Consider the following 56749-nt stretch of genomic DNA (forward strand, 5'->3'; position numbering starts at 1 on the left):
GATCCCCGCCACGCCCATCGCGGTGCCTGCGACCGATCCGGCGCCCAGCTGCGGTGCGCCCGCGACAAGGCCGCTGGCGATCGTGGGACCAAAGATGCCGAGGCCAAGCAAGGTCAGGGCGCCGAGGCAGGTGGCGAGCGCGTGATCGAGCGTCACCTCGCTCCCCGGCGGCATCCGGAATTCCTCGAACAGACCCGAGCCGATCCCGACGATCACGGCGAGCACCAGGACCTTGATGCCGGTCGAGACGATCGTGCCGAGCACCCGCTCGGCGAGGAACGCGGTCTTGTTCCAGAAGGCGAAGGGCACGAGCACGAATCCGGCGAGCGTCACGAGCTTGAACTCGACCAGCGTCACGCAGAGCTGCACGGCGAGAATGAAGAAGGCGATGACGATGATCACCCAGGCGACGAAGAGCACGACGATCATGTCGACGTTGAAGAAGAAATCCGGAAAGCCGCTCATCTCGCCGATCTGGTCGATCAGCGGACGCCCGGCATCGACGCCGGCGGCGGCGAGGCGTCCGGGCTGGAGCAGTTCGGCCTCGGTCATGCCGGAGCCGGAGGCGGTCAGGCCGAGCCCGGCGAAGGACCGGAAGACAATGCTAGCGAGCCAGTTGAAGTTGTTGAGGATGAAGGCGAAGGCGCCGACGTACAGCACCTTCTTGATCAGCCGCGCGAACAGGTCGTCGGCCTGGCCGAAGGTCCAGAAGAGCGCCGCCAGCGTGACATCGATCGCGATCAGCGTCGCGGCCAGCCAGGCCACCTCGCCGCCCAGCAGGCCGAAGCCGCTGTCGATATAGCGCGCGAAGATGTCGAGGAAGCGATCGATGACATTGAGATCCTCCATGTCGCTCAGCGCCCGCCCACTTCGCCCATGAAGCGCATCCGCGTCGCGCGCGCCGCGGCCTCGCAGGTCTCGGTGCCGACCGCCTCGCGGTCGATCCGGCACTCGCGCCGCAGCGTTTTCAGCCGTTCAGGATCAGCCGCGAGCACGGTCGCCGGGTCATCGCTGGGCCCGGTTTCGGCAGGCACGGACCGCCGCGTCTCCCGCGCCGGCTCGGACCCGCAGGCGGCGAGCGGCAACAGGATGGCGAGCGCCGCAGCGCTAGGAAGGTGGCGCATGGTCGGCCTCCTCAGTCGTGGAACATGGTGACGGACGCGGGCGTATAAGCCGCCCCGTCGCCAGCGAACCGACGGCGGTTTTCACGTCCGCGTTCCTCGGCGGCGACGGCGCGTGCGGCTTCCAGCGCGGTCGCGCGCCCTTCGGCGAGCGCGAGGCGCTGCTGCTGCATCGACTGCTGGGTCTGCAGCGCGATCAGCTGGTTGGTCGCCTGGATCGCCTGTAGCGAGCCGACCGCGCCCTGGCTGCGCCCGACCAGATCGACGAGCGTCGCCTCGTCGCGCTGGAGCGAGGTAGCCACCTGCGCCTGCACCTGGGTCGCGGTGCGCAGCGCCTCAAGCGAATTGCTCCAGCGCTCCCGGGCATCGGCCGCGAGGCGATCGCGCCCGACGGTCGTCGCATAGGCGTCGGGATAGGCGCGGCGAAACGCCGCATCGGCATCGGCGACATCGAAGGCGAGGCCGCGCGCCTGATCGAGCAGGCGCTGGCTTTCGCGCATGCTGGCCTGCAGCTCGGCGATCGCGCTGGTCGGCAGTGATGTCAGGTTCCGGGCCTCGTTGAGCAGCGCCTGCGCCTCGTTCTGAAGCTGGCGCACCTGATTGTTGATCATGGTGAGCGTGCGCGCGGCGGTGAGCAGGTTCTGCGCATAGTTGGTGGTATCGAACACCGGGATCGCCGAGGCCGGTGCGGTGAGGCAGAGCGCGGCGGCCGCCGCGAGCAACAGATGCTTCTTCATTGATCAGTCTCCTTCTCTCCTTGATTTGACGGCTCAAGCAGGTCCGCCGCCCAGGGCAGGCCGCGATGACGCGCCCAATGGGCGGCGAAGCGCGATGGACCGTGGCGAGCGATCAGCCCGTCCATGACGCGCTGGTCGGCGGGACCCGCGGACGCGAGAAACGCCAAGGCGAGCGGACCGATGTCGAGATCGAAGAGCCGATTGCCGAGCGGCGACTGGTAGTAATAGTCCCGCTTGGGCGTCGCTTCGGCGATGATCGCGATCTGGCGGGTGTTGAGCCCGAAGCCTTCGTAGATCGCCCGCAGCTGCGGCTCGGTCGCTTGCGGATTGGGCAGGAACAAACGTGAGGGGCAGCTTTCGATCAGCGCGGGCGCGATCGAGGAGCGCTGGATGTCGGCGAGGCTTTGGGTCGCGAAGATCACTGCGACATTCTTCTTACGCAGCACCTTGAGCCATTCGCGGATACGGCCCGCGAACAGCGGGTCGTCGAGAAACACCCAGGCCTCGTCGAGAATGAGCAGGGTCGGCGTGCCGTCGAAGCGTTGCTCGAGCCGGTGGAAGAGATAGGTCAGCACCGGCAGCACCGCCGACCGGCTGTGCATCAGTTCCTCCATCTCGAAGCCCTGTACGTCGGCGGTGCCGAGCCGGTCGCGGTCGGCGTCGAGCAGGCGGCCATGCGGTCCCGCGAGCGTGTAAGGCGCGAGCGCCTGGCGCAGCGCGTTGGACGCGAGCAGCGCGGCGAGACCGGTCAGCGTGCGTTCGGCCATAGGCGCCGAAGCGAGGCTGGCGAGCGCGGTCCAGATCGCGTCCTTCACTTCGGGCGTCAGAGCGACGCCTTCATGCACGATGAGACCCGCGAACCAGTCCGCCGCCCAGATGCGTTCGCTTTCCTCATCGACACGGGCGAGCGGCTGAAATGCCAGTCCCGCCTCGCCGCTATCCTCATCCCCATGCGTGGCGCCGAGATCATAATGCTCGCCGGCCATGCCGAGGATCGTCGCGCGCGCTGAGCCGCCCTTGTCGAACAGGAAAATCCGCGCGTTCGGATAGCGGCGGAACTGGAGCGCGATGAGGCCGAGCAGCACCGATTTGCCGGCGCCGGTGGGTCCGACGACGAGCATATGGCCGACATCGCCGATATGCGGCGAAAAGCGGAACGGCGTCGCGCCGTCGGTGCGGGTCACGATCAGCGGCGGGCCGCCCAGATGCGCATTGCGCTCGGGGCCGGCCCACACCGCCGAGGCGGGCAGCATATGGACCAGATTGAGGGTGGAGATCAGCGGCTGCCGGACATTGGCATAGGCATGGCCGGGGACCGTCGACAGCCAGGCTTCGACCGCGTTCAGCGTCTCGGGCATGGTGACGAAGCCGCGGCCCTGGACGATCCGCTCGACCGCGCGGAGCCGTTCGGCCGCTGCGGCGGCATCGCTCGACGAGACGATGATCGTCGTGGTCGCGTAGCCGAAGGCCACGGCGTCGGTGCCCAGTTCCTGCAGCGCGAGATCGGCGTCGGCGGCCTTGTTGCCCGCATCGCTGTCGACCAGCGCGACTTCCTGATTGTAGATCACCTCGCGCAGCAGCGAGACGACGCCCTTGCGCTTGGCGAACCACTGGCGGCGCAGCCGGACGAGCTGACGCTCGGCCTCGTCGCGGTCGAGGCAGAGGAACCGGGTCGCCCAGCGATAAGGAAAGCCGAGACGATTGAGATCGTCGAGCATGCCGGGCCAGGTCGCGGCGGGAAACCCGCGCACGGTCAGCATACGCAAGTGGCGATCGCCCAGCATCGGCGAGAGACCGCCGGTGAAATCGTCGGCGCCGAGCAGCGCGTCGAGATAGACCGGGGTGTCCGGGACCGCGACCGGCTGCGGGTGCGAAGAAACGGTGCCATGGAGATAGGCAAGCGTTTCGGCGTCATCGAGCCACGCCGCCTCGGGCATGATCATGTCAACCAGCGCCGCGATGCGCGCACTTTCCGCGTCGAAGGCGGCGAGCTGTTCGCGCCAGTCGACGTCGCGCGAGGCGCCGCCCTCGATCAGCATGCCGCGTGCCCGCGCCCGCGTCTCGGGCGGCGGCAGCCAGGCGAGGGTCAGATGATAGCGGCTTTCATAGTGGCGCGCCGGCGTCTCCTCGTCCTCGCCGGCGAAGGCGGCGCGGCGCTCGGCATCGACCAGCGCGGACAGCGGATCGGCGAAAGCGCTGTCGGGATAGCTCGGTGCAGCCCGGCGATCGGCGTCGACGAACAGCGCCCAACCCGAGCCCAGGCGCTTGAGCGCATTGTTGAGCCGCGCGGTCGTGGCGACAAGTTCGCCCGCCGTCGCGCTGTCGAGATCGGGACCGCGAAAGCGCATGCTGCGCTGGAAGCTGCCATCCTTGTTCAGGATGATGCCCGGCGCGACCAGCGCCGCCCAAGGGAGATAATCGGCCAGTCGTGCCGGACGGCGGCTATATTCGGCGAGGTTCAGCATCATCCCGCCCCCAGATGCGGCTTGTGCTTCAGGTGGCGGCCGAGCACCTCGACGAAATCGGGATCGGCGCGAGCGCACCAGACCGCGACGACATGGCCCAGCGCCCACAGGCCGATGCCGACGAACCAGAGCTGGAGACCGATGCCGATCGCGGCGGCGAGCGTGCCGTTGACGATCGCCAGCGCGCGCGGTGCCCCGCCGAGCAGGACGGGCTCGGTGAGCGCGCGGTGCACGGGCACTTCGAAGCCGTCGGGAAGGCTCATATCATCGCCCCGCCCGAAAAGCTGAAGAACGACAGGAAGAAGCTCGACGCGGCAAACGCGATCGACAGGCCGAACACGATCTGGACGAGCCGGCGGAAGCCGCCGCCGGGATCGAAGAAGCTCGACGCGGCAAACGCGATCGACAGGCCGAACACGATCTGGACGAGCCGGCGGAAGCCGCCGCTGGTATCGCCGAAGGCGAGGGTCAGCCCGGTGGTGATGATGATGATCACCGCGACGATCTTGGCGACCGGCCCTTCGACCGATTCGAGGATCGACTGGAGCGGCGCCTCCCACGGCATCGACGAGCCGCCGGCATGGGCCTGTCCGCTCCACAGCGCGAACAACAGCACCGCCGCGCCCCAGCGGATGTGCGGATTTACGGAAAAGCGGAAAGCCGGTTCGGCGGAACGGCGTAACATCTTCATTGTGGATCTCCGGGAGTGAGGGGCTCGAGGCGGTAGCCGCCCTGGCTGTCGAGGCCGCGCACGCGCATGATGTCGTCGACCCGGCGCGCGCGGCCGCGCCCGGCGATGAAGAGGATGAGGTCGACGGTCTCGGCGATGAGGGGGCGCGGGACCGTCACCACCGCTTCCTGGATAAGCTGCTCGAGCCGCAGCAGCGCACCGACGGCGGAGCCGGCGTGGAGCGTCGCGATGCCGCCGGGATGGCCAGTGCCCCATGCCTTGAGCAGATCGAGCGCCTCGGGGCCGCGGACCTCACCGACGATGATCCGGTCGGGCCGCAGGCGCAGCGTCGAGCGCACCAGTTCGGTCATTGAGGCGACGCCCGGCTTGGTGCGCAGCGCCACGGTGTCCCGCGCCGCGCACTGCAGCTCGACCGTGTCCTCGAGCAGCAGCACGCGTTCGCCGAGATGCGCGATCTCGTCGAGCAGCGCATTGGCCAGCGTCGTCTTGCCGGTCGAGGTGCCCCCGGCGATGATGATGTTGGCGCGCGATCGCACCGCCTCGCGAAGCAGGCCCGCCTGCGCGGCTGTCAGGATCCCGTCCTCGACATAACGCAGCAACGGAATGACGCCGGCGGCGCGCTTGCGGATCGCGAAGGCCGGTCCGAACGCGACCGGGGGCAACACGCCCTCGAAGCGCTCGCCGGTGACGGGCAGTTCGGCGGAGAGGATCGGCATGCCGGCATGCACCTCGACGCGGACATGCGCGGCGACCAGCCGGATGATCCGCTCGCCATCGGCAGCCGGCAGGGTCAGGCCGGTATGCTCGCGCCCCGACCCCAGGCGATCGACCCAGACCGAGCCATCGGGATTGAGCAGGACCTCGACCACTTCGGCATCGTCGAGCGCGGCGGTGATCGTGTCGCCCAGCGCGGTGCGCAGCATCCGCACCTGCCGGTCCGCCATCGCCTGCGCGGGCGCGATCGGCTTGTAGGCGTTCATGACGCCGCGCTCCGGTTCAGATGCTCGGCGACATTGGGTTCGGCGACGTCGTCGAGGCGCACGAAGCTCGCATCGTCGGCGAAGACCTCCTCATGCACCTGGCGCACGAGGCTGTTGCCGCGCTGGAGATGGCGGCCAAGCTGTTCGATAAACTCCTGGAAGCGGGCGCGGCCCTGCGCGCGGGCGGCATCCTGCTGACCCGCGCCGAGCGGCGTGGTCGTCGCGAGATAGAGGCGCACGAACAGGGCGAGCGTTTCGATCAGGATCGTCTGGTCGCGTTCGACCCGCTCGAAGAGATGATGGATGCGGTCGAGGCGCTTGGCGATCGCCGCCTCGCGCCGGTCGGCGCCGTCGGACGACAGAAAGGAGGCGAGCGCCGCGGCGATCACGCCCGACTGCGATACGCCCTTGGTCGCGGCCAGCACCTTGAGGCGCCGGGCGTGGTCGGGCTCGAGGAAGATATTGAGACGGGTGCGGCGGCTCATAGCGGAATCCCGTCATCGGGATCGAGCGCAGCAAGACGCGCCGAGCGGGTGAAGCCCTGCGCGACGCTCCACCGCGCCGCGGCGTCGTCGTCGGCCTCGTCGTCGAGCACCGCGAGATCGCCGGTCCGCTCGGCGGCGACATCGGGTTCCGCCATTTCCAGTTCGGGCTGGCGGCGCAGACCGCCGGCGTCGTCAACCTCGCCAACCCCCACGCGCCCGGCAGCCGCGGCGGGGGACACCGCGAGCGCCGGACGGCCCGACCAGTCGTCGGCGCGCTCGCCCGGACGGTCGGCATATCCCGACGCGGACAGCGGGGGCGGCGGGATGACGCGCCCGCTGAAGGTCCGGTCGGCATAATAGCGCAGCTTCTTGGCGCGCACGGGCGGATGGCCCGACACCATGACGATCTCGTCGTCGGGCGGGAGCTGCATCACTTCGCCAGGGGTCAGCAGCTGGCGCGCGGTCTCCTGGCGCGAGACCATGAGATGGCCGAGCCACAGTGACAGACGGTGCCCCGCATAATTGCGCTGCGCGCGCAGCTCGGTGGCGGTGCCGAGCGCGTCGGAGATGCGCTTGGCGGTGCGCTCGTCATTGCTGCTGAAGGCGATGCGGACATGACAATTGTCGAGGATCGCATTGTTCGGGCCATAGGCCTTCTCGATCTGGTTCAGCGACTGGGCGATCAGGAAGGCGCGCAGGCCGTAGCCGGCGAGATAGGCGAGCGCGGATTCGAAAAAGTCGAGCCGGCCCAGCGCCGGAAACTCGTCGAGCATCAACAGCAGGCGGTGGCGCCGGGCGATGCCGTCCGAACCATCGAGGCTCTCGGTGAGACGCCGCCCGATCTGATTCAGGACCAGCCGGATCAGCGGCTTGGTGCGCGAGATGTCCGATGGCGGTACGACCAGGTACAGGGAAACCGGCGCCTCGGCCTCGATCAGATCGGCGATGCGCCAGTCGCAGCGCGAGGTGACCGCCGCCACCGTGGGATCGCGGTAAAGACCAAGGAACGACATGGCGGTCGACAACACGCCCGATCGTTCATTGTCGCTCTTGTTGAGAAGCTCCCGCGCCGCCGAAGCAATGACCGGGTGCGGACCGGCATCGCCGAGATGCGCCGTCTCCATCATGACGAGCAAGGTGCGCTCGAACGAACGCGCCGGATCGGACAGAAAGCCGGCGACCCGCGCGAGGGTCTTTTCCTCCTCGGCATAAAGGATGTGGAGGATCGTGCCGACGAGCAGCGCGTGGCTGGTCTTTTCCCAGTGCGAGCGCCGCTCGAGCGCCCCTTCCGGGTCGACCAGAATGTCGGCGATATTCTGAACGTCGCGGACTTCATGAACGCCGCGCCGCACTTCGAGCAGTGGATTGTAGCAGGCCGAGCGCGCGTCGGTCGGGTTGAACAGCAGACAATGCGAGAAGCGTGCCCGCCAGCCGGCGGTCAACGTCCAGTTCTCGCCCTTGATGTCGTGGATGACGGCGCTGCCGGGCCAGCTCAGCAGCGACGGGACGACCAGTCCGATGCCTTTGCCCGACCGCGTCGGCGCGAAGGCCATGACATGCTCGGGCCCGTCATGGCGCAGATAGGCGCCATGGGCGCGGCCGAGGAACACCCCGCGATCGGCCGACAGCCCGGCGGCGTCGAGATCGCGCCGCTCGGCCCAGCGCGCCGAACCATAAGTGGTGACGCTGCGCGCCTGCCGCGCGCGCCACACCGACCCGATGATCGCGCACAGGGTGCCTGCCAGACCGCCCGCGGCAGCAATCCCGCCGCCGATCGCGAAAATCCGCGGCGCATAGGCTTCGAACAGGAACCACCAGATGAAGATCGACCAGGGTTCGTAGATCGGCATGCCCTGCCAGACGAATAGCGGCGCGCCGAGCGCCGGCTGATAGCCGAGCGCCGCCGCCGTCCACTGGGTCGCGGCGATCAGCCCCGCGAGAATGCAGGTGAGGACGAGCAGCAACTGGCCAAGCAAAACCGTCGTCGGCTGCATGGGGACATGCCTTTCCCGTGCGCGCGGGCGGCGCCCTATGCGGCACCCGCGCACCGGAGATCGGCCGAGAAGTCAGGACGGGTCAAAGACTTGTGAGGTTGGACCTCCAACCCAAAAGGTATTGATGCCCGCTACGGCGCGCGCAGACGTGGCCAAGCAAAGCGAAGCGTACGAAAACTTTTTTTCTGGCGATCGTTGCCGATCCGTTCGCAACTGGACTGAAACTGCATGACGAGCGCGGCGATCGCAACCAACCGGCATCGCGCGCGGCACGCTGGCCATTGCATGTCGTTGCCCATCCGCTCAGATTTTTGGCGATGAGCGCATCTATTGTCCTGCGATGGCAATCCATCCACCCTCACCCGAGCTGGCCGAACACAACGACCGATCCGGTCCTCTGGATTAGCCCGGCCAAATTTGATGCCCAATGGAGGCGAGGTGATCAATGGGTTGGACCAGGCGGCGTGCCCGGCGGCCAAGGCGAACGCTATCCGCATGCTGGTGAGTGGCTAGTCAGCGGGTGGCCCGTCGATATGTGTCAGATCTGGATTGATGAGGAGGGAGTCGGCTTCATCGATGGTCGGCACCGGTTCGCATGGTTGCGAGACCAGGGCGTGAGGGCCATGCCGGTGCAGCTTTCGCCCGAATGCCTTGCATATGACGTGACAGGCATCGAAACTTGTGAGCGCTCCTCGGTCCAAGTTTTGCAGAGCAGCTAGAACTCCATGCCTTGGGACACATAGAGAAATCACTAAAACGCCGCTTATGAGACCGGATGCTTGCGAGGGATCGGCCTCGGCGCTAATATTGCTAGTGTCAGGTCGACACCGATAGGTGTCACATAAGACGCCGGTTCCCCACGGCTGGGACTGGCTGAACCGCCAAAGACGCGCGGCCGCTGACCTCCTCCACAACCAAATGTTGTGGGCGAGGTCGTGCGCCGTGGCGCGGGCTCGTCCATGTTGAAAGGACAAGCCATGCGCTCCAAGAAGCTACGAATCCACGGTACCCGATATTGTCCGATGACCGTCTGGAACGGTGAGTACCACTGTGTCCGCATACGGTTTCGCAACAAACAACAGATTGGGCGCGATCGCGGCACCGTACACACGATCGTCTCGAGAGCGGCCAACTATCGAGGAACCCGGCGACTGACGATCGACCGAGCCTCACGCGGCAAATGGCATGCAGTCGATATCGGCCGCCGCGCGCTCGCCAGACGCTTCATGGTCGAGATGGAGTTGCTCGCAGTTCTCAGGATCGTCGAGATCGAGCTTGACGGGCATGTTGTCGAGATAGCGGAAGAATGAGTTAATCACTCGGCCAACCGACGTCTGGCCGAGCGAGATTGTAGGGGCGGGGCGCCTGCGCGCCCCGCCCAATGGGCGGAAGTGGAGATAACCATCGCCGCGGCCACCCCAGCTCCCATCGCCCATATTGTTTCGAAGAAATGGGTGATGATCGATGCTGACTTTGACACACAACGCTTGTCTACGCGGACTTCAGACTTCGACTTCTTGGTCTTTTTGCTCATATTCGCCTCCTTGATCTGCGTTCCGAGGAAACGGAAAGCGGCTAGAAGGGCGACAAGAACTAGCGCAGCCGTGGGATTTGAACCCACCCCGATCCCCGAAGAGGAAGACGTTGCGGTAATCTAGCGGTGAGCGATTCAAATCCAAGCCGACACAAGTCGCGCGGGCTTAGCGACCCAAGAGTTCCACAAGGTTGAGGCAGGTTTCGCTTCAGCACGCATTGGTTCCTCACCTGAACATCCTCTCTGCGGCGACCACGATCGCATCAGCATCAAGCGCATATTCTCGGTAAAGGTCGGGCAGGTCGCCGGTCTGCCCGAACCGATCGATGCCGCGGACGTGGAGGCGCTGACCATTCACGCCGCCGAGCCAGCTAAGGGCCGAGGGCGAGCCATCGACGACGCCGACCATCCGGCCATCGCGCCCCAATGGTGCCAGCAAGTTCTCTACATGTGCGTGAGCGATAGTTTCTCCGCGTGCCCGCGTAGCTTGTGCGGCAGACCAGTTCCGATGAAGCAAATCGGGCGAGGTAATCGCAAGCAAACCGACATCGGCGCACTCGCCGCCGATCCGGTTCCAAGCCTCGACCGCTTCAGTCGCAACAGCGCCCATATAGACGATCGCCTGCGTGCCCTTGGGCTCCTTGAGCCAATAGCCGCCCTTTAGCATGTCGGCCTTCCAACTCTCACCATGCCGCCCGGCCTGATGGAGGTTTCGGGTCGAGAGGCGCAGGTAGACCGAGCCGCCGTCATCGGCCTGCATATGCTCGAACGCCCATTCCATGCAGGCGGCAAGCTCGTCGGCGAACGCCGGCTCGAAATAGGTCAGGCCGGGCTGCCCCATGCCGATAAGCGGCGTGTTGATCGACTGGTGCGCGCCGCCCTCTGGTCCGAGCGTGATCCCCGAGGGCGTCGCCACCAGCAGGAAGCGGGCGTCCTGGTAACAGCCGTAGTTCAGCGCATCGAGACCGCGCGCAATGAAGGGATCATAGACGGTGCCGATCGGCATCAGCCGGCTGCCGAACAACGGCGCCGAAAGCCCCAGCGCCGCGAGCATCAGGAACAGGTTGTTCTCCGCGATGCCCAGCTCAACATGCTGGCCCGCGTCATGCGCGCCCCATTTCTGGGCCGAGGGGATCTTGGCGAGCCGGAACACATCGGCTAGCTCGCTGCGGCGAAACAACCCGCGCTGGTTGACCCACGCCCCGAGGTTGGTCGAGACGGTGACATCGGGCGAGGTCGTCACGATCCGCTGGGCCAGCGGATGATCGGACTTGGCCAACTCGAGCAATATCTTGCCGAACGCCATCTGGGTCGACTGCTCGGAGCCTGTGGGGGCGACAAGCGCTGGCACCGGCAGCGGTGCTGGCGCAGCTGATTGCTGAGTTTTGGCGAACGGCGCCTTCTCGACAAACGATCTCAGCGCCGCGGCGGCATTGTCGCCGAGCCCGGCATAGGGCTCCCACTCCTCGCCTGAGGTAATACCCATGTCGCTACGCAATCCATCGATCTGAGCTTCGGTCATCAGCCCGGCATGGTTATCCTTGTGTCCCGCAAGCGGAAGTCCGTAGCCCTTAACAGTATAGGCGATGAACAGCGTCGGCCGCTCGTCCTGCGCGCTGGCGAAAGCCTCGATCAGCGTCTCGGCGCAGTGACCGCCCAAGTTGGTCATCAGCCGGGCGAGCTCCATGTCGTCGAAGCCGGCGACAAGGCTCAGCGCCTTGTCATCATTCGCGAGATCGCGCTCAAGCCGCGCGCGCCACGCGCTGCCGCCCTGATAGGTAAGCGCAGCGAACTCGGCATTGGGGCAGTTGTCGGTCCAGTCCATCAGCGCACTACCCCCGGGGCGGGTGAAGACCTCGCGCTGGAAGCGGCCATGCTTCAGCGTCACGACGCGCCAGCCACAGGTCTCGAAGATGTCGTCGAAGCGGCGGAACATGCGATCGGCCGTGGTCGCATCGAGCGACTGGCGGTTATAGTCGACGATCCACCAGCAGTTGCGAATGTCGTGCTTGTAGCCTTCGATCAGGCATTCATAGATATTGCCTTCGTCGAGTTCGGCATCGCCCATCAAAGCGATCATCCGTCCGGCATCGCTCTTTGCCATCTCGCCATGAGCGATCAGATAGTCCTGCACCAAGCTGGCGAAGGCTGTGATCGCGACGCCAAGGCCCACAGAGCCGGTCGAGAAGTCGACCGGAATACGGTCCTTGGTCCGCGAAGGATAGCTCTGCGCTCCGCCAAATCCGCGAAAGGCTTCCAGCGTCGCGCGATCCTGGTTGCCGAGCAGATAGTGGATGGCATGCAGGATCGGCCCCGCATGGGGCTTGACCGCCACCTTGTCCTGCGGCCGTAGTGCCGTGAAATAGAGTGCGGCCATGATCGTTGAGATCGAGGCGCAACTGGCTTGGTGGCCACCGACCTTCATCCCGTCACGGCTTTCGCGCAGCTGATTGGCGCTGTGAACGGTCCAGGCCGCAAGCCAGCGCAGGCGTGCGTCGAGCTGCTCGATGAGCGTCACCCGCTCATCACTTGACGTCATCGCGCGTTCGGTATGCCCCATCATCCGCGTGCTCACCGATCCAGTCATCACAGCCCCCTCACTGCGGGCGCAAAGGCCCGCTGACGCAGCGCGTCCAGTACCGCCTCGCCATGACCGCGATCCTGGACCTCGGCCACGACGTTGAGCACGGCGCCGCGCTGGTTCTGCGTTAGCGACATACGGTCATGACCGATGCTGAAGATGTTGGCGCCGACCTCGCCCAGCACGGTGCCGATTTCGGCGAGAGCACCGGGACGATCCGCGATCGGCAGATCGAACCGGAGCAGGTGACCAGATCGCGAAAGTTCGCGCATGGCGACGTCCGCGATCGCGCGAAGGTCGATGTTCCCGCCGGACAGGATTGTGCCGACCGTACGACCCGCAAAGGCCGCGGGATGTTCGAGCATGGCGGCAAGCCCGACAGCGCCCGCGCCCTCGACCACGGTCTTTTCGACCGAAAGCAGCAATGCGACGGCGCGCTCTATACTGGTTTCCTCGACGAGCAGGATCTCATCGACATGCTTGCGCACAATCTCGCGCGTCAGCTTGCCTGCGGTCTTCACCGCAATCCCCTCAGCAATGGTCATGCCATCCGGAATGATGGCCTCTTCGCCCTGTAGCGCGCGCTGCATCGATGGATAGGTGAGCGACTGGACGCCGACGATGCGAATGTCAGGCTTGAGCGCCTTGGCAGCGACAGCGACGCCCGAGATCAGTCCGCCGCCGCCTATCGGCACGACCAGCGTGTCGATTGCCGGTACGGCAGCCAGCATCTCGGCAGCGATCGTGCCTTGGCCGGCAATGACGGCGGGATCGTCGAACGGGTGCACAAAGGCGAGCCGCTCGCTCTCGGCAGTCAGCAACGCGATTTGCAACGCTTCGGAGAGATTGTTGCCGGCGATGGCGACGTTCGCGCCATGATCGCGTGTGCGCGATATCTTCGTAAGCGGCGTGCCCTTGGGCATAACGATCGTTGCCGGAATGCCGAGACGCTTAGCGTGATATGCTAGCCCCTGGGCGTGATTGCCTGCCGACATCGCGCAGACGCCGGCGCAGTCGCCCGCATCCTTGAGCAGCAGAAGCTTGTTCAGCGCGCCGCGCTCTTTGAAGGAGGCGGTGAACTGTAGATTTTCGAACTTCAGATGCAGCGTGCAGCCGGTGATCGCGGACAGTGTCTGACTGGTGACGCACGGCGTTTGCATGATCTGGCCGCTGATGCGGATCGCTGCTGCCTCAACGTCGACAGCCTCTACGCTGCCAGCCAAGTAATCAATGTTCGTCACGCGCGTCCCTCCTGTGGTTCGCACCTCGAGAAGTTCGACGCTGTGGCTGGGTCCCGATTGTTGCCGGTTCGGCCACATCCCTCCACTGGAGGCACCACCTTGCTGGGGAGCAGGTTGGTGTCGGGCGCCGGCCCGACTCTTGATGCTGGAAAATGACTAGTGAATTGTTGAATCGTCCTCAAGTCGCCAATTTGGTGATCATGAACCTCCGGTGTGAAATGCCTGATCCCGTGGAGTTCTGGCGGAAAGCCTGTTCGACAAATCTGTGCTTGAGATGATTGGAATCTGGTGTTCGGCCAACCAGCAAGGTTGATAGATAGTCGAAGCGTACCGCTCGCCGCCATCGCAGCCGAGCGTAACGATACTCCCTTCGCAGCCTTGTCTGACCATTTCTTCGGCCATCATCAATGCGCCGATGATGTTGGTGCCCGTGGAAGGGCCAAAACGCTTTCCAATGCGCTGCTCAAGCCAGTGCGCCCCCGCGACCGACAAGACGTCTGATACGGACAACATGCGATCGACGACTTTCGGCATGAAACTTGGCTCAACGCGAGCTCGGCCAATACCTTCAACCACCCGGCTGGTGCAGCCAGTCGCTTCGGGGTCGCTGCAGGAATAGGCACGGAAGAACGCGGAGCCTTCGGGGTCTACGACACATAATCGGGTAGCCGCGAGTTCAGGTCGCAAACGGATGTAGCGTCCGATTGTCGCGCTCGTACCCCCGGTGCCCGCGCCGACAATAACCCAATCGGGCATCGGATGGGGTTCATCTCGCAACTGAGCAAACACGCTTTCGGCGATGTTGTTGCTCCCGCGCCAGTCGGTGACTTCGGCGGCACGGCGGAATTGATCCATGAAGTGCCCGCCGCGCTCGCAAGCAATACGCCGTGCATGTTCGCAAATATCTTCGCCGAGCGGCGCCGTTTGGACCTCGCCGCCAATCGCCTGGATCGCCTCAATCTTGGCGAGCGCGGTGGATGTCGGCACGACCGCTACAAATTCGAGCCCGAGCTCCCGAGCGAACCATGCTTCTGAGATTGCCGTCGATCCAGAACTCGCTTCGACGATCAACGTCGCCTGGTCGATATCCCCATTGCAAATGGCATGCAGGAAAAGCGCGTGCGCCAATCGATGTTTCAGACTTCCTGACGGGTGCGTGGACTCGTCCTTGAGGTAAAGATCAATCCCAGGAAACTCGGGCAGATCGATGCGGATCAAAGGTGTGTCTGCCGCCCGCCGCCGCTCCTCGGCAAGGAATGCAACGGCACGTGCCGTCCAAGTTCGAGTGCTGTTGAAATTCGCTGCGCAATCTCGCGCCGGAGAGCTACTATAGGCATGGATCATCGAAGCTCCCACAGGTCGGCCTTTAATCGGCACGCTTCGAAACCCTCTCTCGGCGGGAATCGCGAAACACCGGCTGGGTCCACGCCTGATTGCCATTGCTGTCGGTCACAATCGCGCGAACGTAGTTCTCGCCCCCGTGGAAGCGATAAACCGGCGACGTGCCCGCCGCTTCTGCCAGAACCCTCCCGCCGGTACCGACAAATCGCGTTTTGAAGCGCGCCGCACCGGGACGACTCTCAGCAATCCTCAGTGCAAGGCTTGCGTCATCCGCGCGGATGTCCTCCAACTCGACCCCGGTGGACGCATAAAAATCTCCGCGCTCAATTGAGCGACGAATGGCTGAGGCTGTCAATTCAGGAGCACGAACCATGATCCATGCCTGTCCAGGCGCAGCGCCATCGGGATCGGGCGCATCGCCAAAGTCATGGCTGTCATCCGCGCCGACGCCCCAGATGATCTTTCCTTGCGATAGCAAGATATCCCAAAAGCCTTCTGCAGACGGACGAGTGACACCCGCCTCATCCTCGCCCCCGAGATTGTTTATCCGACCTTGCCCGTTCCAGATTTCTAGCAGCGTGAAGTCGGGAGTGTCGGCAAGGTCTTCAGGCCTGACCGCCCAACGATAATTTGGATGATTAATTTGCGGAATTGCGCCTTGAGAAACGATTTCGGCGATGTTTGTTCTGAAGGTTTCGGCTAACGACGTGCTCGCAGGCGCATGCGCTCCGCAGCCTGATCCAAGACATTTACGGATTCCCACCGGCCATATGACCGTAGTTGAAAATAGTCCGTTCACATGGGCGGCCGCACGCTTTGGATCATCTCCCCACTGAGTGATCTCCTGTCCGGCAAACACGACAAACCGCTCGCGTGCGCCAATCAGCTCATTTAGCGGACCTACGTCAGTGACGTATTCGTGGTCAGTTACGAACACAAAGTGATACCCATGCTCACGATACCATCGCACCACTCTGTCAGGCGCCGCGTTGCCGTCGGAATTTATCGTATGTGTGTGAGTATTCCCTCGATACCAAGAGGGGCTCTTCGCATCTGCCTCGTCAGCATGTCCGAGTAGAAGGAAGCTCACTCCCGCCATTAAAGCTAATATATTATTCATATTTTCCACACTGTCGAAGATCTAAAGAGAATACTATACGCCTTCATTACCCATGATTTTCATTTTGCGGCTCTAGACGACCACTCCAAACGCGGAGGCCTCGACGTCTTCAAAACTTCGTTTTGCTGGGCCCTCAAATCGTTCCATCTGATATACTGCTCCAATAGAGACCCTTTGGTTTCTCCTGGTAGGCCGTTCAAATGCTCCCGCTCCTCGTCACCCAACCAAAATGCAAACCAATCAACCATCTGCTGATTTAATCTCGACCGCTGCGTCATCATAAAGATATCATGATCAGCATCCGGTAAGACCCAATACTCGACTGGTTTCTTTAAGCGACGCAAGCCGGCGAATATATCCCAAGAGGATATCGCATTCTGGCTTGTCCAGATAAGTGTTGGCGTGCGCCATCGATCCAGGGAGAAAGTCGGCGATAGATTAAGCATATTTCCGAGACCTGAGCCAAATGGCTCCGCGCCAAAGTTAAGTTCAATCTCCTGATGAACGCCTCTATTAAGGTATGTCCACCAACCAAAATCATTCCCATCTGCTAAGATGGTCGCTTTGATAGGGTAATCTGAATGCGTCATCATGTAGTTTACATGGTTGACTGTACGGCTCCATCCTACCAGTCCAACTCGACTTCTATCGATCAAGCCGCGCTTATCTAGCTCGTCGATTGCACTTTCGAAGCCCTCCTGACTTCTGGGCCACTCCTCCCTAGTGGTCGTCACACCTCGAAGTCCGGTCTCGTCTAACTGCAGCACCACGATGCCGCGAGATGCCAGGGGCTGTGCAGCAAAATTTCGAGCATATCCCCACAGCGAAAATACGCCCTCGCGTAAGCCATGTGTTAAAATTACAAGTGGGTATTTTTTTCCAAGCTTATAATCGGGAGGAAGGTATAAATGACCCTTCCACTGACTGCTGCCCTTACCTGTCCACGATATCGCCTGGACCAAGCCAAGCCGATAATCTTCCAGCCACTCATTAGGAGCAAGTAGAGCCCGCCGCACCCCTTTTGCATTCTGCAAGTAGACGACCGGGACCGAGTTTATACTCTGTTCAAGATATATCGTATAATGCTTAGAGGGGTTCGATATCTTACTCGGGCCTACTCGCTCCCACTTTTCGCCGGCGCGCCGCCAGGCTATCGGATCTAACGCTTCCCCTTCGCGGTTCACCGCATCAATTACCAAAATCTGGTCGCGCTCGCTCCAGCGTGCCTCAACGATCCGGTGAACTATTGCAGGGTCTAATGCAAAGGCCAACTTCGTTGACCCGGTCGCTGGATCTACGATCATGGCCCCAAGCTGCTGGTTCCTGTCGGGAAGGGCAGTATGGGCGTTCAACGGCAACACAGCTCCTGGGAGTATCAGGTGGCGCCCACCGTCTATCCATATGGGGTCAGCTCGCATGACGGGAAGTGCCGGCGTCGAATTCAACGGCCTACTTGTGCCTGATTTAAGATCTAGTAGGTAGTACTGCCGCAAATAGATGTAGTTTTTGGCGAGCAGAGATCGAACGAACTCTGAATCGACCGTGTAACGTGTCCACCACGAAGGCCACTGCGTGACCGAACATATTTGTAGCGCGTAACGCCCGTCAGGGGAGACGCCGCCCGGCAATGTATCCGCGAAGCATCGGTCAACTTCAGCACGCTCAGACGGCGCATCGACCTCCCTTCGAAGATCCGCCTGCAAATCGTAGTATGTCACCTTGGACGCGAATGTATGCCAGCTTCGCGCACCCGCTAAGGCGTCCGCTAACCGCCGTCCGCTAACCCGACAACCAAAGGAGATGCATTCTGGATCATTTTCAGGAGATACAGCTGCTGGGCCGCGCGAGATGGCAACGATTTGATCACCACTCGCTGACGAACCAAACGCGAGCATATCAAACTTCACGTCGGTGAGTCTGCGAACTTGGCCACTTTTTAACGACAAATTGTAGATTTGTGTTGTCGAACCGTCTCCCGTCGCAGCGAATTGCAAAAGACCATCATCAAGCCAGCGCACGGATGCAAGAGGTTGTTGGTTGCTCCTACTTGAAAACTCCGCTGCGACGAGTGGCGGCAGCTGCTTTTGAGACTTCATAACGTCTTCAACATCGTAGATGAGTAGTTTGGCATTCACCGTGCCATCCACCGGTGCGCCATTCCGCACCACGATCGCGACATTTCTACCATCAGGGGCGAAGCTGGCAATCTGCGGGCGATAGTCGCGCCAACCCAGACTGACGGGGTCACCGACTTCGGCAAACTGAAGCATTGCTCGCACATCGAGGTGTCTCGCGGCTTTGGCTTCGGCAGGTGCGATTGGTGCGCCGGCCAGAGATAAAAGCGACAGAAAGAGCACAGGTGTACTAACCATTGGGCGAGCCGCCAGCAGCGCGCCACTCAATGTTCTCAAGCGAAATGCAGCACTCATTGCAGAGTAGTGCTTCGAATGACTTTTGTGCATGTCATCAGAAGGATGTCGTCAAGCCGACTTGGATTTTTCGCCCTACAATATCATATTGCGTAGGATCGAATCCAATCGCGCCGTTCGCATAATTAGAATATTGCGGACCCTTGTTTAGCATATTACGAGCGCCAAGAGTAATGAATGCGTCTCGGCTATTTTCGCCGATAAGACCACTTACCTTGATTTTTGCGAATGCATCCAGCGTGATAAAATCACCAATCATATTGGTGTTCGCCGGGGTCTGATAGTCGAGATAGCGTCCGACATATCGCGCCTGCAGGTTCGCGCTGATAATCTCATTTCGCAGTGCAAGGGAAACCGTTCCCTTATGGCGCGGTGCCCATGCGTCACTACGGGTCGCGGCATTTAGCCGATTCTCCAGCGGCGCTCCAGGAGTAACCGCCGCCTCAAAATGATGTATCAGCGTCCAATTCACAGATGGGATTAGTGTGAAACCAGAGAATCCGATCTCATAGGAGGCCCTGAAGTCGAATCCACGCGCGTCCAGTTCTCCATAGTTAGTCGCAGAAATGTTGATTGACGTCAGGTTGCCAGCGCCATCACGTACCGCACGTCCCGGAAATAGGTCTGCATTGTCCACTACCACCTGCGCAGGCAGTGTGGTGATGACCCGTTTACCTTGGTGCAACCACCAGTGATCTACTGAGACCCTCAGTCCGGGCAGAAGACGATCGTTTAGCTCAATACCGATGTTAAAAGTGTCTCCAACTTCGGGATCAAGCTCTGAGCTCCCGCCACCTACCGTCGGCACGAGCACCTGCGGCATACCGGGAAGCGTAGGGTCGACGACGCGGGCCTGGCCGACGAACCGGTCGGTATAGATCACTCGAAGTGGAGGCGCCCGAAACGCCTCTGAGTAGGACCCTCGGACTTCGATCCCAGGATGGGGCTTGAAAACGGCTCCTAAAGAAGAGGTGACCGATGTCCCAACGTCGCTGTATCGGTCCACGCGTCCTGCGGCATAAACGGCTAAGAGTTCGCGCCTTCCGCGGCCTGCCAGAAGCGGAGCTCGAACTTCCGTGAAGGCAGATTGAACGTTGCGATCTGCGTCCAATGTGACAAACGATGTCCCCTGAGGAAGTTTGAATTCCGCCGACTCAAATGATAGTTCGCCTCCCAGAACAATCTCGATCGGCCCCGCAGGCAGGTCTACGATGTCCGAAGTTACACGCCCATCGATCACATAGAGACGATTCTCGTAAATATTATCGACGGGAACATATATTGCTTCAGAGATTGACTTCTGTGAGGCGGGATCGAATGGATTCAGAGCTGTTGCGGTCGAGGTTGACGAAATTGCGCTGTTGAGGCGGTTGACGTCGGCCGTAAGACCAGACGAGTAATCACGTATTGTACTGTTATCGATCGCTGCATAGGCAGCGATTTCGAACGAGCTTCTTTCAGATAGGGCCCCCCGCAATCCGACTGTCGGACGATAGAAGTGACGTCTGTTGGCGATCGAGGCACGTACAGGAAGTTGCGATTCTACGATGACGTCAACTCCGAAGGGATTATACGGATTGCCGGCGCTCATCGTAGCGCGATAAGCTTTTCCGACCGTGGTTTGATCGGTTTCCAACCTAGTCGCGATCACATCTGCAAACACTTCTAGGCGATCATTGATGTGCCAGGTCAGAGCACCATAGAATCCGAGCCGTTCGGTCTCTGGGCGAAGCAACTCGGCTTCTCGACCGCACATGTTGCGAGTGCCGGCCGTAGCCTGAAAGTCTTGCACGGTGGGATTTCCGAGCGCCGGAACGGCCGCAAAGGATGAACCTAGTCCAGGAAGGTTGGAGCCGTTTACGGACCGTACATTGCCAGGAAGGCAAAATACGTTGCGAGCATCGCGCCCTCCCAAGGAAGAGAATCTGCTAAAGTCCCCCGAGGAAACGTGTTTCCGATCTCTTCCGTATAGTGGTTCATTGTGCTCATAGGAAATGCCAGCAATGTACTGTAGATCTCCAGTTTTACCGCCGTAACTCACCGACGCCCGGATATCATTGATCTCCTCAGCGGTCTGGTAGGTTATTGCAGCCGATCCTCCATTTGCGACCCGGCGAGTTATAAAATTCACCACGCCAGCTATGCCGTCGCTCCCATATACAGCCGAAGCGCCGGAGGGTTGGATGTCGATCTGCTCAATGAGACTCAGCGGAAGCGAGTCGAGATCAGTGCTGCCTGCACGAGTATCCCCGGACGGGGCAAGACGACGCCCATTTAGTAGGGTAGTCGTGGTCCCTGCGGGGAATCCCCTTAGCTGGACAGTTGTAGCGCCGCCGAATGAGGTCGTTCGGTCTGCTGACACATTGAGCGATGCCGCAGGAAGAGTGTTGAGGAAGTCGGCTACCGAGGAACTAGTCGCGGCCTCGACGGCCTCTCGAGTATAGGTTTGGAGTGGAATCGTATCATTCGCCTTTGTTAAGCGGGTGCCAGTGACGATGATCGTCTCGCTGACGGCTCTCGAACCGTCATCGCCCTCCGCTGAAGATGCCGTCTGCGTGGAACTGCTCGCTGCCGCCATTGTACGTTCAATGCGGTAGCCGCCGCGCGGGTTGGGGATCGCTCGGAGACCACTGCCTCTCAGCAAGCGACCAATAGCCTCATTGACCGGCAATGATCCGCGTACCGCTGGCGAGCGCTTGCCCTGGGCAATCTCAGGCGAAACGACAATCAGAACATCGGACTGCTTGGAGAATTCGAGCAATGCCGAAGATAGCGGCTGAGCTGGGATGTTGAACTCGCGCACCTGGGCCTGCGCCATTACCGGCGTCGCCACAGCCAAAGCCGTGACCGAAGCCGACAGCATCGAAATTCGAACCAAATTCGCCTTGATTGCTCGCATCATACCAATTCCCCCATTGCGTTCCCGAAGCCGGCTCAACCGACGCAGGCACAGAGGCACGCCCTCGCGAACTCTGTGCGCTAACATCCGGTTGACGCGCCACGATCAGCGATCGTCAGGGGGAGTTGCGATTTTTTGTCGCGCTGGGGCGCAGAATCAGTTGTCGGCGCGCTCCAATCGGAATGCGCCGTCCGTGGCTTCCGTGGCGCGGACCGGGACGACACCGCCCAACGCGCTCATGAAGGCCGGGATTTCACTGGCCTTGAACGCGGCCGTAACGCGCATGTCGCCGATCGACGGGTCCGCCATGGTCACGCCGGGCGCGTAGTAGCGGTTCACGTCGGCGACCAGATCGGCGAGGCGCATATTCTCATAGACCAGGCGACCTTCGCGCCAGGCGCCCGGCGCCTGCGCAGGCAAGGCCACAATAGCAGGTGCTTTCACGGCTTCGACCTTCGGGGCTTCCAGCTTGGCCAGCAGGATCTCGGTCCGCTGTCCGGCGCGGAGCATCTGCGTTTCGGGCCTGCCGGTGGCGCTGGAACTTGAATCCTTCACCTCGACCAACCCCTGCAGCACGGAGACGCGCACGGTCTGGTCAGTGAAATTCACGTCGAACTTGGTACCGACGACGCGGATCAGCGAACTGCCGGCCTCCACCAGAAATGGCCGAGATCTGTCATGCACCACCTCGAAGAAGGCTTCACCGCCAGTCAGTGCGACGCGCCGATCGCCATCGCTGAACTTCAGGGCGAGCGATGACTTTGGTCCGAGCGTTACCTGCGTGCCGTCGGGCAACGCGATCAAGCGTGTCTGTGCGATTTCGGTGGCATATTGCTCGGGCTGCGATTGCCAGAGGAGGGTCGGGATCGCGAGCATCGCAATGAGGACAGCGGCCACGGCGCCCCAGGCCGCCTTCGGCAACCGCCAGCGCTGCGGCCGCGGATTATCGAGGCGATCATTGGCCGCGATCTTGTGGAGTGGCACCAGGTCGGCGAGATTCCGCATCTGCGGGATATCGCCCCAAGTGCGGCTGAAATCCTGCCAAGCGGCTTCGTGCCGCGCGTCGGCCGCGCGCCAGGTGTCGAGCTTGCGCTGCTCTTCGCGGGTGAGTTCACGCTCGGAGGCGAGCACGACCCAGGTGCTCGCTTCCTCGTCGATACGGTCCCGATCAGGATCATGGGCGGGTGAGGCCGTCATTCGCTGTCCGCTTCACGCAGGGCACGCTCACAGATGACAAGTGCCTGCGCCGCCAGCGTCTTCACGAGAGTCGGCGAACAATGGAGACGGCGTGCAATCTCAGCATAGCTAAGGCCATGGATACGGTTCATGATCAAGATCTCTTGCCTGCGCGGGTCCATGTCCTGGATCGCGCGTTCGAGGATCCCCCATCGTTCTTTTGCTGATACGACGCGCTCGGCATCGAAATCGTCACAATCGGCCCCTAATATTCGTTCCCCATCTGCATGGTCGGCCCGTACCTTCAGTCGTCGGCGCTGGTCGAGGACATAGTTGCGCGCGCTGGTCGCGAGAAAGGCCTCGGGGTTCGCGATGCTGCCGCGATCCTCATGGGCCGCGAACTTCTCGAACGCGACCTGGACAACATCTTCGGGATCGGGCGGCCCGGCACCGAAGCTGCGCGCGACATAGCGGCGAAGCCGGTCCTTGTAGGCGCGGTAGAGGCGATCGACCTCCCCGCCAGAATTGGCGGCATCGAAATATTCTTCCGATGTCGGTCCAGAACGCATAAGAACAGAAGTTCCTTTCGCCTGCCAAGGGACCAAAACTTCCCCAAATAAGCAAGCATGACTTTGGTCATACACCAAGGCCCTGACTTCGTCCCATTTTCCAGTCGATGTCCCCGCCGCGCGCAACGCCGCCGATCCATTGACCCAACCGCTGCTCGATGACCGGACGCCACGGCACGAGCGCAAATCCGCCGCTGCCATCGTCGAGCATCGCGAAGCGACCGCTCGGCCGATCGACCGACCGCACATAGGTGCCAGCGACCGCGCCGTCCTGCACCGGTCGATAGGCAAGGCCCGTCTGGGCGGCGATTGCCTGGCCCGCGGCGCCGAGGTCCCGCTCGCGCAACTGGTCGAGCAGATCGCGCGCAAGCAGGAGGCGGCCATTCTGACGTCTCGCCAGGCCGCTGCGTTCCAGAAATGCCGTGCGTTCGCCGAGTGCCTTGTGAACCTCGGCTCCGAAGCCTGTCCCCGCGATGCGCTCGCCCCCGGCCAGGAGCGTCCGGTCGAGCCAGGTCGCGCCATTGGCGCCGATCTGCGCACCGATGGACAGGCGCGAGCGCAGCGTCAGACCGCCACCGCGCGCGCGATCGAAGCTGCGGCCTTTGTCCGCGAGATCGGCGGGAACGCGCCAGAGATCGTCGCTGATCCGCTCGACATGTCCGGCGCGCCGCAGGGCCTCGAGGCGCCGGACATGCGCCTCGACATAGCGCGCTGGATCGCCCGGGCGCTCGTCGGCCGCGGCTGCGGCGCGATGCCGCTCGACGCTGTAGATGCCGTCCTCGGCGAGCGCGGCGATCGTGCGATCGGCGTCGCGGGTCTTACCGGGATCGATCTCGACAATCCCGCCGACCGGCCAGTCAGCCGGGTCCGCCCCGGCAGGCACGCGGGCATAGTGCGCACGGCCATCGACCCCGTCGACAGCGAGCCAGGTGGCGTCGCCGAGCTCATCGACCAAACCTTTCCCGGCGATCCGGCCGATGAGCGGCCCCACGCCTCTCTCATCCGGCAGGGCAATTTCACGCGGCTCGCCGATCGCACGCTGCAGCGTGCGAATGATGTCGACCCGTTCGCCGAGCTGGCGCAGGACAGGCTCGTGCCGTTCCGCGAGGCGCCAGCGACCGGCAGCAACCGGATCGGCCAGACCCAGCGTCTGCAGATGGCGCAGGCGCCCGAGCCCCGCGTTACGGCCGATGCTTTGGACCTGCTCAGGCGCGACTTCCCGCTTGGCGTCGGCACCGCGCATGAGGGCGCGGTCGATGCCGGTCCAGCGATCGGCGGTGGTGTCGCGCGCAAGCATGTGGGCGATCTCACGCTCAGTCCTCGGACCCAGCGTTTCAGTCGCGACTTCCGATGCGCGCATGCGCATGCCGCGCGACACATAGTCGCGCGCGATGACGAGATCCTGTCCGTCCTCGCGCACGCCCCGCAGCAGAATATGGGTGTGGGGATTGCCGGTGTCATGATGGTCGACCGCGACCCAGTCGAGCCGCGTTTCCAGGTCGGCTTCGACCCGTGCCATCAATGAGCGCGTGAAGCTCCGAAGATCGCCAAGCGCCTCGCCATCCTCCGGCGCCACGATGATGCGGAACTGATGGCGGTCGCCGCGACCCCGCTCCTCAAACGCACCGGTATCGACCCTCTCCGCCCCACGGTCATAGGCAAGGCCGGGCTCGCCTTGCGGCCCCACCGCATCGCGCTCGACATAGGCGAGGTGCTGGCGGGTGGATCGCGGGCTAACCTTGCCGAGCTGGATCGACCTGACCTTGATCACGACGCGGCGGTCGGCGCGCGCCAGTCCCTGGCGCATCAGCCGGGCGGCGATCGCGCCGCGTCCGAGGCGCGCCGCGTTCGTCCGTCTTCGCTGGCCGCGTGGCGGTCCCGCCTTGCCTGCTGCGCGGAGGACCTTGCTGGTGAAGCGGAGCGGACCCGTTCCGCCGCCGCGCGGCTTGCCCAGCCTGGGCCGGAACCGGTCGTCATCAGATCCCGCCATAACCGCCGCCCATTGCGACCGGGCGCGCCACAGTGCGCACGGCACGCGGGTGCACCGCAGATATGCGGGATTTCGCGATTTTCGCAGCACCGGCACCCTCCCGGCGCGTGCCGCGCCAACCGACGTGCAGACCCCGCCGAACGCACCACCGCGTGCCGTTCGCTTCTATCTTGCCCAACTCCATTTCCTCATTCCTGCCCATTGTCCGTCCCGATCCCATCGCGACGCAGCGGAAAGAAAAGACCGTCCGGCGCGGGCGACGCGGTGACGAACACGCTCTGCGGCGTGGGTGCCGGACGCTGCCCGGCCTGCGCCATCGCGACGGGGCTGGCGAGGCCCAGCCGCGCCGACACCGATGCCAGATAGGCGCGGGTTTCGCGCGGCAGCGGGCGCCCGGTCATCATGTGATCGGCGTATCGCGCCGGACCCGCATTATAGGCGGCGAGAAAGCCCGGGCTGCCGAACCGGTCGTGCATCGCCCGCAGATAGGCGGTGCCGGCATGGATGTTGTCGCGCGGATTGTCGGGGTTCGGTCCAAGGCCATATTGCCGGGCCAATTCGCGGTAGGTGTCCGGCATGACCTGCATCAGCCCGCGCGCGCCAGCCGAACTGACCGTCGGGCGTCCGGCACCGTCATGGGGGCGGCCGCGACTCTCGGCCCACATGACGGCGCGAATCCACGTCTCGGGCACGCCGAAGCGCCGCGACGCCTCGGCGATATACTCGGACCAGCGATCGACCGGGGCGCTGGCTGGCTCCCGCGCGAGCGACGGCATCGGCATCGCGAGCAGGAGGACGAAGGCAAGCGGAGTGGCCCCTTTCACCATGTCCAGAGCGGCTCCACGCGGGCGATGACGCGGTCGGTGGAGACCGGGCCGAAATAGCGGCCGTCGAATGAGCTCTCGGGCGCGGCGAGCAGGAACGTCTGGCCAGGCCCAAGCCGTCGGCACCCCCGCCAGACCGGCATCGGCCGCTCGAGGCTGTCGCGCAGGCGGGCCATCCCGACCGCGCGGCCATCGATGCGAACCGTGGCGCCGTCGCGGCACACCAGTGCGCCCACTGTCGCGGCGACCGGTTTCATCAGCGGAACCGTCGCGGGCACATAGCGCCGCGCATCGGCCAGCCGCGCGGCCCATTCGGGTGGCCAGACCAGCACATGATCGCCGACCCGTGGCGGTCCGGCGAGCGGCGAGACCCAATACCAGCCGCGCGGCGCGCTGGCCGAGGGATTGAACACGAGCCGCCATTCGGGCTGCAGCCAGACCGAGGCGGCAATCGCGACGAGACCGAGACCCGACACAGCGCCAAGGCGAACGCGATTCATGTGGAAAACGTCCTGCGCGCCATCGCGGCGGCGTGCGTGAGCGGATCGAACGGACGCGGGTCCTCGCGCGCCGCGATCCGGTTCGCGGCCGCCCGCCAGTGATCGGGATCGACCAGGGCGGGATCGATCCCTGTCGCATCGATGGTATCGAGATAGGCGAAGGCGCGTTTGACCGCCGCCTTACCGGACGCGCGCAGCAGCAGTTCGGCACCCGGGCGCACGCCCGGGATCGTTTCAATGGCGCCGCCCGGCGCCGCGGTCCGCGCAACCGTGAAGGTCCAGCGGATCGTGCCATAGTCGTTGGCGCGCCAATCGACATAGCCAAACAGCCGCCCCGGCGGAAAGCAGGCGATGCCGCTGCGCCCGCGCAGGCGCTCGGCGACCGGCTCGCCGAAGCGCAGCCAAGCGTCGGCCTGGTCGCGGCGGTGCAGCAGCCGCACGGCGGTGAGATGCCGATCGCTCATGCGCGATCCTCCGGGAAAGCATCCTCGAGCATGGCCCGCAGCAGATCGGCGACGGTCTGGCCGCGCTGAAACGCCGCGACCTTGATGCGGCCGCGCAGCGCCGGGGTGACGTCGATCGTGAGGCGCGCGCTGTAATGTTCGCCGCGCCCGGTGCGGCGCTCGGGCGACCGGACCCAGCTGTCGGGATCGCGTGGCCTGGCGGCGAAACCGCGGGCGGGCGCGTCGCCGCTCATGGGATCAGCCCCGCGATTTCGCTGGCGAGCGCCGCGATCTCGCGGGCGCCGGGACCCGCGCCCGCCAGTTCGTCGACGAGCTGGCCCGACCGCATGGCCTGCGCGAAGATCACGCGCTGACCCACCTGCGCCTTGAGCACGGGGGGATCGCTGCTGGCGAGCGCGCTGCGGGTCTCGCGCAGCGTATTCGAGCCGGTCGCGCAGCGGTTGAGCAGGAAGCGCGCGGCAAGATCGGGGCGATAGAGCTGCGCCTCACCGAGCAGCCGCAGCATCTCCGCCGAGGCCCAGCCATCGAGCGGCGAGGGCTGGACCGGGATGAGCACGAGATCGGCGGCGAGCAGCGCCGATCGGGCAAGCCCGGTCACGCGCGGGGGACCGTCGATGAGCACCAGCGCATGATCGCCCGCCAGAGCGGGGAGCTCGCGGTGCAACGTCTCGCGTGCGAGACCGATGACGCCGAACCGGCGCGCATGGCCTTCGCGGGTCCGCTGCTCGGCCCAGTCCAGCGCCGAGCCCTGCGGATCGGCGTCGACGACGAGCACGGGCGCATCCGCGCTCGCCCATGCCCCGGCGAGATGAAGCGCGAGCGTGGTCTTGCCGACGCCGCCTTTCTGGTTGAGCAGGGCGACGATCATCGCCGTTCCCCACAATGCCGCGGCGTTAGCAAGAGTCCGAAGGACTCTTTGTTAGCATAGTTATAGGAGGTCGAATTCCGGTAGGGAATCCAACGACTTCTGAGGAGCGCGGGTTTCCGATAGTCCGAGTCCCCGGTCAACGATCGTCCGACTCGCGCGGTCAACGATAGTCCGAATATGCGCATCACTTTTCCACAGGTCTGCGCCCGCATCGCCGCATGGCGAGATCGAACAGATCGGCGGGCTTGGGGATGAAGACCAGCCGCTCGCGGCCGAGGGCGAATTCGAGCGACAAGACATATCCCGGAAGGGCCTGCCGCGTGACGATCCGGCGCAGATCGAAGGCGAACTGCTTGCGCGGCGAGAGCACGCCGGATTTGAGATGGAGGTGGTCGACATCGAAACTCCAGCCCCCCGCCTGCCGTCCGCCATGCTTGCGGACGACGCGGTAAAGCCAGCGTTCAAGGCCGCCGGTGAGCTGGAAGTAAGCGCGGTCGATGGTGAGAACGAGCGCCTGTTCGAGGACGCCCGCGTAGAACCAGTCGGGGACGATCATCTCGATGCCGAGCGGGCGGCCCGCTGGGTCGAGGCGCTCCTTCCATTCGTTGATCCAGGAGAAGCGATGCCGCCGTCGCTGATGCGGCTGGCGGATCGACGTCGCGATGGTGGTCGACTGCAACCGGTCGAGTGCCGCCTTGAGCCGATCGTAGCTTGCTTTTCCCGTGCCCCGCTCGGTGAAGGACAGGATTTCATGGGGTGTCGCCGCGATCAGCCGGGAGGTGGCAATCCCCTTGTCGCGCGCTTCGACCAGCTGGCTTGCCACCCAGACCAGGACATCGGCGTCCCAGATCGTGGCCATTCCATGTTCCGCGGTCGCTTCGACCAGGATCGAAGTCGACCCCATGCGGAAATCGATCGGTCGTACCCGCTTCGATTTGGCGAGGCTGAAAAACGGCCATGCCATCAGATCCTGCGCGTCGCGCGGCGCGAGATCGCCGGGGATCGCGTGAAAGAGATCAAGCTGCCGCGCAGCAGGGGAGATCAGGCGGCGCATCGCGATCAGCCGCGCGCGGCCAGTTCGGCTTGCGTCGTCGAATTGTAGCGCCGCTGATCAGCCCAAGACTGCAGGTCCGACAGCGCGTAGACCACCCGGCGGCCGAACTTGCGAAAGGCGGGACCGCCGCCGCGCACGCGCTGCTTTTCCAGGGTTCGGGGCGACAGTTTCAGAAAGGCCGCTGCCTCGGCATTGTCGAGATAGTGCGGCGCGGTTTCATCCTGTGTCATGGCGGACATATCCTTCTCCATGTCCCCGCTCGGGCGGAGCGTGGCGCGTTGGAAGAAGGATCGGCGAAGGGGAGCGTAGAAGGAACGGAGGTTCGTTCAGCGGCGTAGATCTCCGGTCCCGAGCAGCTTGCGATAGCCGCCCGCGACAAACTGACGTCCGCGCTTGACGAGATGCCGGACCTGCGCCCGCAACGCGCTTTCGGCGGACCATTCGGCGGCGACCCGTCCGCAGCCGAACAGAAGCACACCCATGTCGCGCTCCGATGCTCCGCAGGCGAGCGCATCCATTACGGCGAGGGTGTGCATGCTGACAAGGACGGCACGCCGGGCGGGCCGCACAGCCGCTGGACAGGCGGGCTGCTCATGCAAGGCGGCGGTGTCGAGCGCGGCGCGGCGTGCCGCGCTCGCGCCTCCGCCGGCGGGCAGGCGATAGGCATAGCATTCGCCATCACCAAGCCGGGGGCAGAGGGCGAGCCGAACGGTCGGCGTCGCGGCGAGTACCGTGGCGCGAAGCAGACGCCCGTCATGGGTCAGGTGCCAGTCACAGCCGCACTTCCACAGATCGAGACGCGGCGCCTCGGGATCGTCCGGAACCGGCACCAGCTGCAGCGGCGGGTCGATCGCCCAGAGCGGGTGGGCCGTTCGAGCGTCGAGCCCGGGGTCTTCGAAGGCATTCAGCATCCAGCGCGCGAGCGCGCGCTCGTCGCGTTTCGCCCAGTCGTGATGATAGTCGGGATTACGGCGCAGATATTCCCAGGCCATCGCGAGATCGTCGAGGCCCAGCACGTAGAGATAGGCGGCGAGTGCCTGCACTGAGCCAGGCTCTTCCAAATTGGGCTCCTGACTGGCTGATTGTGCTGGCGCGACATCCGGAAACCCCCCGGTTCGCCGACGCGGGAAGCGGGGCAATCGACAGGACCGACGCCGCAAGCCGCCCGGGTTGTGCGGCGAAGCGTGGGGCGTATTTACGTCTTTCCGGTTCCGCGCTTTTGCTGGGCGGCCTCGAGGAGCAGCCGGAAGCCAGTGGATGACATCCACCGCGCCCGGTCGAGATGACTTTGCCATGTCGCATGGGCCTTGTCGGAATCGGCATCGCAATCGAGCGCAAGGATGGTGATGGCGGCGTCGCGCCACGCCATGCCAGCCGCTTCGGCGTCGAGCAGTCGAAGATAGGCGGTGTGATGGAGGCGGTCGTAGGGCGTGATCGCCGCTTCTCTCGGCGCCAGGTCCGAAACGCCGGGAACTGCCCCCTTCGAGTCGTCGGAATCGGAGTCCGTCATTCTCACCTTCTTCAGGAGTCGCGCTGAGCCGATCGCGCAAGCCGGTATTGCCATCGGGACAAGTCGTGCACGCGACTCCGCGCCATACTACCCTTAAAGAAGATAAACCTTCAAATATGTATTCGGCGAAATGCCGACATGGATATGAGGAGGCTCGTCGGTCGCAATCTCAAACGGATTCGCGATGCCAAGGACATTCGGCAGGAGAAGCTCGCGGAGCTTTCCGGCTTCGGACAGCAATATATCAGCGATATCGAGCGGGGACGCCGAAACCCGACCGTCGTCACCCTTTTTCATCTCGCAACCGCTTTGGGTGTCACACCTGCCGATCTGGTCGCCTTTGATGGCGGCGATCCCGGCGATGACGTCGCGCCGCAGCGCGCCCGCGGCGGTGGAACACCGAAAGACAACTGACTCCCGACTAAAACCGCGAGCCGGGCGCTTGCGCCCGGCGAGCGAAGCGATTCCAGCGTCCGCGTGGACCTTGGGACGCGCGGACGCCGACCCCAGGCGTAAAGGCGCAGAACCGCGGAGCCGGAAAACCGGCTCCACGGCATCATGCGTCAGCCGGACTTCAGTCGCTGCATGCCTTCGGCCAGCGTCCAGAGCGCACGATTGAGCGTCACATTCTGGTCGATGCCGTTGATCGCGCGGGTCGTGCTGCGGCGCATGCGGCCTTCGGCATTGCGCTTGCGGCCCTGCAGCCCGCCGCGAATGACATTCTCCTGAATGACGTTGAACGTGCTCCACAAGCTACGCCCCACATCCTCGCGGCGGCGCGGCTCGATGATCTGCTCGGGGCGCAAGGGGCTTTCGTCCTCGCCATAGCGGGCCACCAAGCTCACCTCGCCAAGCAATCGCTGCTCCTCGCTCGAAAGCTGAATGTCCTTCATCGTCTCGCTGGCGTCGATCAGGCGCGGGAAGTCCTCCGCGACCGTGTAGACGCCTTCGATGATGTCCTGCTGGATATGACCCTTGTGCGGCACGCGGACCTCCTCGAACCGCTCGCCCGCAATCATGCTGTTGGTGCAAGCAAACCGCAGCATACCGGCAAACATCTGATAGGCGCTCGTGCCATCGTGGCTGTTGACGATGATGACCTCTGCGGCCTCGGGCTTGCCGATGCCATCGTCGCGGCGCAGGCGCAGCATATGCTTGGCATGGCCATGGCGGCTGCCGTCGCGGGGCACCGACTGGACGGCGAAGAACGGGAACCATCCTTCACCGCGCAACCCCTCGACGATGTCGATGGTCGGGACATAGACATAGCGATCCGAACGGCTGTCATGCGCCTCGCGTGCGAAGATCGAGGGGACACGGGCGTAGAGCGCCTCATTGTCGAGCGGCTCCCGTCCGCTGATCTGATGGGCGTTGCGGCCGAACCGGGTGGCAAGCTGATGATACATGGCTGAACTCCTTGGGTCTGGGTTTGAGCGCAGCGAAAGCGCCGCGCTGAAACCCTGCCCGTCGGCGAGACCGGGGGTGCAACCGGAGCGGGCGGCTTCGCGGGGAACCGGCTGCACGGAACCCCGGATCTGATCCGGGGTGGAGGAAGCTGGGCGGAAGCCGCTCCGAAGGGCGCCGGGGGCGGAGCCCCAAGCACCTGACCATCAGATGCCGGACCCTCGCGGTCCGTCCGCATATCGAAGATGGGCAAAAAAATGCCCCGCCCGGATGGGCGGGGCATCGGTGGTGCCGGTCAGCGCGACCAGATGAGTTGGTGCTTGCCGGCTTCGTCGGTCTCGACGAGCGAACCGTAGATCGGAGCCGGGAAGCTCGGATCGTCGAGCTTGACCGAGAGATAGTCGCGGCCCTCGCGGCTGGTCTTCTTCCACGCGGCACCGACTTCGAACTCGCTCTTGCCGGCATAGATGCGGAAGTCTGGGGCCTTGTCGTTGTCCTTCTCGACGGCGCGGATCTGCGCCGGCTGCGAGAGTGTGAGGGTTTCCAGCTTGCCCGTGAGACGCGAGTCCTGGGCGGTAAAGGTTCCGATGATAGCCATTGTTCAAGTCTCCTGTGCTCGAAGACCACGCCCATCGCGGTCTCGATGGCGCGTCGTCGGCCGGGGCGCGATCGACCCCGCACCGCTTGCGGCCGCAACGCCAGTGAAGGTTTGGCGGCGGGCGGCTTTTTTGTTTCGCGATGCAAAGCGCGTTAGCGCGGCGGAAAAAAGTTGGCCGACGCCTTTGCGGGCAGGCGATTGGTCTCGGCCAGACCAGCCTTTCGAGATACCGTGGCGTGTCCTATTAGGGGCAGGATACGAAACAGAGCGCAATGAACATCGGCGGGCAGCCGCCGCGAAGACGCAACAGATGTCTGGCATTGTCGCGATTCCGAGGGGAGAATGCGATGAAGCTTGCCGTCTATAACGTCGAAAACCTGTTCGACCGCGCCAAGGCGATGAACCTCGACAGCTGGGAGGAAGGCCGCCCGGTGCTCGAGAAATTCGCTGAACTGAACGCGCTGCTTGGCCAGATTGGCTATTCCGCCGCCGACAAGACGCGCATGGCCGAACTGATGCGTGAGCTGGGCCTGGAGAAGTCCGACACCGGACCCTTCGTCCTCCTGCGGCGTAATCGGGGCGGCCTGCTCCGCCGCCCGCAGGCCGGCGGCCTCGTGATCGAGGCGGACGGTCGCGCCGACTGGGTCGGCTCGCTGGAGCTGCGCGACGAGCCGGTCAACGAGCATGCGATGCGCAACACCGCGCGGGTGATGATGGACGTCGACGCCGATGTACTCGGCGTCGTCGAGGCGGAGAGCCGTCCGGTGCTCGCCGCGTTCAACGGCGAAATCCTGCCCGCGCTCGGAGGCCTGCTCTTCCGCCATGTCATGCTGATCGACGGCAATGACGAGCGCGGCATCGACGTGGGGCTGATGAGCCGCGAAGGCTTTCCGATCGGCGCGCTGCGCAGCCATGTCGACGACCGGCTGCCTAACGATCAGCCGGTCTTTTCTCGCGACTGCCCCGAGTTCGAGGTGACGACGCCCAATGGGACGCGGCTGCTGGTCCTAGTCAATCACCTCAAGAGCAAGGGCTATGGCGGCACAGCCGCGTCCAATGCGAAGCGCAAGGCGCAGGCCGAGCGGATCGCGCAGATTTACAAGGGGCTTGTCGATAATGGCGCCAGCCACATCGCGATCATCGGCGATTTCAACGATACGCCGACGAGCGCGCCGCTGGCGCCACTGCTCAACGACACCGATCTCAAGGACGTTTTCACGCACCCGGCGTTCGACGACGGCGGCTATCCGGGCACCTATGGCCTGTGCAATGCCGCGAACAAGATCGACTACATCCTGCTCTCCCCCGATCTGTTTGGTCAGGTGCGGGCGGGCGGAGTGTTCCGCACGGGCATGTGGCCCGGCTCGCGACCTAAGCGCTGGGACGCCTATGCGGAGGTCGGTCGGCCGGCCGATGCGGGCTCCGATCATGCCGCTATATGGGCCGACATCGATATCTGAGGTATAGCCTGCGGGAGCATCCGAAAGCGGCCGCGCCCAGAACGGGCGCGGCCGCGATTTTTTGCGCGATAACGAAAGAAACCGGGACCGCTCGCGCGGCCCCGGCCCATGGCCGCTACTCGGCGGCGACCGCAAGGAACGCGTCGGCATCCTGCGCTTCGGTATCGGGGGCCTCCGCTTCGGAAGGCTGCCCGCTGGCGTCGGCCTCCGTCGCAACCGGTTCGGCCTCCACTGTGTCCGGCTCGGGCGTTCGCAGGATACCCGGCAGCCATCCACTCGCCCCGACAAGCTGCTCCGCCGCCTCGGCCATGTCGCCCTTCTTCATCGGCGCGATGCGCTCCGCTGCCTCGGGGGACACCGCCTCGCTGACCGCTTGCGCGATCTGCGCCTTGGTCACGCGCCCGAAATAGCCGCGCGCGCTCGCCGTCCAGTGCCGCGTCATGTCGAGGTCCACCGCGCGGGCGAGGCCATCCGCCGCCGCGATCCGGCTCGTCGAACGATCCCATGGCAGTTTCACGGCATTGACGGTCAGCGACACGCAATGCGCCAGCAGCGCCGTGCGGCTCTCGCTGTCGATTCCGGCAAGAAAGCCCCACAGGTCTGCCGCGTCCGCAGGCAATTGAACGCCCCATTCGTCGTGCCTTAGCGCCAGCACCTCTGCCGCGCTGCTTTCGGCAATGCCATCGGCATGGCTTTCAAGCGGTTCGCTCGCCACTCGAAGGTCGAGGCAGGACTGGCCAAAGCTGCGATAGAACAGGTCCAGCACCATCGCATGGGTCAGCGCGACCATCGCCATGTCCGGCTGCTCGCCAAGCGCGAGACGAAGGCCAAGCGTCCGATGCGCGGTCAGGTCGCGGACAAGGCTGTCGGAAATGGGCTTGCCGGGATCGGCATCGTCCTCTCCCTCGTCGCCACGCTCGCTGTCGTCCTCGAACGCCTCGCTGTCCTGCGCTTCGGTGCCGTCCTCGTCTTCCGGCCCCGCTTCGGCCTGCGGCTCGTCCTCGGCCCGCACGAACCCGCGCTCGATCTTCGGCTCGCCATGGGAACCGAGCGAGACAAACACGCCGCTACGCGCGATCACGTCCGGATCATAGGCGGAACGCTTCGCGGTGATGGCGTCGATCTCGGCCTCAAGCACCTGCGCCTTCGCCGCCACGTCCTCGGGCATCTCGTCATAGGACGAAAAGCCTTCGATCAGGGCGTCATAGTCGCTCGCCACCTGCTGCAACCGCACCTCGTCCGCGTCGGACAGGGCTTGCGTCTGCGGATAGCTGCGCCGCATACCGTGGTCATAGGGAAAGTCGATTGACGCTTCCGCCCATTTCCAGCCCTCGGCCAGCACATCACCCGCGATCTCGCGCAGCCTCTCGGTCACAAGCGTGTCGAGCAAGCCCGCATCCTCGAAATAGCCGCCGCCATCTTCGGTGAACAGGTCGCGGATGATCGTGCCGCCTGCTTCCGTATAGGCATCCGCTCCGATGAGCACGGCCCGCCGGTCGGTCGCGGGGACATGGCTGGCGGTAAGGTCACGACGGATGATCCACGGTTCCTTGTTGAACGACAGGTTCTCGAACACCTGCTCCTGCCGGGCGTGATCGTCGGTGATGGCGAACGCCGCCAACTGGTCGAGCGTCAGCCCGTCCTGCCTGTAGACGTCCATCAGCTTGGGACTGACCGCGCCCAGACGCAGCCGCCGCCTGACGATATCCGGGGACACGCCAAAGCGCGCGCCGATCTCTTCCGCCCCCCATCCGCGCTCTTGCGAAAGCTCGAAATAACGGCAAACTTCATCCGCAGGGTGCATGCTGGTCCGGGTGACATTTTCGTCGAGGCTGATTTCAGCCGGGTCGTTCTCGGTGTCGAGATAACAGCGGATCGGCTCGATGCGCTTGATCTGCTTGCGCTTGGCGCGCAGCAACTGCGCGAGCCTGCGGCCTTCGCCAGCCGTGACGAAATAGCAGCCGGTCGGCTCGCCGTCCTTCAACTCGGCTTCAACGACAAGGTTCTGGATTTGGCCCTTGTGCTGGATCGACGCGGCCAGCGCCTCGATGGCGGCTTCGCCATGGGGCACCTTGCGCGCGTTGCGGGGCGACTTCTTCAACTTGTTGAGCGGGATATGGATTTCGCCGCTGGCAAGCCCGGTCGTTTGGGTTTGAACGATATCGGTCATCTACCTTACTCCTTGGGTTTCCGCGCAGCGGGAAGCGCCGCGCTGAAACCCTGCCCGTCGGCGAGACCGGGGGTGCAAACGGAGGGGCGGCTTCGCGGGGAACCGGCTGCACGGAGCGCGCCAGCGCGAAGGAAGCTGGGCGGAAGCCGATCCGAAGTGCGCCAGGGGCAGAGCCCCAAGCACCCGCGCCGCGCGAGCGGCGCCACCAAGGACGCACCCTTGCGGCGACCGACCGGCGCGGCGGCGTGCGCGCGGGCCTGTGGGCCAGCCGTCGTCGTGCCCCCCGGGCAGAGCAAGAGTGCCACGCGGCCCTGAAAAGCGCGCGGACCCTGACGGCTTCGTTAGAACGCCGTCAGAGCACGCTCCACTGATTCCCGCGTTCAATCTGCGGCGAACACGCCGCCCCGCCAGGTGATCGTCACGCGGATGCGCCGAAACCCGCGAGGGGTTCGGTCGGAGCGCAGCGAAGATAGAGCGCCGGTCCCGCGAGGGAGGCGCCATTCGTTCTGAAGGAGATGCAGACTCGGCCTATCATCCGATGTGCCTGAGAGCCTCAAATGCCGGCTTCTGGATGCACGAACATTCGCCTGAACACGCCGGACTATGCCCTAAGAGGACAAACAGGTGGACCCGCCGTGGACCCGCGCGCCTGATGGACCCGTGAGTAGGCCTTTCGGCCGAGCCGTAAAATATTGATTTATTTCGGAAAACTGGAGCGGGCGAAGGGATTCGAACCCTCGACCCCAACCTTGGCAAGGTTGTGCTCTACCCCTGAGCTACGCCCGCTCTGGCGGCCGGAGGCTGTGTTCCTCTCGGCGGGTTGCGGCGAACTAGCAGCGGTTGTGTGGATGGGCAAGGGAAGAATTGCAGAAAAATGAAAATCTCTCTCGCATCTGCACAAATATGTTACTTATCAGCAAGTTAAATGTTGCGGGTGGTTCCGAAAGCAGCGCTAAACGGCGGCCGGAGCCGAATCGCGAGCGGAACTCGCCTTCCCCCTTTCGGGCGAGGACCAACATCTGCTAATCTGACGTGCAATCAGCCGAACTTTCCTCTCGGGCGGATCATTTGTCGCCGCTCTTCGTAATGACCAGCAGATCAGGAGGGATGGACCAGCCATGACGTCCGACCATGTCACCCGCCGCGGCCTGTTTCAGGGCGGCGCCGCCCTTGCGGCGACCGCCCCGCTTGTGTCGCAGGCGATGGCCGCCCCTGCGCAGCCGAGCAGCAAAGGAACCCCGATGAGTCCCGTCGAACTGACCGTCAACGGCCGCGAGGTCCATCTGCAACTGGACCCGCGCACTACGTTGCTCGATGCCTTGCGCGAACATCTGCATCTGACCGGCACCAAGAAGGGGTGCGACCATGGCCAGTGCGGCGCGTGCACGGTGATCGTGGAGGGGCGGCGCATCAACAGCTGCCTGACCCTCGCCGTCATGCATGATGGCGAGAAGGTGACGACGATCGAGGGGCTGGGCACGCCCGAGGCGCTGCACCCGATGCAAAAGGCCTTCATCGTCCATGACGGCTATCAATGCGGCTATTGCACGCCGGGACAGATTTGCTCGGCCGTTTCGGTGCTGGAAGAGATCGATGCCGGCATTCCCAGCCATGTGACCGAGGATCTGGCGCAGGTCGCCTTCAGCGATGCCGAACTGCGCGAGCGGATGAGCGGCAATATCTGCCGCTGCGCCGCTTATTCCAACATCATCGCGGCAATGCGCGATGTCGCCGGGGAGACGCAGGCATGAAGCCCTTCACCTATGAGCGCGCCGCGAGCGTGGAAGCGGCGGCGAAAGCGGCGGCTTCGGTCCAGGGCGCGCGTTTCATCGCGGGCGGGACCAACCTGCTCGACCTCATGAAGCTTCAGGTCGAAACGCCGGCCCATCTGGTCGATGTCAATCATCTGGGGCTCGACCGGATCGAAAAGACGGAGGAAGGCGGGCTGCGCATCGGTGCGCTGGTGCGCAATACGGATCTGGCCGCCGACCAGACCGTCCGCCGCGACTATGCGGTGCTCAGCCGCGCGCTGGTGGCGGGCGCTTCGGGGCAACTCCGCAACAAGGCGACGACGGGCGGCAATTTGTTGCAGCGCACCCGCTGCCCCTATTTCTACGACACGCGGATGCCCTGCAACAAGCGCAAGCCCGGCAGCGGTTGCGGCGCGATGCAGGGGATGAGCCGCAGCCTTGCCATTTTGGGCGTCAGCGACGCCTGTATCGCCCAGCATCCCAGCGACATGGCGGTGGCGATGCGGTTGCTGGACGCGCAGGTCGATATGGTCGGCGCGGACGGCGCGAAGCGATCCGTCCCGATTGCCGATTTCCACCTGTTGCCCGGCGACACGCCTGACAGGGAAACGGTGCTCAAGGCGGGCGAGATGATCACGTCCGTGACATTGCCAAAGCCGATCGGCGGCGCCCATGTCTATCGCAAGGTGCGCGACCGCGCATCCTATGCCTTCGCGCTGGTTTCCGTGGCGGCGATCTTTGGCGAGGACGGGACGGCGCGCTTCGCCTTTGGCGGGATCGGCGCGAAACCCTGGCGGGTTGCGGCGGCCGACGCGGCGGCGAAGCAAGGCGCAAAGGCGGTCGCGGAGGCGGCGCTCGCGGGCGCGCGCACCACCCATCATAATGAATTCAAGCGGCCGCTGGTCGAACGGACGCTGGCGTCGCTCTATCGGCAGCAGGAGGCACGGGCATGAAGTTCGATACCCCCGCGGGCATCAACCCGATCGACAAGGGCCGGGTGGTGGGCATTCCCCACGACCGCATCGACGGCGCCGCCAAGGTGACGGGCACCGCCCCCTATGCCTATGAGCGGCATGACGCCGCGCCCAATGCCGCCTATGGCTGGATCGTCGGCTCCGCCATCGCGACGGGGCGGATTGCCGCGATGGACCTGCGCGCGGCGGAAAGCGCGCCCGGCGTGATCGGCATCGTCACCCACGCCAATGCGGGCAAGCTGGGCAAGGGCAATATGAACACCGCGCCGCTGCTGGGCGGGCCGCAGATCGATCATTATGAGCAGGCGCTGGCGCTTGTGATCGCCGACACGTTCGAAAATGCGCGCGCCGCCGCCGCACTGGTGCGGATCGACTATGCGGCCGAAGACGGCAAGTTCGATCTGGCGGCCGAGCGGCTGAACGGCGTGATCCCGCCGGAGGGCTTTGGCGGGCCGGCCGACACCAAAGCGGGCGATTTCGATACCGCCTTTGCCCGCGCGGCGGTAAAGGTCGAACAGACTTACACCACACCTGACCAGAGCCATGCGATGATGGAGCCGCACGCGACGATCGCCGCCTGGAACGGGGACAAGCTGACGCTCTGGACATCCAACCAGATGATCGCCTGGAGCGTGGGCGAAATGGCCAAGACGCTGGGCATATCCAAGGACAATGTCCGGCTGGTGTCGCCCTATATCGGCGGGGGTTTCGGCGCGAAGCTGTTCCTGCGCGCCGACGCGCTGCTGGCGGCGCTGGGCGCGAAGCAGGTCGGCCGCCCGGTCAAGGTCGCCATCGCCCGTCCGCAAATTCCCAACAACACCACCCATCGCCCCGCGACCATCCAGCGCATCCGGCTGGGCGCGGACAAGGATGGCGTGATCGATGCGATCGCGCATGAAGTCTGGTCGGGCGACCTGCCCGGCGGCGGCGCGGAAACGGCGGCGCAGCAGACGCGCCTTCTCTATCGCGGCGCCAACCGCATGACCGCGCACCGGCTGGTCACGCTGAACCTGCCCGAAGGCAATGCCATGCGCGCGCCGGGCGAGGCGGTGGGCCTGCTGGCGCTGGAAGTGGCGATGGACGAACTGGCGGAAGCCAGCGGAGTCGATCCGGTCGAACTGCGCATTCGCAACGATGTGCAATATGACCCCGAGGCCGGGCCGCAGCGCCCCTTTTCCAGCCGCAAGCTGGTGGAATGTTTGCGTGCGGGCGCCGATCGCTTCGGCTGGGCCAAGCGTAACCCGAAGCCGGGCCAGGTGCGCGATGGGCGCTGGCTGGTCGGCATGGGCATGGCGTCGGCCTTCCGCAACAACCTCGTCGGCAAGTCGGGTGCGCGGATCGGCGTCGATACGAAGGGGCGGATCATCGTCGAAACCGACATGACCGACATCGGCACCGGCAGCTATACCATCATCGGCCAGACCGCGGCGGAGATGCTGGGCGTGGACCTCGACCAGGTGACGGTGCGTCTGGGCGACAGCCGCTTCCCCGTGTCGGCGGGATCGGGCGGCCAATGGGGCGCGAACAGTTCCACCGCAGGCGTCTATGCCGCCGCCATGGCGTTGCGGGCGAAGCTGGCGGAAAAGGCCGGCTATCCTGCCGACAAGGCGCAATTTGACGACGGTCTGGTGAAATTCGGCAACCAGTCGCAGACGCTGGGCGCGTTGGCCGGCGGCGAGGGTATCTGGGCCGAGGACAGTATGGACTATGGCGACCTCGACAAACGCTATGCCCAGGCGACCTTCGGCGCGCATTTCTGCGAGGTCGGGGTCGATATGGACACAGCAGAGGTGCGCATCCGCCGGATGGGCGGGGCTTTTGCCGCCGGCCGCATCCTCAATCCCAAATCCGCGCGCAGCCAGGTGATCGGCGCGATGACCATGGGCGTGGGCGCGGCGTTGATGGAGGCGCTGGACGTCGACACCCGCTTCGGCTTCTTCGTCAACCACGACATGGCCGAATATCTGGTGCCGGTCCATGCCGACATCCCCCATCAGGACGTGTTGTTCGTCGATGAGCTGGACGACAAAAGCTCGCCGATGAAGGCCAAGGGCGTGGGCGAGCTAGGCATATGCGGCGCGGGCGCGGCGGTGGCCAACGCCATCTACAACGCCACCGGGATCCGGCTGCGCGACTATCCGCTGACGATCGACAAGCTGCTCAAGGCGCAGGCGGCCTGAACGAACGGATGGAACTGGCGGCGAATTACACGAAATTCGCCGCCACGTCCGCCGGCACGCGCAAAATCCGGCCCGACGCCTTGTCGATGATCGCCCAGGTGGATTTGGCCGCGACCTTCACCTTGCCGTCCGGCCCGGTAAATTCGATGAACCGGTCGAACCGCGCCCCGCGCGGCCCCTGCGGGATCCAGGTGCGCGCCGTCACTGTCTCCCCCTCGGTCACATTGCCGCGATAATCGACCTCATGCCGGGTCACGACCCAGATATAGGCCTCCACATGGGCGGGATCGGCATCGCGCCGCCAATGTTCGACCGACACCTGCTCCATCCACTGGACCCAGACGGCGTTGTTCACATGGCCCAGCTCGTCAATATGTTCGGGAAGCGCGGTGATCTCTTTGGTGAAACTCGACGCCATCAATCCTCCACGCCCAATTGCCACAAGATGAAGGCGAATTCCTCCGCCGTTTCATGCAGGCTTTCGAAGCGGCCCGACTTGCCGCCATGGCCCGCGCCCATATTGGTCTTGAGCAGCAGGATATTATCGTCGGTCTTGGTCGCGCGCAGCCTCGCCACCCATTTCGCCGGTTCCCAATAGGTGACGCGCGGATCGTTCAGGCCCGCCGTCACCATCAGCGGCGGATAGGGTTGCGCCTTCACATTGGCATAGGGATCATAGCTGTGGATCGTGCGGAACGCGGCCTCATCCTCGATCGGATTGCCCCATTCGGGCCATTCGCCCGGCGTCAGCGGCAGCGTTTCGTCCAGCATGGTGTTGAGCACGTCGACGAAGGGCACATGCGCCACCACCGCGCCCCACAGGTCGGGGTCCGAGTTGATGACCGCGCCCATCAGCTCGCCGCCGGCCGATCCGCCCGAAATGCTGATCCGACCCCGGCTCGCATAGCCGCGCTCGACCAGCCCCTTGGCCACGTCGACAAAATCCGTGAAGCTGTTGCTGCGCTTGTCCAGCTTGCCGTCCAGATACCATTGCTGGCCAAGGTCGTCGCCGCCGCGAATATGGGCGAGGGCAAAGGCGAAGCCGCGATCCAGCAGCGACAGGCGGCTGGTGGAAAAGCCCGGTTCCATGGCGATGCCATAGGCGCCATAGCCATAGAGGTGCAGCGGCGCGCTGCCGTCGCGCGGGAAATCCTTCGGATAGACGATCGACACCGGAATCTGCGTGCCGTCGCGTGCCGGGATCATCAGCCTTTCGGTGGCGTAGCGGGTCGCGTCATAGCCTGAAGGGATTTCCTGGACCTTCAGCACCGCCAGTTCGCCCGTCGCCAGATCATAATCATAGATGGTGTCGGGCGTGACCATCGATTCATAGCCGATGCGCAGCTTCGTCACATCATATTCGGGATTGTCGTCCAGCGACGCCGAATAGCTCGCCTCGGGAAAGGGGATGCGCTTGGGCGTGTGGGTCGCATAGTCGCGCAGCTCGATCTGGTCGAGCCCGTCCTGACGTCCCTCGGTGACGTAGAAGCTCTTGAACAGGGTGAAGTCGGTCAGGTAGAAATGGGCGTCGGCGCCGATCACTTCTTCCCACTGGTCGGGCGCTTCGAGGGTCGCCCTGGCCAGCCGGAAATTGGGGTGGGTGTCGTTGGTGCGAATGTAGAGCGTGCCTTCATGCTCATCGACATCATATTCGCGCCCCGCCTTGCGCGCCGCGACGAGGAGCGGCTTGGCGGTCGGATTGTCGGCGGGCAACAACCACGCCTCGCTGGTCACATGGTCGCCGGTGGCGATGACGATATATTTTTCCGAGGAGGTGAGACCGATCGAGACGCGGAACCCCTCATCATCCTCATGGAACAGCTCGACATCGCTCTCGACGCTCTGGCCCAGCCAGTGCAGCCGCGCATTGTCGGTCCGCCAATTCTCGTTGGCGAGGCCATAGAGCAGCCCCTTGCTGTCCGACGTCCAGACCAGCGACGACAGCGTGTCGGGAATGACTTCGGGCAATATCTCGCCCGAAAACAGATCCTTGATCCGCGCCTCGAACCGTTCCGACCCGTTGGTGTCGATGGCGTAGGCGAGGTAGCGACCGTCCGGGCTGACCGACATCGCGCCGAGGCGAAAATAGTCATGCCCCTCCGCCAGCGCCGGTTCGTCCAGGATCAGCTGATCGTCGCCCCCTGCGACGGGCTTGCGATACCATTTGCGATATTGCGCGCCCGTTTCGAAGGCGCGCCAATAGACATAGTCGCCATCCTTTTGCGGAACCGACTGGTCGTCTTCCTTGATGCGCCCCTTCATTTCCTGGAACAATGTGTCGAGCAGCGGCTTGCGGGGGGCCATCGCCGCCTCGAACCAGCTATTTTCCGCCTCCAGATAGGCCAGCACGTCCTTGTCCTTGACGTCGGGATAGCCCGGATCGCGCAGCCAGGCATAATCGTCCGAAACGGTGATGCCATGATGGGTGATGGCGTGGGGGCGGCGCTGGGCGATGGGCGGCGTGCTGGTCTGGGTCATTCAGGGTCCATGTCTGTTCTTGGAGCGTCTGTTCTTGGGGGGGGCGCTGGCATAAGCGCCCCGGCCTCTCTATGTTGTCGCCTTCATGCCCGGTGCAAGGGCCGAATGAATTCAAGGGAAGTTTGATGTCCAGTTATGAAGACCGCCTGAAGGCTCTCCGCGCACAGTTGGTGCGTCAGAAGCTGGACGGCTTCGTGGTGCCGCTGACCGACGAGCATATGAGCGAATATGTCGGCGCCTATGCCCAGCGTCTCGCCTGGCTGACCGGATTTCAGGGATCGGCGGGCAGCGCGGTGGTGCTGCCGCAGGAAGCGGCGATCTTCGTCGATGGCCGCTACACGCTCCAGGTGCGCGAGCAGGTTGACGGAAACCACTGGCAATATGAAAGCGTGCCGCAGACCTCGATCGCCGCATGGTTGAAGGATCATGCGGGGCAGGGCGCGCGCATCGGTTACGACCCCTGGCTCCACACCCGCGCCTGGGTGCAGCAGGCGACCGAGGCGCTGGCCGAGAAGGGCGCGGAACTGGTGGCGGTGGACACCAACCCGGTCGACGCCGTCTGGCCCGATCGCCCAGCGCCCAGCGCCGCCCGGCTGGTGGTGCATGACGATCGCTTCACCGGACGCAATTCGGCGGAAAAGCGGGCGGAAATGGCCGACTGGCTGACCGCGAAAAAGGCCGACGCGGCGATCCTGTCGGCGCTGGATTCGATCGCCTGGACCTTCAATATCCGGGGCAAGGATGTCGATCGCACGCCGGTCGCGCTCGCCTATGCGATCGTCCATGCCGACGCGACCGCTGACCTGTTCGTCGCGCCGGAGAAGATGGAGGAAGCCGTCGCCCAGCATCTGGGCAATGCCGTGCGTGTCCATGACCGCGCCGTCTTCGCCGATGCGCTGGCGGGGCTTGGCGGCAAGACCGTCATCGCCGATCCCGAACGCGCCGTCGCCGCGATCTTCGAAGCGCTGGAAGAGGGCGGGGCGCAGGTGCTGGCGCTGCGCGATCCCGCCATCCTGCCCAAGGCGATCAAGAATGACGTCGAGATCGCCGGGCACAAGGCGGCGCAGGCGCGTGACGGCGCGGCGCTCAGCCGCTTCCTCCACTGGATCGCGGTCGAGGCGCCCAAGGGCGGCCTGACCGAATTGTCCGCCTCCGACCGGCTGGAATCCTTCCGCAAGGATAGCGGGCTGCTGGAAGACCTGTCCTTCGACACGATCAGCGGCGCGGGACCGAACGGCGCCGTCGTCCATTATCGGGTCGAGGAAAAGACCAATCGCCCGATCGAGAGCGGCAGCCTCTATCTGGTCGATTCGGGCGGGCAATATCGCGACGGCACCACCGACGTCACCCGCACGGTGGCGATCGGCACGCCGACGCAGGAGATGCGCGACCGCTTCACCCTGGTACTCAAGGGCCATATCGCGCTTGCCCGCGCCATCTTCCCCAAGGGCACGCGCGGCGGCCAGCTTGATATTCTGGCCCGCCAATATCTATGGGCGCAGGGGCTGGATTATGCCCATGGCACCGGCCATGGCGTCGGCAGTTTCCTGTCGGTGCATGAAGGGCCGCAGCGGATCGCGACGTTCGGCGGCGGGGACGAGCCGCTGGTGGCGGGCATGATCCTGTCCAACGAGCCGGGCTATTACAAGACCGGCGCCTATGGCATCCGCATCGAAAATCTCGTGCTGGTCGAGGAACGCGCGATCGCCGGCGCCGAAAAGGAGATGCTGGGCTTTGAAACCCTCACCTTCGCCCCGATCGACCGCGCCCTCATCGACACCGGCCTGCTGAGCGCGGAGGAACGGGGGTGGGTCGACAGCTATCATGGCAAGGTGCTGGAGGTTGTCGGGCCGCAGCTGGATGGCGATGCGCTTGCCTGGCTCAAGGCCGCCTGCGCGCCGCTATGATGTGAAGATCAGGTGATGGAGGGATCGCCGTCGGGCGGTTCCTTCGCCGCTTCCTCTCGCGTCGATTCCCGGCTCTGGGCCTTGCGCCGCCGCAGATTATCGCGCAGCGCCTGCGCCAATCGGGCCTTTTTCTCGTCCAGGGTTTCGGTCATGGACATGCGCATAAGCAAAATGCGTCATCCGCCGCAACCCGCCTTGACATGGGCGGTGCGGGCGGCCATAGGCCCGGCTCCGCGACGCGAACCGCGCCGTGGAGCAGAAATAGAGTGCTGCCGTAGCTCAGTGGTAGAGCGCATCCTTGGTAAGGCTGAGGTCGTGAGTTCAATCCTCACCGGCAGCACCATTTCTCCCTCGTCCCGAAATCGACCCGTCTGACCCGTCTCGCCCGATGAGACGCCGGGGTCCGCTACACCAGCCCCAGCCGGGTCAGTTCGCCCAGCAGCGCGGGCGGCATCGCGTCGAGATCATCCGCCTCGCCGCCGCCCAGATCGGGCGGCGCATCCTTGTCCTCCAGATAGCGCCAGCCCTGATGCGCCCGCTTGGGCAGTGCGCGCACGGGGATCAGCGTCGGCGCCAGCCGTATCCAGTAGCGGCCCTGTCCCGTTTCCTGAAAGCCCAGCAGCGGGCTGCGCCCGACCAGCGCATGGCCGTGAATCCAGTATAGCGATCCGCCGGTCATTTCATCGAGCCGCTTGGGCAGATAGCGGGTGGTGAGCCGCGCTTCGTCCGCATGGCTTTCCAGCCAGGCGCGCAAGGAGGCGGGGCCTTCGCTCTGAAAAGCGATCTTTGTGAGGTGCAGGGGCATGGGATGCCCTAAATGGGCGTTCGCGTCAGCCGGTCAATCCCGCTGCCGTGGCCAGGCTCAGGAAAGCGAAGAAACCCATCGAATCAGTAATCATCGTGACGAAGATGGAGGATGCGACCGCCGGGTCCAGGTTCATCCGGTCGAACGCCAGCGGCACCGCCGCGCCGGCCAGCCCCGCGGTGACGATATTGATCATCATCGCCGCGGCAATCACTCCGCCCAGCGCCATATCCTGGAATACCAGTCCCACGCCGATCCCCAGCACCACCGCCACCGTCGATCCGTTGAGCAATGCCACGCGGATTTCGCGCAATATCGTGCGGCGGGCGTTGGACCCGGTGATCTGGTTGGTGGCGAGCGCGCGTACGGTCACCGCCATGGTCTGGCTGCCGGCATTGCCGCCCACGCCCGCCACGATCGGCATCAGCGTGGCGAGCGCCACCATCTTCTGGATCGTGCCTTCGAAAATGCCGATGATGGTCGAGGCGACCAGCGCGGTCAGCAAATTGGTGAGCAGCCAGCGCACCCGCGCGCGATAGCTGTCCATCACCGGTTCGTTGATGTCGCCTTCGCCCGCGCCGGACAGGCGGAGAATATCCTCGCCCGCTTCTTCCGAAATGATGTGGACGATGTCGTCGACGGTGATCATGCCGACCAGCCGGCCGCTGGCGTCCACCACGGCGGCGGAGATCAGCGCATATTTCTGGAAGCGCAGCGCGACCTCTTCCTGGTCCATGTCGACCGGGATCAGCGTCTGTTCCCGCTTCATCAGGTCGGACATGGGGACGCCGCGCGGACAGGTCAGGATCCAGCTCAACTGGCAGGTGCCGATCGGCCTATGCCCTTCATCGACGACAAAGATTTCCCAGAAGTCGCGGGTCAGGTCGCCGCTGTCGCGCAGATAATCGATCACCTGCCCGACCGTCATATGTTCGGGCACCGCGACCAGATCGCGCTGCATCAGGCGGCCGGCGGATTCTTCCGGGTGCGACAGGGCGCTTTCGATCGCGGCGCGATCTTCCGGCTCCATCGCGTCGAGGACGGCCTGCTGGTCGGCCTCCTCCATATCCTCGATGATCGCGACCGCGTCGTCAGTGTCCAGTTCGGACGCGAACTCGGCCACCTGTTCGGGCGCCAGCGCACCGATCAGGTCGTCGCGGACATAGTCGTTCAGTTCGGACAGAACTTCCGCGCCGACCAGGTCGCCCAGCGCGGCGGCTACGTCGGCGCGCCGGTCCGACGGGGCGAGTTCCAGCAGGTCGGCAATGTCGGCGGGGTGCAGCGGCGATACCAGATCGCGCGCCTTTTCGCTGTCGCCCTCCTCCACCGCATCCAGCACCGCGGTCAGATATTCGGGCTTCAGGCGATCATCCTCATCGTGGCTGGCCTCGGCCGCCTCGATCAGCGTGTCTTCAAAATCATCCCCATGGACAAGGGGTTCGGCCATATCGCCGCGCTCGCTCATGGCGCCCCCTACTGTCCGGTTCCTGTAACATTTAGTCGCTTTCGCCCATGCACGGGGGAAATGCAATGGGGAGAGAGCGCTTCCATCCCCCTCATTAGCCTTTATATGGACTCATTCCACACTACCCCGGCAAGAGAGGATTCCATGGCCGACGAAACGCTCACCCTCACCCTCGACAGCGGCGGCGATGTCGTCATCAAGCTGCGCCCGGACCTCGCGCCCGGCCATGTCGAACGCATCACCACGCTTGCCAAGGACGGTTTCTACGACGGCGTGGTCTTCCACCGCGTCATCCCCGGCTTCATGGCGCAGGGCGGCGATCCGACCGGCACCGGCATGGGCGGGTCGAAACTGCCCGACATCAAGGCGGAATTCAGCCGCGAACCGCATGTGCGCGGCGTCTGCTCGATGGCGCGCTCATCGAACCCGAACAGCGCCAACAGCCAGTTCTTCATCTGCTTCGACGACGCCACTTTCCTGGACGGCCAATATACCGTCTGGGGCGAAGTGTCGGCGGGCATGGAGCATGTCGACGCCCTGCCCAAGGGTGAGCCGCCGCGCACACCCGGCAAGATCGTCAAGGCGACCATCGCCTGATCCTGCTTCCATTGGCTGCGCGTCCCGTCCAGGGGCGCGCAGCCAATGGGCTTTACTGCACCTTGCGGGCCATCCCGTCGGTCATGGAAATGGTCTTGGCCATCTCCATGCCATTATCGGCTTCACCTGCGTCTTCCGGCGCATAGGCGCCGATCGACTGGATATGCCAGCGACGCTGTTCCTCGGACGATCCGGGAACATCGTTGACCCGGCGCAGCGTGACCTGCCGCAGCGCGTACCAGGGCTTGCCATTGGCGGCGATGCGGCCATAGACCTGCACCGGCACGGTCACATAGAGCGATCCGGCCGCGCCTTCGGGTTCGGACGGAGCGCCGACATTGGCGTGGATCTCACTGAAACCCCTGAAGCGCGCAGCGAAATGCGCGTCATCCTGCGCGCCGATCGCGGTCGAGGGGTTCCACAGATCCTGCGCATCCTCGAACCGCTTTTCCTCCAGCAGGCCATAATAGCCCTGCACCACCTGCGCCGCGCCCTGGGCGCTGTCGGGATCGATCGATCCTTCCGCGATCGGGGCCGGATCGACCGGCAGGCCGCCGGGAGTGCCCGGCGCTGGCGGGTTCAGCGGCTCCATCAGCGACATCGCCTCGGCCCGGACGTTATTTTCGATCTGCGCGGTATTGGCGCCATTGGCGAGATTGTCGATCGCGCTTTCCTCCCGCCCGTCGCACGCGGCGACGAGCAGCAGGGAAAGGAGCGCGGCGGTCTTGACCCTATCCCGCATCAGTTCGGGCGCGTCCGTGGTGACGGTTCGCGACCGCTCCTCGACGGGCGCCTGGCCCGGCTGGCGGGCGCGGTCCGGTTGCCGATGCTGCGCTGCGGCCGGGGCTGGCTCGCCTGCGGACGGGGCTGCGGCGGGCGACGGACGGCATCATTGCCGTCGCGTCCTCGTCCGCCCTGCCAACGGCCACGATCATTGCCGCCATCGGGCCGGCCATTGCGATCCGGCCGCGCATAGTTGCCGGGTCGGCCATCGCGGTCGGGCCGCTGCCAGTTGCCCGGCCGGCCATCGCGATCGGGCCGCCCGTCATTGCCGCGCCAGTTGCGCCGCCCGTCGCGATCGCGGCCGCGATCGTCCCGCCGGTCGGCGCGGCGTGCTTCCCAATAGCTGCGCTGGCTGTTCGTCCAGCGGTGGCGCTTTCCGCCCCGGTCGTAGACATAATAGCCGGTGCCCGGATAATAATAATTATTGTACCAGCCATATTGGCCGCCGCCATAATAGCCGGGGCTGTAATAGGGGTCATAATAGCCGCCGCCATAATAGCCGCTGCCCACGCTTACGCCGCCATAGCCATAGCCGTCATCATAGGCGCAGCCGCCCAGGACCAACGCGCCGGCAAGGCCTATGGCGGTCAGAACCCGTTTTGCGGTTCCAGTCATCGCCTGTCTCCTTATCGTCTTTCTGATGACGGGATAACGCCTTCAGTTTGAATTGGTTGTGAATGGCGCCCAGGACAAGGGGCAAGCATTTATTCTTTGTTCAGAAATCCGCCCTTTCGTTCATCCTGATGACAGAAACCGTGTTCTTTCCGTCACATAACCGCTTTTCAGGCGATTTTCGCGACCGGTTCAGGAAACCTTCCGGTGGGTCCGGTCATTTTCGTTCCTGCCGCGCCGGTCGCTTCCAGCGCCAGACATGCGGCCCGGCGGGTCCACACCGCCGCACCATCCCCAACAGATAATAAAGGGTCATACCCATGAAGACATTGCTTTTCACGGCAGCCGCTGCCGCGTCCCTGATTCCCGCCGCCGCTCTGGCGCAGGATGATGCCGGTTCCACCCGCCGCGTCGAACCCTATGTCGCCGTCATGGGCGGCGTGGACAATTTCGACAGCGAAACCGGCAAGGAAGGCATTCCGCCCGTAGGCTACAAGGGTCGCATGGTCGAAGGCGTCGCCGGTGTGAACTATAATGTCGCCGGCCCGGTCGTCGTCGGTGTCGAAGGCAGCGCGGCCAAGGGCGTTTCCGGCGACATCGACTGGGAATATGGCGTGGCTGGCCGCGCCGGCGTGAAGGCTGGCAAGGACAGCCTGATTTTCGGCAAGGTCGGCTACAGGTGGACAAATTTCGACGCGCTCGGCCCCGACAGCCCTGATTTCCATGGCACCACCTATGGCGCGGGCGTCGAATTATCGGCCGCAGACATGGGCGGTTCGGCCCAGAGCAGCAATATCCGCCTGCGCGTCCAGGCCGACACGCTGGGCAATTTTCGCTCGATCCGTCCGATGGCGGGCGTGGTCGCGAAATTCTGATCTGATCGGGGCGGGTCGGGTGCGCGTCACCCGGTCCGTCCCGTCCCGGTCATCTCTCGTATGAGAGTTGGGGTGCGGAACGGTCTTTAGGACTGCGGCCGTTCCGCATTCCCCGTGCGTCTTGCCATTCCCGTCCGGTCCCGCCATCAGGTCACATGAGCTGGCATTTCTGGATCGACCGCGGCGGCACCTTCACCGATGTGGTGGCGCGCGACCCCGACGGGCGGCTGCACGTCGTCAAGCTGCTTTCCAGCGATCCCGAACGCTATGTCGACGCCGCCGTCGAAGCGGTGCGCCGCCTGACCGGCGCGGGCGACGGCCCGGTCCCATCCTGTGCCCTGCGCATCGGCACCACCATCGCCACCAACGCCCTGCTGGAGCGCAAGGGCGAACCGGTGCTGCTCGCTGTGACGCGCGGCTTTCGCGACGCGCTGCGCATCGGCACGCAGGAACGGCCCGACCTCTTCGCGCGCCATATCCAGTTGCCCGATCCGCTCTACGCCGACGTGGTGGAGATTGACGAGCGGCTGATGGCCGACGGCACGATCCGCCGCCCGCTCGATGAAGCCGCCGCCCGCGCCGCGCTGCAAGCCGCGCATGACAGCGGTCTGCGCGCCGTCGCGATCCTGCTGATGCACGGCTATCGCTATCCGGCGCATGAGCGGCGGCTGGCCCGGATCGCGGCGGAGATCGGCTTCACCCAGATCAGCGCCAGCCACGATGTCGCCCCGCTCATCAAGCTGATCGGGCGGGGCGGCACCACGCTGGCCGACGCCTATCTCTCCCCCGTGCTGCGCAACTATGTCGATGGCCTGCGCGCCGCGCTGGGCGAAGGCGCCGACATGTTGTTCATGCAATCCAATGGCGGCCTGACGCCGGGCGACCTGTTCCGCGGCAAGGATGCCGTCCTTTCGGGGCCTGCCGGCGGCATTGTCGGCCTGGCCCGCACCGCGCGGCAGGCGGGCTTTGACCGGGTGATCGGCTTTGACATGGGCGGTACATCGACCGACGTGTCCCATTATGCCGGCGCCTATGAGCGCGACAATGAAGCGCGGGTGGCGGGCGTGCGGCTGCGCGCGCCGATGATGCGAATCGACACCATCGCGGCGGGCGGCGGCTCGGTCTGTTCCTTCGTCGACGGACGTTTCCGCGTCGGCCCGGAAAGCGCCGGGGCCGTGCCGGGTCCGGCCTGCTACCGCCGTGGCGGCCCGCTCACCATCACCGACTGCAATGTCATGCTGGGCAAGATCCAGCCCGATTTTTTCCCCAGCCTGTTCGGCCCTGACGGCGACCAGCCGCTCGACCGTATCGCTGTCGAGCAGCGCTTCGCCGACCTCTGCGCGCAGGTGGAGGCGGAAACCGGCCGGCCGATGTCGCCGCAGGACGCCGCGCAGGGGTTCATCGCCGTCGCCGTCGCCAACATGGCCAATGCGATCAAGCGCATCTCGGTCGCGCGCGGCCATGATGTCAGCCGCTATACGCTGGTCAGCTTCGGCGGGGCAGGGGGGCAACATGCCTGTCTGGTCGCCGATGCGCTGGGCATGGACCGGGTGATGATCCATCCGCTCGGCGGCGTCCTGTCCGCCTATGGCATGGGGCTGGCGGATCGGCGTTCGGTGCGGGAACGCACGCTGGCCCTGCCGCTCGGCGCCGACACCATGGACGATCTGCACGCCGCCATCGCCGCGCTGGCCGCCGACGCCCGCACCGACCTGCCGCAGGCGGACCGGACCGAAACGCTGCTGCGCCTGCGCTATGATCGCACCGACAGCCTGTTCGACGTGCCGCTGGGCGATCTGGAAACCATGCGCGCCGCGTTCCTGGACCAGCATCGCGCCCGCTTCGGCTTTGCAGGGCAGGGCGCCATCCTCATCGACATGGCGCGGGTCGAAGCCGTTGCCGAAACGCAGGCGGCGATGGACGGCATCGTCGCCTTCCCCGACAAAGCCGCGCCGCCACTGGCGCAGGTGGATATTGGCGGCCTTTGCGCATCCGTCCATGACCGGGCGGGCCTTAAAGCCGACAGCGAAATAGACAGCCCCGCGCTCATTATCGATCCCGTGTCCACCACCGTGGTCGAACCGGGCTGGCGCGCCCGGATCGACGCCATCGGCAACTTGATCCTGACCCGTCACCAGCCGCGCCCCATGCCCGAAACGGGGAACGCCGATGCGGTCGATCCAGTGCGGCTGGAGGTGATGGGCGGCCTGTTCATGGCGATCGCCGAGGAAATGGGCGCCGCGCTCCAGCACAGCGCGTCTTCGGTCAATATCCGCGAACGGCTCGATTTTTCCTGCGCCCTGTTCGACGCGGCGGGCAATCTGGTCGCCAACGCGCCGCATATGCCGGTGCATCTGGGCAGCATGGGCGACAGCATCCGCGCGATCATGCGTCGGCGCGGCGCCGGACTGGACGGCGTGGCGTTCGACGGGCGCGGGATGCAGCCGGGCGATGTCTATGCGCTCAACGCCCCCTATGATGGCGGCACGCACCTGCCCGATATTACCGTGGTCATGCCGGTGTTCGTGGACGGGCGGGCCGCACCCTCCTTCCATGTCGCGGCGCGCGGCCATCACGCCGATATTGGCGGCATCACGCCCGGCTCCATGCCGCCGGGCAGCCGATCGGTCGAGGAAGAGGGCATCCTGATCGACAATCTGCTGGTGGTGGACCGGGGGACTTTCCGCGAGGGCGCGATTCGCGACCTGCTGGCTTCCGGCCCCTTCCCGGCGCGCAACATCGACCAGAATATCGCCGACCTTTCCGCCCAGATCGCGGCTTGCGCCAAGGGCGCGGCAGAATTGTTACGGATAAGCAACGACTATGGCGTGGACATGGTCGCGGCCTATATGGCCCACGTCCAGGACCAGGCCGAAGCCGCCGTCCGCCGCCTGATCGGGCATCTGTCGGACGGCCGCTTCACCTATGCGATGGACAATGGCGCAGCTGTCCAGGTCGCTGTCGCGATTAATGCCGCCGCCAGATCGGCAACCATCGATTTCACCGGATCGTCGGACCAGTTGCCGGGCAATTTCAACGCCCCGCTTTCGGTCGTGCGCGCCGCCGTGCTCTATGTCGTGCGCACCCTGATCGACGAAGCCGTGCCGATGAACGATGGCTGCCTGAAGCCCGTCACCATCATCGTGCCCGAAGGATCGATGTTGCGCCCGCGCCATCCCGCCGCCGTGGTGGCGGGCAATGTGGAGACCAGCCAGGTCGTGACCGACGCATTGTTCGGCGCGCTGGGCATCATGGCGGGCGCGCAGGGGACGATGAACAATTTCACCTTCGGCAATGACCGTCACCAATATTATGAGACGATCGCCGGTGGCTCCGGCGCCGGTCCCGATTTCGACGGTGCGCCTGTGGTTCAGACCCATATGACCAATAGCCGCCTCACCGACCCGGAAATCCTCGAAACCCGTTTTCCGGTGCTGCTGGAGGAATTTGCCGTCCGCGCCGGTTCGGGCGGGGCAGGGCGGCACCGGGGCGGCGACGGCGCGGTGCGGCGCATCCGGTTCCTGGAGGCGATGACGGCCGGCATCCTCGCCAACCGCCGGATCGTCCCGCCCTTCGGCCTTGACGGTGGCGCGCCGGGCGCTGCGGGTCGCAACTGGGTGGAGCGCGCCGACGGCACGGTCGCGCCGCTCGGTAGCACGGCCGCCGCCGACCTGCGCGTCGGCGACGCCTTCGTCATCGAGACGCCGGGCGGCGGGGGATTTGGGAAAAGCTGAGGCTTAACGCTGCCAGCTCGAATCGATCCGGTCGATCACCCGCACCATGGACTGGAAATCCGGCACGCCCGGACCGACCGGCAGTTGCACGCCCGCCAGGTCGCGCTGATGCACCGCGATCACTTCAGGCGCAATGTCGACCGGCGTCCCCGCCGCGCCCGCCGCCACCTGGATTTCGCAGGCGCGCTGAAGCAGCCAGTGCTTCAGAAACGCCTCCGGCAAGGTGGGGGCCATCACCAGCGTCCCGTGGTTGCGCAGCATCATGACTCGCTTGTCGCCCAGATGCGCGATCAGCCTTTCGCCTTCTTCGAGGCGAATCGTGACGCCCTCGAAGTCGTGATAGGCGACCTGGCCGATGAAGGCGGCGGCGTAGAAGCTGATCGGCCGCAACCCTTCGGCGCAGGCGCTGACCGCCATGCCGGCGGTCGTATGGGTATGGATGATGCAATGGGCGTCGGGCAGGTGGCGGTGAAACACGCCATGCTGGGTGAAGCCCGCGCGATTGACCGGATAGGGGCTGCCGTCCAGCACATGGCCGTCAATGTCGATCTTGACCAGGTTGGACGCCGTCACCTCATGATAGCCCAGGCCAAAGGGGTTGATCAGGAATGCGCTGTCTTCCCCCGGCACGCGCAGGGTGATGTGGTTGTAGATGAGTTCCGACCAGCCCATATGGTCGAAGATGCGATAGCAGGCGGCGAGTTGCTGGCGCGCCTCCCATTCCTGCGGCGTGATGTCGGGCTTATGCGCTGCTGTTGCCATGGCGATCCTCTTTCTGTCATTATCGGGTCATTATCCCCCCGCTCGTCGCAAAAGTCGAGATCGCGGCCTTTGGGCTTGAATTTCCATGACCCGGCTGATAAGGCGCCGCGCACATGGCGCAGGGTGACCTGCGACGACTCACTGGCTTTGCTATTCGGTCGGGCCGTCGGGAAGGACAGATATGTCCCGGCGAAGCGCCCGTTTTTGATTGGAGATTGACGGACTTATGCAGATCATCGTTCGCGACAATAATGTCGACCAGGCTCTTCGCGCGCTCAAGAAGAAGCTGCAGCGCGAGGGCGTGTATCGCGAAATGAAGCTGCGCCGTCACTACGAGAAGCCGTCGGAAAAGCGCGCCCGTGAAAAGGCCGCCGCTGTGCGCCGCGCGCGCAAGATGGAACGCAAGCGCGCCGAGCGCGACGGCGTCCGTTAAGACGCCACGCAACGGGGCGGCGGCGCCGTCCCGTCCCTAGCTGACTTTCCCGCCCCTAATTGCGAGCGCACGCCCATGTCCACGACGGCTGTTCCCCTTCGTCCTATCGCCAAGGGGTCGCTGACGCGGCTCTGGGTCGGCATCGCCGTCGTCGCGCTGGCCGCGGGCGGGCTCGCCTGGGCGGGGCAGCAGGGCGTCGCACCGTCGCCGGCCGCCTTCATGGCGCAAAACGCCCATGAAGCGGGCGTGGTGACGACGGCATCGGGCCTTCAATATAAGGTGCTGGAAGAAGGCGCCGGCCCCAGCCCGACGACCACGGACGTCGCGCTGGTCGGCTATAAGGGCGCGCTGCTGGACGGCACGGTCTTCGATGAAAATCCGCAGGCGCCGATGCCCGTCGATGGCGTCGTCCCCGGTTTTTCCGAAGGCCTGCAAAAGATGAAGAAGGGCGGCAAATACCGCCTGTGGATACCGTCCGACCTGGGTTATGGCGATGAGGATAACGGCCCGATCCCCGGCGGTTCGGTGCTGGTGTTCGACGTCACCATGCATGATTTCAAGTCGAAGGCGGAACTGATGCAGTTGCAGCAGCAGATGATGCAGCAGCCGGGCGCCGCGCCACAGCCGGGCCAGTAACCCGCACAGCCAGACGAGTCGAGGAAGGGGCCGCTTGTCGGCCCCTTTTCAATAGGTCAGGCCGCTTGTCGGCCCCTTTTCAATAAGTCAGGCCGCTTGTCGGCCCCTTTTCTTTTGCCCCATCAGTCCGCGTCGGGGCAGGTGTCGTCAGGCGTTTCGCCAAAGGCCAGGGCGTCGGCGCTGCCGATCTTCGCCTCGCCCGAAAACAGCTGGTCCAGCCGTTCCCTTATGTCGCGGCGATAATGTGGCGTCGCGACTGAACGGGGCGCCGACACTTCGATGTCGCAGGCGATCGCCCCCTTGATCCGCTCCACCGCATCATCGGCCAATATGCCGGCGTTGCGCAGTTCCAAACAGAGCTGCAACAGGCCAACCGCCGTCGCCTGCGCGCGCATCCCGACATTGGTCAGGTCGAAATGCAGCTTCTTCTGTTTGTCCAAACCCACGGTCATGATCCAACTCCTTTTGCCCTTTTCCGTTTATCATGAGGACAAAGCGCTGGACAGCCACGACGTTCCACGGGCCGTTCGGGGCGGGGCTGGCGGCATGACT

At 64.5% G+C, this 56749-nt stretch carries 52 protein-coding genes, 2 tRNA genes and 1 riboswitch; of the genes, 13 read left to right on the forward strand and 41 right to left on the reverse strand.

Features of this window, described 5'->3' with window-relative positions; all coding sequences use genetic code 11:
* From trbL to C100_RS29470, 9 genes are all read right to left on the reverse strand, one after another.
* On the reverse strand, positions 1-849 hold an 849-nt coding region (gene trbL / locus C100_RS29430; RefSeq protein ID WP_024018627.1), incomplete at its 3' end, for a P-type conjugative transfer protein TrbL.
* A 5-nt stretch (positions 850-854) separates the two neighbouring features.
* Entirely contained in the window at positions 855-1124 is a 270-nt protein-coding gene (locus C100_RS29435; RefSeq protein ID WP_024018628.1) for a hypothetical protein, read from the reverse strand.
* A gap of 11 nt (positions 1125-1135) precedes the next feature.
* Positions 1136-1858: a P-type conjugative transfer protein TrbJ gene (trbJ, locus tag C100_RS29440; protein WP_024018629.1), complete on the reverse strand. Its 723-nt coding sequence runs from the start codon at positions 1856-1858 to the stop codon at positions 1136-1138.
* Entirely contained in the window at positions 1855-4323 is a 2469-nt protein-coding gene (gene trbE / locus C100_RS29445) for a conjugal transfer protein TrbE (protein ID WP_031308759.1), read from the reverse strand. The genes trbJ and trbE overlap by 4 nt, the downstream gene beginning before the upstream one ends.
* The gene (locus C100_RS29450) at positions 4323-4586 is read right to left on the reverse strand and encodes a VirB3 family type IV secretion system protein (protein ID WP_024018631.1); all 264 of its coding nucleotides are present in this window, start codon (positions 4584-4586) and stop codon (positions 4323-4325) included. The genes trbE and C100_RS29450 overlap by 1 nt, the downstream gene beginning before the upstream one ends.
* Complete coding sequence (locus C100_RS29455) at positions 4583-5008, reverse strand: TrbC/VirB2 family protein (RefSeq protein WP_031308760.1); 426 nt, start codon at positions 5006-5008, stop codon at positions 4583-4585. The genes C100_RS29450 and C100_RS29455 overlap by 4 nt, the downstream gene beginning before the upstream one ends.
* Before the next feature lie 2 nt (positions 5009-5010).
* Positions 5011-5994 (reverse strand): P-type conjugative transfer ATPase TrbB, encoded by a 984-nt coding sequence (trbB, locus tag C100_RS29460; protein ID WP_024018633.1) that lies wholly within the window; start codon positions 5992-5994, stop codon positions 5011-5013.
* The gene (locus C100_RS29465; RefSeq protein ID WP_024018634.1) at positions 5991-6479 is read right to left on the reverse strand and encodes a CopG family transcriptional regulator; all 489 of its coding nucleotides are present in this window, start codon (positions 6477-6479) and stop codon (positions 5991-5993) included. The genes trbB and C100_RS29465 overlap by 4 nt, the downstream gene beginning before the upstream one ends.
* Complete coding sequence (locus tag C100_RS29470; RefSeq protein WP_024018635.1) at positions 6476-8473, reverse strand: conjugal transfer protein TraG; 1998 nt, start codon at positions 8471-8473, stop codon at positions 6476-6478. The genes C100_RS29465 and C100_RS29470 overlap by 4 nt, the downstream gene beginning before the upstream one ends.
* Before the next feature lie 977 nt (positions 8474-9450).
* On the opposite strand from C100_RS29470, the gene C100_RS29475 reads away from it, so the two are divergent.
* Positions 9451-9783, forward strand: coding sequence for a hypothetical protein (locus C100_RS29475; protein WP_031308762.1), 333 nt, complete (start codon positions 9451-9453; stop codon positions 9781-9783).
* Between the two features lie 5 nt (positions 9784-9788).
* On the opposite strand, the gene C100_RS48155 is transcribed toward C100_RS29475, so the two are convergent.
* From C100_RS48155 to C100_RS29560, 19 genes are all read right to left on the reverse strand, one after another.
* On the reverse strand, positions 9789-10007 hold the full coding sequence (locus tag C100_RS48155; protein WP_152536404.1) for a hypothetical protein: 219 nt from the start codon (positions 10005-10007) through the stop codon (positions 9789-9791).
* A gap of 226 nt (positions 10008-10233) precedes the next feature.
* Positions 10234-12546 (reverse strand): transketolase, encoded by a 2313-nt coding sequence (locus C100_RS29480; RefSeq protein WP_031308764.1) that lies wholly within the window; start codon positions 12544-12546, stop codon positions 10234-10236.
* A 47-nt stretch (positions 12547-12593) separates the two neighbouring features.
* Positions 12594-13829 (reverse strand): threonine ammonia-lyase, encoded by a 1236-nt coding sequence (locus C100_RS29485; protein ID WP_052028233.1) that lies wholly within the window; start codon positions 13827-13829, stop codon positions 12594-12596.
* A gap of 46 nt (positions 13830-13875) precedes the next feature.
* A riboswitch (SAM-I-IV-variant riboswitch) is annotated at positions 13876-13980 on the reverse strand.
* Between the two features lie 47 nt (positions 13981-14027).
* A complete protein-coding gene (locus tag C100_RS29490; protein WP_024018642.1) occupies positions 14028-15173 on the reverse strand; it encodes a PLP-dependent cysteine synthase family protein in 1146 nt (381 codons plus the stop codon).
* Positions 15174-15195: 22 nt separating this feature from the next.
* Positions 15196-16290, reverse strand: a complete 1095-nt coding sequence (locus tag C100_RS48160; protein ID WP_161633894.1) for a CehA/McbA family metallohydrolase — start codon at positions 16288-16290, stop codon at positions 15196-15198.
* 59 nt (positions 16291-16349) lie between these two features.
* Positions 16350-18719, reverse strand: coding sequence for an alpha/beta hydrolase family protein (locus C100_RS48165; protein WP_161633895.1), 2370 nt, complete (start codon positions 18717-18719; stop codon positions 16350-16352).
* Between the two features lie 37 nt (positions 18720-18756).
* Positions 18757-21621, reverse strand: a complete 2865-nt coding sequence (locus tag C100_RS47750) for a TonB-dependent receptor (RefSeq protein WP_161633896.1) — start codon at positions 21619-21621, stop codon at positions 18757-18759.
* A gap of 153 nt (positions 21622-21774) precedes the next feature.
* On the reverse strand, positions 21775-22815 hold the full coding sequence (locus C100_RS29505) for a FecR family protein (RefSeq protein ID WP_024018645.1): 1041 nt from the start codon (positions 22813-22815) through the stop codon (positions 21775-21777).
* Complete coding sequence (locus C100_RS29510) at positions 22812-23438, reverse strand: RNA polymerase sigma factor (protein ID WP_235219020.1); 627 nt, start codon at positions 23436-23438, stop codon at positions 22812-22814. Before C100_RS29510 ends, C100_RS29505 begins: the two co-directional genes overlap by 4 nt.
* Positions 23431-25353, reverse strand: coding sequence for a DUF3363 domain-containing protein (locus tag C100_RS29515; protein ID WP_024018647.1), 1923 nt, complete (start codon positions 25351-25353; stop codon positions 23431-23433). Before C100_RS29515 ends, C100_RS29510 begins: the two co-directional genes overlap by 8 nt.
* 188 nt (positions 25354-25541) lie before the next feature.
* Complete coding sequence (locus tag C100_RS29520) at positions 25542-26180, reverse strand: lytic transglycosylase domain-containing protein (RefSeq protein ID WP_024018648.1); 639 nt, start codon at positions 26178-26180, stop codon at positions 25542-25544.
* Entirely contained in the window at positions 26174-26677 is a 504-nt protein-coding gene (locus C100_RS29525) for a S26 family signal peptidase (RefSeq protein WP_024018649.1), read from the reverse strand. Before C100_RS29525 ends, C100_RS29520 begins: the two co-directional genes overlap by 7 nt.
* Positions 26674-27141 (reverse strand): DUF2840 domain-containing protein, encoded by a 468-nt coding sequence (locus tag C100_RS29530; RefSeq protein ID WP_024018650.1) that lies wholly within the window; start codon positions 27139-27141, stop codon positions 26674-26676. The genes C100_RS29525 and C100_RS29530 overlap by 4 nt, the downstream gene beginning before the upstream one ends.
* On the reverse strand, positions 27138-27374 hold the full coding sequence (locus C100_RS29535; protein WP_024018651.1) for a hypothetical protein: 237 nt from the start codon (positions 27372-27374) through the stop codon (positions 27138-27140). Before C100_RS29535 ends, C100_RS29530 begins: the two co-directional genes overlap by 4 nt.
* The gene (gene parA, locus C100_RS29540; protein WP_024018652.1) at positions 27371-28009 is read right to left on the reverse strand and encodes a ParA family partition ATPase; all 639 of its coding nucleotides are present in this window, start codon (positions 28007-28009) and stop codon (positions 27371-27373) included. Before parA ends, C100_RS29535 begins: the two co-directional genes overlap by 4 nt.
* Before the next feature lie 184 nt (positions 28010-28193).
* Positions 28194-29063 (reverse strand): replication initiator protein A, encoded by an 870-nt coding sequence (locus tag C100_RS29545; protein WP_024018653.1) that lies wholly within the window; start codon positions 29061-29063, stop codon positions 28194-28196.
* Positions 29064-29068: 5 nt separating this feature from the next.
* Positions 29069-29302 (reverse strand): helix-turn-helix transcriptional regulator, encoded by a 234-nt coding sequence (locus C100_RS29550; RefSeq protein ID WP_235219017.1) that lies wholly within the window; start codon positions 29300-29302, stop codon positions 29069-29071.
* Positions 29303-29389: 87 nt separating this feature from the next.
* Positions 29390-30106, reverse strand: coding sequence for a DUF2285 domain-containing protein (locus C100_RS29555; protein WP_024018655.1), 717 nt, complete (start codon positions 30104-30106; stop codon positions 29390-29392).
* Between the two features lie 152 nt (positions 30107-30258).
* The gene (locus tag C100_RS29560; protein ID WP_024018656.1) at positions 30259-30573 is read right to left on the reverse strand and encodes a DNA -binding domain-containing protein; all 315 of its coding nucleotides are present in this window, start codon (positions 30571-30573) and stop codon (positions 30259-30261) included.
* A gap of 144 nt (positions 30574-30717) precedes the next feature.
* On the opposite strand from C100_RS29560, the gene C100_RS29565 reads away from it, so the two are divergent.
* Positions 30718-30987: a helix-turn-helix domain-containing protein gene (locus tag C100_RS29565; RefSeq protein ID WP_235219018.1), complete on the forward strand. Its 270-nt coding sequence runs from the start codon at positions 30718-30720 to the stop codon at positions 30985-30987.
* A gap of 149 nt (positions 30988-31136) precedes the next feature.
* Here the strand turns inward: C100_RS29565 and C100_RS29570 are convergent, their stop codons facing one another.
* Together C100_RS29570 and C100_RS29575 are read right to left on the reverse strand one after the other, a co-directional pair.
* Positions 31137-31979 carry a DUF932 domain-containing protein gene (locus C100_RS29570; protein WP_024018658.1) on the reverse strand — a complete coding sequence of 281 codons (843 nt, stop codon included), beginning with the start codon at positions 31977-31979 and terminating at the stop codon, positions 31137-31139.
* A 293-nt stretch (positions 31980-32272) separates the two neighbouring features.
* On the reverse strand, positions 32273-32575 hold the full coding sequence (locus C100_RS29575; RefSeq protein WP_024018659.1) for a DUF736 domain-containing protein: 303 nt from the start codon (positions 32573-32575) through the stop codon (positions 32273-32275).
* 347 nt (positions 32576-32922) lie between these two features.
* On the opposite strand from C100_RS29575, the gene C100_RS29580 reads away from it, so the two are divergent.
* A complete protein-coding gene (locus C100_RS29580) occupies positions 32923-34035 on the forward strand; it encodes an endonuclease/exonuclease/phosphatase family protein (protein WP_024018660.1) in 1113 nt (370 codons plus the stop codon).
* 115 nt (positions 34036-34150) lie between these two features.
* Here C100_RS29580 and C100_RS29585 read toward each other — a convergent pair whose 3' ends face one another.
* Both C100_RS29585 and C100_RS29590 read right to left on the reverse strand, forming a co-directional pair.
* Positions 34151-36205 (reverse strand): ParB/RepB/Spo0J family partition protein, encoded by a 2055-nt coding sequence (locus C100_RS29585; RefSeq protein ID WP_024018661.1) that lies wholly within the window; start codon positions 36203-36205, stop codon positions 34151-34153.
* A gap of 711 nt (positions 36206-36916) precedes the next feature.
* Positions 36917-36991: transfer RNA gene (locus tag C100_RS29590), tRNA-Gly, on the reverse strand.
* Between the two features lie 332 nt (positions 36992-37323).
* On the opposite strand from C100_RS29590, the gene paoA reads away from it, so the two are divergent.
* The 3 genes from paoA to paoC are packed head-to-tail and all read left to right on the forward strand — an operon-like array spanning position 37324 to position 41110.
* Entirely contained in the window at positions 37324-37956 is a 633-nt protein-coding gene (gene paoA / locus C100_RS29595; RefSeq protein ID WP_024018662.1) for an aldehyde dehydrogenase iron-sulfur subunit PaoA, read from the forward strand.
* On the forward strand, positions 37953-38909 hold the full coding sequence (locus tag C100_RS29600; protein WP_024018663.1) for an FAD binding domain-containing protein: 957 nt from the start codon (positions 37953-37955) through the stop codon (positions 38907-38909). Before paoA ends, C100_RS29600 begins: the two co-directional genes overlap by 4 nt.
* Positions 38906-41110 carry an aldehyde oxidoreductase molybdenum-binding subunit PaoC gene (gene paoC, locus C100_RS29605; protein WP_024018664.1) on the forward strand — a complete coding sequence of 735 codons (2205 nt, stop codon included), beginning with the start codon at positions 38906-38908 and terminating at the stop codon, positions 41108-41110. Before C100_RS29600 ends, paoC begins: the two co-directional genes overlap by 4 nt.
* A 25-nt stretch (positions 41111-41135) precedes the next feature.
* Here the strand turns inward: paoC and C100_RS29610 are convergent, their stop codons facing one another.
* Both C100_RS29610 and C100_RS29615 read right to left on the reverse strand, forming a co-directional pair.
* Entirely contained in the window at positions 41136-41528 is a 393-nt protein-coding gene (locus C100_RS29610) for an acyl-CoA thioesterase (protein WP_024018665.1), read from the reverse strand.
* Positions 41528-43588: a S9 family peptidase gene (locus tag C100_RS29615; RefSeq protein ID WP_024018666.1), complete on the reverse strand. Its 2061-nt coding sequence runs from the start codon at positions 43586-43588 to the stop codon at positions 41528-41530. Before C100_RS29615 ends, C100_RS29610 begins: the two co-directional genes overlap by 1 nt.
* Before the next feature lie 125 nt (positions 43589-43713).
* On the opposite strand from C100_RS29615, the gene C100_RS29620 reads away from it, so the two are divergent.
* Positions 43714-45495 (forward strand): aminopeptidase P family protein, encoded by a 1782-nt coding sequence (locus C100_RS29620; protein ID WP_031308773.1) that lies wholly within the window; start codon positions 43714-43716, stop codon positions 45493-45495.
* Positions 45496-45503: 8 nt separating this feature from the next.
* On the opposite strand, the gene C100_RS48735 is transcribed toward C100_RS29620, so the two are convergent.
* On the reverse strand, positions 45504-45647 hold the full coding sequence (locus C100_RS48735; RefSeq protein WP_162472041.1) for a hypothetical protein: 144 nt from the start codon (positions 45645-45647) through the stop codon (positions 45504-45506).
* Between the two features lie 116 nt (positions 45648-45763).
* Between C100_RS48735 and C100_RS29625 the strand changes: the two genes are divergently transcribed.
* Positions 45764-45838: transfer RNA gene (locus C100_RS29625), tRNA-Thr, on the forward strand.
* 63 nt (positions 45839-45901) lie between these two features.
* Here C100_RS29625 and C100_RS29630 read toward each other — a convergent pair.
* Positions 45902-46300, reverse strand: a complete 399-nt coding sequence (locus C100_RS29630; RefSeq protein ID WP_024018668.1) for a DUF1489 family protein — start codon at positions 46298-46300, stop codon at positions 45902-45904.
* 25 nt (positions 46301-46325) lie between these two features.
* Positions 46326-47765 carry a magnesium transporter gene (gene mgtE / locus C100_RS29635; protein ID WP_024018669.1) on the reverse strand — a complete coding sequence of 480 codons (1440 nt, stop codon included), beginning with the start codon at positions 47763-47765 and terminating at the stop codon, positions 46326-46328.
* Positions 47766-47909: 144 nt separating this feature from the next.
* Here mgtE and C100_RS29640 point away from each other — a divergent pair, with 144 nt between their 5' ends.
* Positions 47910-48362, forward strand: coding sequence for a peptidylprolyl isomerase (locus C100_RS29640; protein WP_024018670.1), 453 nt, complete (start codon positions 47910-47912; stop codon positions 48360-48362).
* Positions 48363-48414: 52 nt separating this feature from the next.
* Here C100_RS29640 and C100_RS29645 read toward each other — a convergent pair whose 3' ends face one another.
* Entirely contained in the window at positions 48415-49104 is a 690-nt protein-coding gene (locus C100_RS29645; RefSeq protein WP_024018671.1) for a hypothetical protein, read from the reverse strand.
* Entirely contained in the window at positions 49104-49760 is a 657-nt protein-coding gene (locus C100_RS29650) for a hypothetical protein (protein ID WP_024018672.1), read from the reverse strand. Before C100_RS29650 ends, C100_RS29645 begins: the two co-directional genes overlap by 1 nt.
* A 317-nt stretch (positions 49761-50077) precedes the next feature.
* Here C100_RS29650 and C100_RS29655 point away from each other — a divergent pair, with 317 nt between their 5' ends.
* Entirely contained in the window at positions 50078-50632 is a 555-nt protein-coding gene (locus C100_RS29655; protein WP_024018673.1) for an outer membrane protein, read from the forward strand.
* 155 nt (positions 50633-50787) lie between these two features.
* Positions 50788-54366 carry a hydantoinase B/oxoprolinase family protein gene (locus tag C100_RS29660; RefSeq protein ID WP_024018674.1) on the forward strand — a complete coding sequence of 1193 codons (3579 nt, stop codon included), beginning with the start codon at positions 50788-50790 and terminating at the stop codon, positions 54364-54366.
* Positions 54367-54369: 3 nt separating this feature from the next.
* Here the strand turns inward: C100_RS29660 and C100_RS29665 are convergent, their stop codons facing one another.
* On the reverse strand, positions 54370-55128 hold the full coding sequence (locus tag C100_RS29665) for a class II aldolase/adducin family protein (protein ID WP_024018675.1): 759 nt from the start codon (positions 55126-55128) through the stop codon (positions 54370-54372).
* A gap of 226 nt (positions 55129-55354) precedes the next feature.
* Here C100_RS29665 and rpsU point away from each other — a divergent pair, with 226 nt between their 5' ends.
* Complete coding sequence (gene rpsU, locus C100_RS29670) at positions 55355-55561, forward strand: 30S ribosomal protein S21 (RefSeq protein WP_021226581.1); 207 nt, start codon at positions 55355-55357, stop codon at positions 55559-55561.
* 75 nt (positions 55562-55636) lie between these two features.
* Complete coding sequence (locus tag C100_RS29675) at positions 55637-56197, forward strand: FKBP-type peptidyl-prolyl cis-trans isomerase (RefSeq protein ID WP_024018676.1); 561 nt, start codon at positions 55637-55639, stop codon at positions 56195-56197.
* A gap of 122 nt (positions 56198-56319) precedes the next feature.
* On the opposite strand, the gene C100_RS29680 is transcribed toward C100_RS29675, so the two are convergent.
* On the reverse strand, positions 56320-56649 hold the full coding sequence (locus C100_RS29680) for a hypothetical protein (protein WP_024018677.1): 330 nt from the start codon (positions 56647-56649) through the stop codon (positions 56320-56322).
* Positions 56650-56749: the final 100 nt, after the last annotated feature.

Origin of the sequence: Sphingobium sp. C100 (assembly GCF_000508185.1) — a bacterium.
Taxonomy (GTDB): domain Bacteria; phylum Pseudomonadota; class Alphaproteobacteria; order Sphingomonadales; family Sphingomonadaceae; genus Sphingobium.

What these genes read in the sequence shown, in the direction of transcription:
- C100_RS29435 (WP_024018628.1), bottom strand. Translation starts at nt 1,124, where the DNA reads ATGCGCCACCTTCCTAGCGCTGCGGCGCTCGCCATCCTGTTGCCGCTC.
- trbJ (WP_024018629.1), bottom strand. Translation starts at nt 1,858, where the DNA reads ATGAAGAAGCATCTGTTGCTCGCGGCGGCCGCCGCGCTCTGCCTCACC.
- trbE (WP_031308759.1), bottom strand. Translation starts at nt 4,323, where the DNA reads ATGCTGAACCTCGCCGAATATAGCCGCCGTCCGGCACGACTGGCCGAT.
- C100_RS29450 (WP_024018631.1), bottom strand. Translation starts at nt 4,586, where the DNA reads ATGAGCCTTCCCGACGGCTTCGAAGTGCCCGTGCACCGCGCGCTCACC.
- C100_RS29455 (WP_031308760.1), bottom strand. Translation starts at nt 5,008, where the DNA reads ATGTTACGCCGTTCCGCCGAACCGGCTTTCCGCTTTTCCGTAAATCCG.
- trbB (WP_024018633.1), bottom strand. Translation starts at nt 5,994, where the DNA reads ATGAACGCCTACAAGCCGATCGCGCCCGCGCAGGCGATGGCGGACCGG.
- C100_RS29465 (WP_024018634.1), bottom strand. Translation starts at nt 6,479, where the DNA reads ATGAGCCGCCGCACCCGTCTCAATATCTTCCTCGAGCCCGACCACGCC.
- C100_RS29470 (WP_024018635.1), bottom strand. Translation starts at nt 8,473, where the DNA reads ATGCAGCCGACGACGGTTTTGCTTGGCCAGTTGCTGCTCGTCCTCACC.
- C100_RS29475 (WP_031308762.1), top strand. Translation starts at nt 9,451, where the DNA reads ATGCGCTCCAAGAAGCTACGAATCCACGGTACCCGATATTGTCCGATG.
- C100_RS48155 (WP_152536404.1), bottom strand. Translation starts at nt 10,007, where the DNA reads ATGAGCAAAAAGACCAAGAAGTCGAAGTCTGAAGTCCGCGTAGACAAG.
- C100_RS29480 (WP_031308764.1), bottom strand. Translation starts at nt 12,546, where the DNA reads ATGACGTCAAGTGATGAGCGGGTGACGCTCATCGAGCAGCTCGACGCA.
- C100_RS29490 (WP_024018642.1), bottom strand. Translation starts at nt 15,173, where the DNA reads ATGATCCATGCCTATAGTAGCTCTCCGGCGCGAGATTGCGCAGCGAAT.
- C100_RS48160 (WP_161633894.1), bottom strand. Translation starts at nt 16,290, where the DNA reads ATGAATAATATATTAGCTTTAATGGCGGGAGTGAGCTTCCTTCTACTC.
- C100_RS48165 (WP_161633895.1), bottom strand. Translation starts at nt 18,719, where the DNA reads ATGAGTGCTGCATTTCGCTTGAGAACATTGAGTGGCGCGCTGCTGGCG.
- C100_RS47750 (WP_161633896.1), bottom strand. Translation starts at nt 21,621, where the DNA reads ATGATGCGAGCAATCAAGGCGAATTTGGTTCGAATTTCGATGCTGTCG.
- C100_RS29505 (WP_024018645.1), bottom strand. Translation starts at nt 22,815, where the DNA reads ATGACGGCCTCACCCGCCCATGATCCTGATCGGGACCGTATCGACGAG.
- C100_RS29515 (WP_024018647.1), bottom strand. Translation starts at nt 25,353, where the DNA reads ATGGCGGGATCTGATGACGACCGGTTCCGGCCCAGGCTGGGCAAGCCG.
- C100_RS29520 (WP_024018648.1), bottom strand. Translation starts at nt 26,180, where the DNA reads ATGGTGAAAGGGGCCACTCCGCTTGCCTTCGTCCTCCTGCTCGCGATG.
- C100_RS29525 (WP_024018649.1), bottom strand. Translation starts at nt 26,677, where the DNA reads ATGAATCGCGTTCGCCTTGGCGCTGTGTCGGGTCTCGGTCTCGTCGCG.
- C100_RS29530 (WP_024018650.1), bottom strand. Translation starts at nt 27,141, where the DNA reads ATGAGCGATCGGCATCTCACCGCCGTGCGGCTGCTGCACCGCCGCGAC.
- C100_RS29535 (WP_024018651.1), bottom strand. Translation starts at nt 27,374, where the DNA reads ATGAGCGGCGACGCGCCCGCCCGCGGTTTCGCCGCCAGGCCACGCGAT.
- parA (WP_024018652.1), bottom strand. Translation starts at nt 28,009, where the DNA reads ATGATCGTCGCCCTGCTCAACCAGAAAGGCGGCGTCGGCAAGACCACG.
- C100_RS29545 (WP_024018653.1), bottom strand. Translation starts at nt 29,063, where the DNA reads ATGCGCCGCCTGATCTCCCCTGCTGCGCGGCAGCTTGATCTCTTTCAC.
- C100_RS29550 (WP_235219017.1), bottom strand. Translation starts at nt 29,302, where the DNA reads ATGTCCGCCATGACACAGGATGAAACCGCGCCGCACTATCTCGACAAT.
- C100_RS29560 (WP_024018656.1), bottom strand. Translation starts at nt 30,573, where the DNA reads ATGACGGACTCCGATTCCGACGACTCGAAGGGGGCAGTTCCCGGCGTT.
- C100_RS29565 (WP_235219018.1), top strand. Translation starts at nt 30,718, where the DNA reads ATGAGGAGGCTCGTCGGTCGCAATCTCAAACGGATTCGCGATGCCAAG.
- C100_RS29570 (WP_024018658.1), bottom strand. Translation starts at nt 31,979, where the DNA reads ATGTATCATCAGCTTGCCACCCGGTTCGGCCGCAACGCCCATCAGATC.
- C100_RS29575 (WP_024018659.1), bottom strand. Translation starts at nt 32,575, where the DNA reads ATGGCTATCATCGGAACCTTTACCGCCCAGGACTCGCGTCTCACGGGC.
- C100_RS29580 (WP_024018660.1), top strand. Translation starts at nt 32,923, where the DNA reads ATGAAGCTTGCCGTCTATAACGTCGAAAACCTGTTCGACCGCGCCAAG.
- C100_RS29585 (WP_024018661.1), bottom strand. Translation starts at nt 36,205, where the DNA reads ATGACCGATATCGTTCAAACCCAAACGACCGGGCTTGCCAGCGGCGAA.
- paoA (WP_024018662.1), top strand. Translation starts at nt 37,324, where the DNA reads ATGACGTCCGACCATGTCACCCGCCGCGGCCTGTTTCAGGGCGGCGCC.
- C100_RS29600 (WP_024018663.1), top strand. Translation starts at nt 37,953, where the DNA reads ATGAAGCCCTTCACCTATGAGCGCGCCGCGAGCGTGGAAGCGGCGGCG.
- paoC (WP_024018664.1), top strand. Translation starts at nt 38,906, where the DNA reads ATGAAGTTCGATACCCCCGCGGGCATCAACCCGATCGACAAGGGCCGG.
- C100_RS29610 (WP_024018665.1), bottom strand. Translation starts at nt 41,528, where the DNA reads ATGGCGTCGAGTTTCACCAAAGAGATCACCGCGCTTCCCGAACATATT.
- C100_RS29615 (WP_024018666.1), bottom strand. Translation starts at nt 43,588, where the DNA reads ATGACCCAGACCAGCACGCCGCCCATCGCCCAGCGCCGCCCCCACGCC.
- C100_RS29620 (WP_031308773.1), top strand. Translation starts at nt 43,714, where the DNA reads ATGTCCAGTTATGAAGACCGCCTGAAGGCTCTCCGCGCACAGTTGGTG.
- C100_RS48735 (WP_162472041.1), bottom strand. Translation starts at nt 45,647, where the DNA reads ATGACCGAAACCCTGGACGAGAAAAAGGCCCGATTGGCGCAGGCGCTG.
- C100_RS29630 (WP_024018668.1), bottom strand. Translation starts at nt 46,300, where the DNA reads ATGCCCCTGCACCTCACAAAGATCGCTTTTCAGAGCGAAGGCCCCGCC.
- mgtE (WP_024018669.1), bottom strand. Translation starts at nt 47,765, where the DNA reads ATGAGCGAGCGCGGCGATATGGCCGAACCCCTTGTCCATGGGGATGAT.
- C100_RS29640 (WP_024018670.1), top strand. Translation starts at nt 47,910, where the DNA reads ATGGCCGACGAAACGCTCACCCTCACCCTCGACAGCGGCGGCGATGTC.
- C100_RS29645 (WP_024018671.1), bottom strand. Translation starts at nt 49,104, where the DNA reads ATGCGGGATAGGGTCAAGACCGCCGCGCTCCTTTCCCTGCTGCTCGTC.
- C100_RS29650 (WP_024018672.1), bottom strand. Translation starts at nt 49,760, where the DNA reads ATGACTGGAACCGCAAAACGGGTTCTGACCGCCATAGGCCTTGCCGGC.
- C100_RS29655 (WP_024018673.1), top strand. Translation starts at nt 50,078, where the DNA reads ATGAAGACATTGCTTTTCACGGCAGCCGCTGCCGCGTCCCTGATTCCC.
- C100_RS29660 (WP_024018674.1), top strand. Translation starts at nt 50,788, where the DNA reads ATGAGCTGGCATTTCTGGATCGACCGCGGCGGCACCTTCACCGATGTG.
- C100_RS29665 (WP_024018675.1), bottom strand. Translation starts at nt 55,128, where the DNA reads ATGGCAACAGCAGCGCATAAGCCCGACATCACGCCGCAGGAATGGGAG.
- rpsU (WP_021226581.1), top strand. Translation starts at nt 55,355, where the DNA reads ATGCAGATCATCGTTCGCGACAATAATGTCGACCAGGCTCTTCGCGCG.
- C100_RS29675 (WP_024018676.1), top strand. Translation starts at nt 55,637, where the DNA reads ATGTCCACGACGGCTGTTCCCCTTCGTCCTATCGCCAAGGGGTCGCTG.
- C100_RS29680 (WP_024018677.1), bottom strand. Translation starts at nt 56,649, where the DNA reads ATGACCGTGGGTTTGGACAAACAGAAGAAGCTGCATTTCGACCTGACC.